Source organism: Akkermansiaceae bacterium, assembly GCA_019634595.1.
In the GTDB taxonomy this organism is placed as follows: Bacteria; Verrucomicrobiota; Verrucomicrobiia; order Verrucomicrobiales; family Akkermansiaceae; genus Luteolibacter.
Genome location: JAHCBC010000002.1, coordinates 1 through 57295 on the forward strand (window position 1 = coordinate 1; position 57295 = coordinate 57295).

Sequence of the window (57295 nt, forward strand, 5' to 3'; positions counted from 1 at the left end):
CCCCCGCAGGTCAATGTCTTTTTGAATAGTTTTTTGGAATTTGTTCATGAGTTTTCAGCAACCTATTAAAAAACAGATACTTATGGATTGAATTTTTTCTTCGGAAATTTGTTCTGAAGGCCGGGAAGTGGCGGAAAATGCCTTGTGAAAATACAAATACAGGGGGGGACGGCATTGGGGAATCACGCGAGAAGACTCATCGAGCAACACCTTTGAAGATACATGTGACTTAACGTCAATTAGTTGACGAAATTCCAACCCTCTCATAGTCGGCTTTCAACATTGGCGAGGTGCCGGAAATGCGAATCCGGAAGACGAGGTACGGCTGAATCCCCGAGGATGAAGTGTCGGCGGAGGGGACGTGGAAGGCGCTGGAATCAGCAGTTGCGTTCAGTATTTGGGAATAAAACGACTGTTCCAGGCTCCGTAATTTCGATAGTTCCACTCCGTTCGAACTTCCAGACGCCTACTCCGGGCCGAGTTCCCAATCCGCCAGCCTCTTCTCCTTCTCATGTGGATCGTCCGCTTCGCACTTCGCTTCCGTTACACCATCGGAGTCTTCGCCATTCTCATCCTCCTTTTCGGTGTCATGTCCGCACGCCGGATGTCCACGGACATCCTGCCTACCGTAGAGAGTCCAGAGATCACACTGGTATGGACCTACAGCGGTCTGAACGCAAAGGAGATGGCGTCAAAGCTCACTTCGTTCTCGGAGATCGCCACACTCAATAATGTCGATGACCTGCTGGAGGTCCGCTCTGAAACGACCAACGGCGTGGGTCTGGTGAAGCTGAAATTCCAGCCCTACGTGAAGATCGAGATGGCGCTGACCCAAGCGACCGCCGTTTCACAGACGATCCTGAGGCGGATGCCCAGCGGCACGACCCCGCCCCTCATCGTCCAGACCAGCCCATCCAGCGTGCCGATCATCCAACTGGTCGTCTCTTCCGATTCGATGACGGATGGCCAGCTCTATGACTACGCACGGCTGGCGCTGCGCGCGCAGCTCCAGAGCATCCCCGGCATGCGGATTTCCCTGCCTTACGGCGGAGCTTCCCGCCAGGTCACCATTGATCTGAATCCCGAGGCGTTGAACGCCTTTGATCTTTCCCCTGCGGATGTGAACCGCGCCGTCGGCACGCAGAACCTCACGCTGCCATCCGGCATCCTCCGCGAGAACGACCGCGAGCTGCCGGTGGCCATCAACGCCAGCCCGGAATCCGTGGATGCTTTCCTGGATCTGCCGATCAAGACGGTCGCCGGCCGCATCGTCCTCCTGCGGGATGTGGCGAACGTCCGTGACGGCGAGGCGCTCTCCACGAACGTCGCCAGGCTCAACGGCCAGAACGCGGTGATGGTTTCCGTGATGAAGCTGGGCAGCTCATCTACGGTGGACATCGTAGATGGCATCCTCGCCAGGATGGATGAGATCCGGAAAGCCGCTCCGGAAGGGGTGCGGGTGGAGCCCATCTTCGACCAATCCGTTTTCGTGAAGGCGGCCACCGCCTCCGTGTTGAAGGAGATCGTCCTCGTGGGTTCCCTCGTCGCACTCGTCGTGATGCTGTTCCTGGGTTCCTACCGCTCGACGCTCATCGTGCTGACCTCCATCCCGCTCGCCCTGCTGTGCTCCATCATGGGCCTCAACCTCGCGGGCGCCACCTTCAACCTCATGACTCTGGGCGGCCTTTCCCTGGTCATCGGCATCCTGGTGGACAACGCGCTGGTGGAGATCGAGAACATCAAGCGCCAGATCTCCCTGGGCAAGACCGTGCGCCAGGCGATCCTCGACGGCGCGGCGCAGGTCGCCTTCCCTGAGTTCGTCTCCACGCTGGGCATCTGCATCGTGTTCATGCCCATCTTCATGCTGACGGGCACCGCCGCCTTCGTGTTCAAGCCCCTCGCGCTGGCGGTCATCTTCGCCATGGCCGCGAGCTACCTGCTCTCCCGCACGCTGGTTCCCACACTGGCGTTCATGATGCTTCCTTCCGAAGTGGAGGCGGAGAAAAAGCCACCGGGCATCCTGCGGAAACTCCACCACGGGATCGAGTCCGCCGTGGACCGCCTCGCCGCATTCCAAGGGAAGATCCTCGGCCTGTTCCTGCGGCGCTGGATTCTCATCGCGCTGATCCTGGCCGGTGTTTTCGCCACCGGATTGTTCTCCGCAAAGCATCTGAAGCGTGAGTTCTTCCCCGTGACGGACGCCGGACTGATGAGCCTTTTCCTGCGCGTGCCGGAGGGTACCCGGATCGAGGACACCGGCCGCGTGTTCGCGGAAGTCCACCGCGAGATCCGCCGGATCATCCCCGCCACGGAGCTGGAGTTCGTCGCGGAAAACATCGGCGCCCCATTTTCGGTGAACCAGGCGTGGGTTCCCTCCACCGCGGTGGGTTCCTATGACGGGGAAATCCTCGTGCAGTTGAAGAAAGGCCACCAGCCGACCGCCGGTTACATGGCGCAGGTGAGGACCATGCTGAAGGAGAAGTTCCCCACCATCCAGTCCTTCTTCCGCCCTGCGGATGCGACCAGCCAGACGCTCGCCTCCGGCTCCCCCACCACCTTCGAGGTGCGCTTCGTGGGGCGTGACGTTCCCGGAAATGTGAAGCTGGCGAAGGAACTGGTGGACCGCTTCAAAAAAGTGCCGGGAGCGGTGGATGTCACCCTCCGCGAGGTGCTGGGTCTTCCGGAATTCTATCTTGAGATCGACCGCATCAAGGCCGCGCAGCTCGGTGTCACCCAGCAGGACGCCGTTTCCTCCTTGCTCACCTTCCTGGGTTCCGGCGGCAGCGTCTCCTCCAGCTTCTGGTCGGACCCGGTCAATGGCTCCTCCTATGAAGTGCAGATCCTCGCCCCCCCGGCGAAGGTCGATTCATCGGAAATGTTGCTCCAGCTCCCCATCCGTCCATCCGGCGGAGGGGAGCCGGTCCTGCTCGGCGCGTTCGCCAAACTCAGCGAACGGAAGAATCCAGCCAGCGTCTCCCGCTCCACCATGCTCCCCACCTACACCGTGGTGGCGAACCTCCAGGACCGCGACCTGGGAGCGGTGACCACGGATCTCGAAAAGATCCTCACGGACCTCCGGAAACATCTCAAGCCCAGCAACCGCATCGAGCTGGCGGGCCAGGCCGCGTTGATGCGCTCCGCCTACGGTGAGCTTCTCACCGGTCTGGTGCTTTCCGCGGTGCTCGTCTTCCTGGTCATGGTGGTGAACTTCCAGTCATGGTCCATGCCTTTCATCGCCATCAGCGGTCTGCCCGTCGCTGTCTCCGGCGCGGCATTCGCCCTCTGGCTCACCGGCACCCCGTTGAGCGTCCCCGCGCTCATGGGCATCATCATGGTGGTGGGGGTCTCCACGGCGAACAGCGTGCTTGTGACCAGCTTCGCCCGCGACCGGTGGGCGGATGGACTTGCCGGCCCCGCCGCCGCACTGGAAGCGGCCACCACCCGCCTCCGGCCGGTGATGATGACCGCCATGGCGATGATCCTGGGCGTCATTCCCATGGCCATCGGCCACGGGGAGGGCGGGGAGCAGAACGCCCCGCTGGGCCGCGCGGTCATCGGCGGCCTCGTCTTCGGCACCATGGCATCCCTTTTCCTCGTGCCCACCGTCTTCGCCTGGATGAAGCGCCGCATCCACTCGGACAAGCCACATCCCGCCGACACCGTCACGGCAGGGCCACCCGCCCATTGAAATCGCCCGTTCCTGAACTACACTCCAGCCCGTCACTCCTTCATTCCATGAAATCCACCGCCGCATCCCTGTTCCTCGCGCTTTCCGCGATCCACAGTGCGACCGCCCAGCAACCGGCCGAAGTCCGCACCGCCCACCCCGCCGCTCCGGAGGGCGAAGTCGTGCTTCAGGCGACCGGACGCACCGCTCCGGCGAAGCAAGCCCGCCTTTTCTCCCGCGCCACCGGCATCATCAGCGAGCGCCGCGTCGATATCGGCGACCGGGTGAAGGAAGGGGACATCCTCGCCGTCATCGCCGCCCCTGAGATTCTCCACGGGATCGACGCCGCGAAAGCGAAGGTGGAACAGATGAAGGCCCGCAAGGAACTGGCCGCAGCCCTGCTTTCCCGCGGTGAATCCCTCGCCGCCAGCAACGCCTTTTCAAAAGAGACTCTGGACGAACGGCGCTCCACCACCAAAACCGCCGAGGCGGACCTGCTCGCCGCCGAAGCGGATCTGCGCTCGCTGGAGGAAATGCAGCGCTTCCTGATCATCCGCGCGCCCTTCGACGGCACCATCACGGCACGCCGCGTGGACACCGGGGATCATGTGATCGGGGACCAGGCATCGGAGAACGCCTGGCTCTTTGACATCGCGCAGTTGAAGGAACTCCGCATGGTCCTTTTCGTTCCGCCTGCGACCGCCCTGCGGATCCACAATGGCGAGGATGCGAGCGTCCATTTCAGCGACATCCCGGGCCGGGAGTTTTCCGGAAAAGTCAGCCGGTCCAGCGGCATGATCGACAGCGTCTCCGGCACCATGCAGGTGGAACTCACCCTTCCGAACGCGGATTTCACCCTGCCAGCGGGACTTTCCGGCATCGCCAAAATCAAATCGCAGGCGGCAAACGCGGTTCTCATGATCCCGTCGAATGCCGTCGCCAACCGCGACGGCATTCCGAACGTCGCCTTGGTGGAGAACGGCAAGGTGAAATTCCAGGCCATCAAGCCGGGCCGCACCATCGGGCCGAAAATTGAGATCCTTTCCGGCATCACCGCGGAAGGCCAGGTCATCATCAGCCCGAACTCCCTGCTGCGCGACGGAGATCCCGTGAACGCCACTCCGATGGCCGTCGCCGTGAAGAAAGGTTCCTGATTTGCTGGCATTCGGAGATTTCACCGGGCGATGATCGCGCGGATGAAATCCCGCCTGCTGTTCGTGGCGATGAGCGGGGTCCGCGTCCGTGACCCCGGGCTACTTGCTTTGGGCCTGACGCTCCCGGGGTTCGTCGAACGCAGCAAGGTCATCGCCTCCCTGCCCAGCCTGGGTCTGCTGACGCTGGCGGCACGGACGCCCGATGACTGGGACATCGCTTACCGGGAATACGACGAGCTGCCGGAAAACGCCGCTGAATCCATCCGGGATGAAGGATTCGGAGTCGTCGCGCTCTCCTCCCTCACCGCCCGGATCACGGAGACCTACCGCCTCGCCGCGGAGCTGCGCGCCGCAGGCATCCTGGTCATCCTCGGAGGTCTCCACGTCAGCGCCATGCCCGAGGAGGCAGCCGCACATGCGGACATCGTTGTCCAGGGTGAGGGCGAGCCGGTATGGGAAACCGTGCTGCGGGACGTGAAGAGGGGAAATTACCTGCCTGTCTACGCTTCGACGGACGTTCCTTCCCCCACCCACTTCACTCCCGGCCAGCCCGTTCCCCGTTACGATCTTCTCGATCCCTCGCGCTACAACCGCCTCACCCTCCAGACCACCCGGGGCTGCCCGCTCCATTGTTCCTTCTGCGCAGCCTCCCGGACCATCAGCCCTTACCGGAAGAAGCCCATCCCGCAGATCCGGCGGGAACTGGAGGCGATCCTGGAAATCTGGCCCGAGCCATTCATCGAGCTGGCGGACGACAACACCTTTGTGGACAAGCGCTGGAGCCGGGAGCTGGTCGCGCTCCTTTCCGACTATCCCATCCGCTGGTTCACCGAGTCCGACATATCCCTCGCCGGGGATCCGGCCCTACTGGAGGCGCTCGCACGCTCAGGCTGTGCACAGGTGCTCATCGGGCTGGAATCCGCGAATCCCGGCTCCGTCCGGGGGATCGACACCCGCAACTGGAAACACCTCCGCCATTCCGGCTACCGGGAGTCCATCCGGACCATCCAAGACCATGGCATCACCGTGAACGGCTGCTTCATCCTGGGATTCGACCACGATGACGCATCCATTTTCCCTTCCACGCTGGAGTGCATCGACAGCCTCGGCCTGGCGGAGGTCCAGATCACCCTGCTGACGCCCTTCCCCGGTACATCCCTCCGGCAACAACTGGTGGAGGAAAACCGCCTGCTTCCCGGAAAGGGCTGGGACCACTATACTCTTTTCGACCTGACCTTCCGCCCCGCCCGGATGTCGGTGGACGAGCTCCACGAAGGATTCCGCTCGCTGATGCGACAGACTTACTCGGAAGAACGTGTCCGGCATCGCAAAAGCATCGTCCGCCAGTGCCTGAAAAACCTCAGAAAATGAACCCATCACCCACACTCGCCGCCTTCTGGTGGAGGCTCCTCACCTTCCGCGCCAGTCATGAGGACTACCGGTCCCTCAGCCACCGTCATCTCCTCGCTGGTCTCCTCGTCACGTGGGTGGTGGGTATGGGGCGCTACTGGGATGACCCGAAAGCCAGCCTGCTGCAGCATCTGGGCGTGGGGTCCGTCGCGTATGTTTTCCTGCTCTCGGGGCTGCTGTGGCTGATCTGCAAGCCCGTCGCTCCACGGCATGTCAGCTACATGAACCTGCTGACCTTCATCACGCTGACCTCGGCACCCGCCGCGCTCTACGCCATTCCCATCGAAAAATGGGTCACTCTGCCGACCGCGAATCAGGTCAACCTGTGGTTTCTCGTCATCGTCGCTACCTGGAGGGTGGTGCTGTATTTCCACTACCTTTTCCGCGCTTGCAGGATGAGCGGCGCACAAGTCTTCACCTGCGGACTGATGCCCCTCTCGCTGATCTTCATTTCGCTGCTTTCGCTGAACCTGCACCATGTTGTGTTCAACATCATGGGCGGCATCCGCGAAGCGGACAAAACCTCCCAGGACGCCGCCTACGGACTGCTCTTCACCATGTCGGTATTTTCCTTCCCGGTTTCCATCGGCTGCACCCTCAGTTGGCTGATCATGGTCATTAACAACCTCCGCAAACACCTGCAGGCGAAAAAACGTGAGGTGGCTGATCCCGGTTCACAGGACCTCGAATGAGCCGGGACACTCTCCTTTATTCCCAGAAACCGCGGATCCTCCCGATCTGACGGCGCTCCTTTTTCGTGGGGCGGCCGCCTGCATCGCGCCTGTCCTGAAGGGCCTGTTTGTTCGCCGCCACCACGGAGGGATCCGTCAATTCTTCGTAGCAGGCCTGGGCCAACGGCGCACCGACGCGTTTCTCGATCAGGCCCAGCACGCGGATCACCCGCTGGCCGGGACCATCGGGAAAGGGCAGCTCGATCACATCGCCCGGGCGCAGACCCGTGGCCGGCTTCACCAAGTGCCCCGCACGGCGGATCTTCTCCAGTTCGCAGATGTTCGCCGCTTGTGACCTGGTCTTGAAAAACCGGGTGGCCCACAGCCATTTGTCCGCTCGCTCACTATCCATGGATTCCGCGGAAACCTACGGTGGATTCCCGCCCGCGGCGAGGAGTCTTTGCCCTTTGGTCCGCAGGCTTGCCCAGCGGACCCGCCCACACTACATCATCCTCCGTGGCCGGAAAAAATATCGTCTATTTCGATCTCGAAACGCAGCGGAGCGGCAATGATGTCGGCGGCTTCGCCAACAAGAACAAGATGGGTGTCTCCGTGGCGGTCACCTACAGCACCGCCCGCGGGACCTACGAAATCTATCCTGAAAGCGAGATGGACAAGCTGGGGGAGGAACTCGTCCGCGCGGACCTGGTCGTCGGATGGAACCACATCTACTTCGACTACCCTGTTCTCCAACCCTACATTTTCCACACCCTGGCGGAGCAAACCATCAACCTGGACATGATGGCGGACCTGGAGACGAAGCTCGGCTTCCGCCTGAAGCTCGACTCCGTGGCCTCCGCATCACTCGGCGCGGGCAAGAGCGCAGATGGCCTCGACGCCCTGAAATGGTGGCAGGAACACAAAAAAACCGGCAACTATGAGCCACTGCGGAAAATCGCGGAATACTGCGCCTTCGATGTGAAAGTGACCCGCCTCGTCCACGAATACGCCCTGCAGCACGGGAAACTCAAGTATGATGACCGCAGCGGCGGGATCAGCGAGATCGCCGTGGACTGGGCCTGAGAGCCTCAGGCCCAACCGACCATCTGGAGCACCTTGTAGACCGTATAGAGGAAGGTGATGATCAGCGCGACGAGGAAAATCTTCGTGGCGGTTTCGATGGAGCTGCGAGTCATGGCGGCGCTCTCTTAAGCTTTCACCCGCCGGGAGCCAAGGGAAAACCCGTCACCTCCGGTTGGCGATCCGGTATTCCTTCGGAGTCACCCCGAAACGCTGCCTGAACAGATTCACCAGCGCGCTGGCCGTCCTGAATCCGGAACGCTCGGCGATTTCCTGGAGCGACAGGTCGGACGACGCCAGCAGCCTCGTCGCCAGATCAAAGTGGGCCTGCCAGATTTCCTCGTGCAAGGTCCGCCCGGTCAGCTTGCTGAAACGGCCCTCCAGGGAACGCCGGGAAATGGTGGTGGCCGCCACCACATCCTTCACATTGATGGTCCGGAAAGCATTCTCCCGGATGAACTGGAGAGCGGAAACCACCGCCTCATCCTCGAAGGCGAAGACATTCGTCGATTGCCGCTCCACCACATGGGCGGGAGGGATCAGGATCGGCTTCTCCGGAACCGGGCCACCGCTGAAGATGTGGTTGAGCAGCTTGGCGGCTTCATAGCCGCGCCGCTCCATGTCCACCTCCAGGCTGGAAAGTGTGGGCGAAGAAAGCTCGCATAGCTGTTCGTAGTTCCCGATCCCCAGCACGGAGATCTCCCCCGGTACCCGGATTCCCATCCGCCAGCAGGCTTCGATCACCATGGATGCCTCGCGATCCCCCGTTGCCGCCAATCCCAATGGTCTGGAAAGACCTCCCAGCCATGCTTCCAGCCTGCCCTCATCCTTGGCGGAGCCGGAGAAGGCCGACGGCTCGATGCCCGCCTCCTTCGCCTTTGTGAAAAATCCTCTGCAGCGGCCTGCGGAAAGGGAGGCGTTCTTGTTTCCCACAAAGGCGAGATTCTTGAAGCCGCGGCCCAGCAGGAACTTCGCCGCCATCTCCCCGGTCGCTTCCGCATCACCGATCACGTCGATCAGACTCGAGTTCTCCACCCGTCCCGTCACATTGATGACGGGAATGTCACGGCTCTTCGCAGCATCACTGAAGCGGGTGTCAATGGCGGTGCAGATGATCGCATCCCCTTCCCAGGTTTTGACCAGATCCGCGAGCTCGTGGTTCTCGCGGTCAAAGAACGCCATCCTCCACTCCGGCTTCTGTTGGGCGTAGCGACTGATGCCGTCCAGGATCTTGTGCCCATATCCATTTAGGGCATCAATCATCAGCCCTATGTGAAACGTCGTCCTCTTCGCCATCTTCCCGGAAAGGAATCTATCCGCTTCAAAGGGAGTTTGTAAATACTTACTCAAATGATTAACAAGCACTTCTGAGTGCGTATCTTTGAAATCGATTGCGGCATGGTTAAATAATTCATCCCCGTCCCCGGCAGGATTATTGATCGTCATCCGCACCCCCACGACCAACTTTGGGGTTCAAATAAAGCACCCGCGGAATCCTCCGGAAAGCGGCGTTTCAAGCGCGCCTTCGCCACCAAAGGAAGGTGTAACTCATTTACCATCGGATTACGGCCCGTGTCCTGTGCACGGTCCTGCCATATCAACCGATGGGTATTCCTCTTCCTGACGCGGAATGTCATAACAATTCGTCCCTCCATTGTTGAAACCCGTCATTCTCCGCCTCCTCGATCAGGTATAACAAAAGGAGCATGTGGACAAATTCCCGATCCCACCCCCGCCCCCACCCAAGTTCAGGGGGGAGGGAGGCCAGCCGCAGAATGACGAGGAGCATCCCCCGAATGGACCGGGGATCTGTGAAAATGTGACGACCGTCGTGCGAAAATTCGGTGAATCCCCTCCGAAAGTTCCGCTTGTATGTTCCGGCCCGCGCTCGTACTCCCGGTGCACGCATGCATCCCTATGAAAACCTGCCCCTGTTCGGCACCGGCCTGGTTCTCGCCTTTTGGCTGATCGCCGTGCATTCCTGGATGCTCCTCAAGCCCGCTGCGGCCCAAAGCTTCCTGAAACAGTTCCCGCGAAACCAGTTCCTCGGCCAGATCCTTCTCGGCATCGGCCTCTGCTGGTTCTGGCTGCTGATCGCCCCTCCGGGCCTTGGCCGGCTCAGTGCCCTCTCGATGGAACTGGGCGAGTTCAACAACGTGAAACCCTTCCTCCGTATCGCGGTGCCGGTGGCGATCTTCCTGGTTTCCTTCAGCGTGCGGGATTTCCTCGCCGTCCGGGCGCTCGGCGTCGTCGGCCTGATGGCCGCCTCCCCCCTGCTGGAAGCCGCCTTCCTCCGTGATCCCTCCTCCCGCCTGCTGATCCCCATTTATGCCTACGCGCTGCTCACCGCGTCACTCTTCTGGGTGGGGATGCCCTACCTTTTCCGCGATGCGGTCACCTGGATCACCGCCGATCAGGGACGCTGGAAGGTGGCATCCGCCGCAGGACTGGCCTACGGCGTCGCCACCTTGGTCTGCGCCTTTGCATTCTGGCGCGGCTACTGATTTCAATACACCGGCGCTCCGCCCGTGTCCTGATACTCGGCCCCACCGCCGCCTCCGCCGCCGCCCTGCTGCTTCTTGTTCGCGGCATGCTCCATGTTCTCACCGAGAATCCGCATGTCCCTGCCCACGCCGATGGTGGTGTTGCAGGAGAAGCTGAGGCCGCAAATCAGCGCCGCGATGGATGCCAGAAAAATGGTTTTCATACTCCGGTTTCCATAGCCCATTCCGGCCGCTCCGCAATACTTAACTTTACTTAAGTTCACGTCGCAGTTCCACGACCGAATCGCGGATCTCAAAAGCGGAGGACCGGAGATGCTCCAGTGCCGCACGGTGGTCGGCGTCCTTCTCCAGGGCGATGAGTTCCTGACAGGCGCCGACGGCATCGTTCAGCCAGTTCAGGCAGCGTTTCAGGACCGCGAGGACGAAGCCCGTCTCAGGCTCATAGCCACTGCCGCGGCCATTCAGCGCCCCCGCCAGCTTGCCACTGACCTGCAAAAGACTGGAAATCAGTTTATAGGAAGGGGTTCCCGGACCGTCGTCACGACGGACCAAGTCCATCGCGCGGAGTGCCAGCTCCTGGGCGCGGGCCTGCAAGGGATGGGTATCGTCCTCGTCATCAGAATCCATCGGATCAAAACCATCCTCGTCCCGTTCCTCCTCCGGAAACAGATGCCGTTCCTCGAATTTCCGGTTCTCCTCTCCATACGGCGGCTCCTGCTCCCCCGCTTCCTCCCGTTCGGCCAACGCATCGAGCAAGCCGTCCCAGCCCATGACGAACGCTTCCTTCCGCTCGCTGTCAGCGTCCTCCATGTATTTTTCGAGGACTTCCTGATACGCATCCGTCAACCGGTCGGACTCCTTGAGACGTTCTTCCCAGGCATACTCGTCCAGCTCGCCGATGTCTTCCGGCTCCTCGTCCTCCGGAGTCCGCCGCTGGATCACCTGGCTCATGAAATCCCTCATGGCATTCAGGTTCGCCAGCTTCTGGGCTTCCTCCGCATCCTCGTCCATCTGCCACTCGTGGGGAAAGATGGTCAGCTTGTAGTTCCAGGACTCCAGCACCACCCGGCCATTGATCTCGCTGAACCACTCCAGATAAAGCACGTTCCTCCACTCGCAGACGGAGTCCTTGTCATCATCGTCATAGACCGCGCCGCCATCCCCTCCGGAGATGCGGATCTTGCTCTTCCGGGAAGCGGTCATGTCCCCGATCACGCCGGACTGGTTGAGGTCCAGGGCGTCTCCATCGCTACCCTGCTTCGGCTCGGGATTCTCGAACAGCAGCCGGGTTCCCGCGAGATCCCTCCAGCAATCGCCGTCCAGCGAAAGCACCAGGGGACTGTCGCGGCCCGCCAGCCAGATCCGGCCCGTGGTGCGTCCTTCGACGGTATTGTCGATCTCACCACGGGTGACCGCTTCATCGATCCTCCACGCCATGAGGCGAGTCTTCCCGACATCGGGCCGGTCCGTCAAGCAAGCGTCTAGGCAGGGGAGATCCTACCTTGAACGGATCCCCGCACGGCAGCGGAGGATTCCCCAAATGATGATGACGCACGCCAGGATGATCCCACCGACATGGGCCGGCTCCCGGTAAAGGCCCCTATGAAAGCTCACGGCGAAAGTTGCACCGCCCACCAAAAAGGCGGCCAATGACCACAGCAGATGATTCAGGCGTATAGTCATGCTCCATCAACGGTTCCTGATGCTATCGCCGTTTCCACCAAACGGCAACGACGCTTTGGGATCAGGAGGCCGTCTCCCGCCAGCCGGTCCCGCCAGACCGTGAAATCAGCCATCGCCCAATTTCCCGTTGCCACCGCCGCCGCTGTCCCGCAGCTTGCCGCCAAGCAATATGGACTGGTCCCACATTCTCGGAACCGACCCCGCCGCCGGGTTGATGGTCATCCTCATCCTGATCCTCATCGAAGGCGTGCTCTCCGTGGACAACGCCGCCGTGCTGGCGACCATGGTCATGCGGCTGCCGGAAAACCAGCGCGGCAAGGCCCTCAAATACGGCATCATCGGCGCCTATGTCTTCCGCGGCATCTGCCTCGTCCTCGTCGGCTGGCTCATGAGCATCTGGTGGCTGGAACCGATCGGCGGCATCTACCTGCTCTACCTCTGCTGGAAACATTTCGCGCATCATGAATCCGTGGAGGAAGAAGGTGCCGCGCACGCCGCCAAGGAGGGAAACTGGCTCTACCGCCACACCATCGCCCGGCTCGGTCCCTTCTGGGCCACCGTCGTCGCCGTCGAGGTGATGGACCTCGCGTTCTCCCTGGACAATGTCTTCGCCGCCGTCGCATTCACCAAGAACAAGGAACTTTATCCGCCGCCCTCGGACATGATCTTGGTCTGCATCGGCGTCTTCATCGGCATCCTCGCCATGCGTTTCGCCGCACAGGGCTTCGTGAAGCTGATGCACAAATATCCGTTCCTCGAAAAGTGCGCCTACATCGTCATCGGCATCCTCGGCGTGAAGCTGGTGCTGAGCGTTCCCCGCCACTTCTTCGAGAAGCACACCTCCGTCCACGGCTATCTGGAGTCCCACCATCCCGGCTTCACCCACTCCTTCGCCGACCCTTTCCACGATTTCCTGGCGAGCAAGTACTTCGATCTCGGGACGTCCGCGCTCACACTGCTCATCTTCATCGTCCCGGTCATCGCCTACCGGCTCAAAGCCCGGCCCGTTGAGTCATGAAGTTCAAATCCGTCAGATTCGCCCTCAGCGCGAAGAACGCCGCCGCCTGCCCGGAGTGGGAAATGCCTGAGATCGCACTCATCGGACGGTCGAACGTGGGCAAATCCACCCTCATCAACCTCCTCACCTCGAAAGACGATCTCGCGAAAGTCTCCGCAACCCCCGGCAAGACACAACTCCTCAACTTCTTCGTCATCGACGAGCAGTGGGCGCTGGTCGATCTGCCGGGCTACGGTTTCGCGAAGGTGGCCAAGGACCAGAAAATCGACTTCAACGAGGCTGTCGGCGACTATCTCTCCGGACGGGAAAACCTGATGACCGTCTTCGTCCTCATCGATTCCCGCCTGCCCCCCCAGCGGATCGACCTGGATTTCCTGCACTGGCTGAGCGGCTGCAGCGTCCCCTTCTCCCTGATCTTCACCAAGACGGACAAACAGTCCGCCGGCAAGACCAAGGCCAACATCGAAACCTTCCTCCAGGCGACGGACGGTTTCATGCCCGACCGGCCCGGTGTCTTCACCAGCTCCACCAAGGACCGGGAAGGCCGGATGGCCATCCTCCGCTACATCCGCGCCAAAGTGGAGGCTTGAGGATTCCTCCGATGGAGCGCGGGCTCCAATCAATCGGATGATCCGGCTCCGAAGGTCACATTCTGGACCCCGGTTCGGATGAGCACATCCAGCACATCGACCACCCGTTCGTACTTCACGCCCTCATCCGCCTGGATGGTGACCATCAGCCTGGACCCCATGGAATCACCGGCCTGTTTCAGCCCGGCCATCCCGGCCGCCAATTCCGCCAGATCCTTCGTTTCCGGGGTGCTGACAGGATCATCATTCAAATACACCTGCCCATCCGCATCCACGGTGATCCGGATCTCATCAGGCAACTGCACGGGAGTCTGCGGGCCGGGATAAGAGGGAAGCGTGATCCGGTGCGCGTTCTCCAGCCGCGCGTTGCCCGCCGCCACCATGAAGAACAGGAGGATCACGAACACCACATCGATCATGGGAGCGATCTGGAAACCGGGCTGGTTCTCTTCCTTCAGGTGATGATGGCGGGTTCTGGATTTCATGGGTTTTCGGGATTTGACCAATCCCGACCCTATCCGGCCCCCTCGAAGGTGTCGATCCACAAATGAAAACGGCGGAGGTCATCAGACCACCGCCGTTTTCGTGAATCAAAATGGATGCCGACCTTATTCGGGAGATCCGGCCTGGAAGGTCACATCAACGATGCTGGCACGGGTGAGGGCGTCCAGCACATCGACCACCCGCTCATACTTGGCGAGTTCATTGGCATAGACGGTCACCAGGATCTTTGATCCGGCATTGTCGCTGGCCTGCTTGAGCTGGACCAGACTTCCGGCGAGTTCCCTCAGATCCTTCGCTTCCGGGCTGTCGAGCGGATCATCGTTCAGATAAACCTGCCCGTCGTCCTCGATCATGATCGTGACCTCATCCGGCATGACCGATCCACCCTCGGGAGGTTCGGTTCCCGGCAGTTTCGTGTTGTGCGCGTTCTCCTTCTGTTGCTGACCGGCAGCAACCATGAAGAACAGAAGGATCACGAACACAACGTCGATCATCGGTGCGATCTGGAATCCCAGAACCACTTCCGTAGGCTTTTTCCTGTTTTTCTTGCTCACGGTTGAATCAGCGGTTGGATGCGGAGAAGGCGATATCGGCGATACCAGCCATACCAATGACGTTCATGATGCGCTGGACCTCACCCGCAGGCAGGCCTTTGTCTGCGCGGACCACGACACGAAGAGAGGTGTTGCGGGTCGTCTTGATGAACTCGGCCCGATTTTCCAGGTAAGGAATGAGTTCCTCCCAGTTGTCATACACCTTGTCATCAACAACAAGGACACCCTTGTTCGTGCCTTGGTCCCAACGGACGTTGATCGCCATCTCGCTCTTCGAGTTTTCGGGATCCCGTTCCTTGGCGCTGGGTGAAACCGGCAGCGTGAGCCCTTTGTCGACCTTCAGCACCTCTGCCGAAGTGATCGCGACGAAGAACACCAGGAGCACCAGAAGCACGTCGATCATCGGCGCGATCTGGAACTCGGGTTCCCCTTCTCCTCCTCCTCCTCCTCCGCCCATTTGGTGCTGATGGTTTGGGTTTTATGGTTGATGATCCGCGGGAATCAGCCCTCCGGGGACTCGATCCAGTTCGGCAGGGCCGCGAAGGTTTCTTCCTGGCCGACGTCGGCGCTCTGGAGATACTCATACGGAGCGTTGCGGAACAGGCGCTCCGACTCGTCCTGAAGGTTGTGGACGGCTCCCTGCAGCTTGTTGCGCAGGAAGTAGAAAGCGATGAACGCCGGGATGGCGACCAGAAGACCGGTCGCGGTCGCCACGAGAACGTGACCGATGTGACCGGAGAGCTGGCTGACGTCCGCACCGGAGGTACCAAGGGCACCGAAGGCGCCTTTCATACCCAGGGTGGTTCCGAGCAGACCGATCATCGGGGCGCAAACACCGATAACGGAAAGGTAGTTGATCCGGGTCTGGAGGGTGGAGTTCACCTTCTCAACCGTGACGTAGATGCTTTCTTCCGTGGCATCCTTGCCGTGGCCGACGGAACCGAGAGCCGACCGGACCACTTCGCAGAACGGGCTGAAACCCGCCTTCATGGCTTGGTAGGCACCAACATAGTCACCTGCGAGGAATGCCTGGCGCGCCGCGGCCACATCCGTCGGCGGGGTCATGCGCTTGCGGTTGGTGCGCATCCAGATATCGACGACAAGCCAGAAGATCGCGATGGAGCAGAAGAGAAGGATGTGCATCACCCATCCGCCCTCCTTATACACATCCATGAGGGTTTGCTTCTGGCCTTCGGCCGGAGCTGCGGCCGAGGCGATGGTCGGAAGGAGGAAGAGTGCGGCACACACCGCCTTGCTGAGGGTCGATTTCATAGTCACGGTTACGAGGGATTTTTATGAGAGGGATTATTGTTTCACTTTACCAGCGGAATCCGCTTTTCGGCTTCGGCTCCGACGGCGGTGCCTTTGCCTTCGCGCTTGGCGTCCTCCAGATAGAGGATCGCTTCATCACGCCGGTTCATCGCGGCGATCAGCTCGCCCGCATTGAGAGCCGCGGCGGCCACGATCACGCGGCCACACGTGGGATACACGGCGGGAATGGTCAGGTAAGCTTCAAGGGCTTCCTTGTTGCGCTTCGCCGTCTTGAGCAGGTTGCCGCGGAAATAGGAAGCATAGGCGCTGACTTCCGGCGGTGAGCTGTCATTGGCGAGATCCGCATACGCCTTGATCCGGTCGTTGATGCTGACACTCAGGGGCGTCAGCATGACGTTGCTGAGGGAGACGGACGGATCATCCCCGGCGATCGGGGTTGCATCGGAGATCTCCTTGCCGATCTCCGCACACTTGCTCGTCGCACGGTTGATGGAGTGGGCGACCAGCGCCGCGCGTGCGGCCTTGAGCCAGTAGTTGCCCGGAATCTTCGCGGTGATCTTGTGCGTCTCCATGATCGGGTCGAGCAACGCGAGGGCATCCGACGGCTTGTTCATCAGAAGCAGTCCGACCGCTTCGGAAATTTGCACAGGCTCCGACCCGGAAACGTGACTCGCCCACTCCAGGTTGAGCGGGATGGTGGGCAGGCCTTCGGCTGGGGTCTTCACCGTGAACTTTTCCCCCTGCAAACCCAGGTTGTCGATGGGGATCGACTTGCTGACCCCATTGAGGGTGAAGACGATGCTGATCGCATCCTTCACTTCACCGTCCTGGGCGGAGGCAAAGGGGGAAAGAGCAAGCGCGAGCACGGCCGGGCCGCACAGAAAACGGAAGAATGGATGGGGTTTCGCGCTCATTGGGCTTTCTTGAAGGCGGGGGTATTTTTGAATTTCTCGTTTTCGAGCAGGATCTTGCGGGTGGTTTCCGCCTCCTCGTTGAGGCCGAGTTCCTTGAGGGTTTCATAGGACCTCCACAGACCTTCCGCGGCGATGTCCGGAAAGGCTTTGAAGCGGGCGAAGGCGTTCTGATAATAACCGTTCGCTTTCTTCAGCTCTTCTTCCTTTTCCGCCCCGCCCTTGGTTCCGGCACGGGTTTTGAAAATGTCCCCTACCAGCAGATAGACCTGGCCGCCCGGCTCTCCTTTGAAGCTCCGGTCACCGAGCAGTTCAATGCCGGCTTTCTCCGCTTCATCCAGTTTTCCGAGTTTGGCCAAAGCCTCGACGCGGCCGATGTTCGCCTCGCGGAACTTCGAGCTGCCCTGGCTTTCCTCAATGGCGAAGGTGAAGTGATCCAGGGCCACCTGGAATTCCTTCTTGCTGAGGGCGATCTGACCAAGCCCCACCGAACCGGAGTCCGCGAACGGCGACTCCTGGTAGCGGTCCATGATCCGTTGGAACATGCCCTCCGCCTTCTCGATCTGGCCGTCCTTGATGAGAATCTCACCACACGCGGAAAGCAGCATGGGACTGAGGGCTTCCGGCGGCGTGTTGAGCGCGATGGCCTTCAGCAACTGGTCGGAACGGTCCGGCAGCCGCAGCATGTCGAAGAGACGGGCTCCCGCATAGTTCTTCCGGGCGAAGGTGGTCGGGTTTTCCTGACCTGCGGTGGCACTGTCCACCACCTTGTTGAGCTGCTCGAAAAGGGCGTCCGGATTGATCTCGACTCCTTTGGCCCGTCTGGTGGGGACCAACGTGCGGACCATCTCATCGATGAGGGACTCCACCTGCTCGTTCGCCGGATCCGCGATGCTGCCCTTGAGGGTGTCAGCGAGCAACTGGGCGGCCTCTGCCCCGCGGTTCTCCCGGACCATCATCTTCACAACCCACGTGGTGGAGATGAGGGCGAGGTTGCCCCCCGGGAAACGCTTCATGATGCCCTGGTGGAGGTTCACCAGACCGGCCCAGTCCTTTTTCGCCTGGAGGATGATGGTCGCCTGCTCCACGGCGTAGCGGATGACATCCTCATTGCTTTCGGAGTTGGCGGCCTTCATGTAGGCTTCCAACGCCTTGTCCTGGGGATCGACCTTTTGTTCCTTCAGCTTTTCCTGGATCTTTTTCTTCTGGCTGTAGGTATCCCCCAGCAGGTTGAGCATCGCACCGGCGGAAGGATCGTCGATATTCTCCGAAACGAAGGCGTTGATTTCCTTCACGAGTTTCTCGGACTGGTCCTCCTCATCGCGGAAATCGATGTAGGCAAGCCGGTAGCGGAGGTCCCCCGAATAGCGTCCGCGCGGGAACTTCTTCAGGTAGTCCTGGATGGAAGTCAGGGTTTCCTTGAACTTGCCCTGGATGAAATTGCAGAGAGCCACCTGGTAGAGGGCGTCTTCGTAACGGTCACTCTCAGGGAAGGTCTGGACGAAGTTGGAATAGGCTTCCCCGGCCTCCGCGAACTTGCCGGAGCGGAACAGGCCATAGGCCTGGAAGAAGAGATACTGGTCCCTGGACTTCGAGTCGGGGAACTTGGCGGCGAGATCCTTGTAGAAAGCGATCATCTCATCCCACTTGCCCGCATCCGCAAGGCCCTGGCCTGCGATCATGGCGATCTGCTCCAGGTTGCTGGAACTCGGGTGCTTGGTGAGGAACTCAGCGGCACGCTTCTGGAGTTCGTCGGTGTCCTTGAGCTGGTTGTAGGTGACGATCTCCGAGTAAGCCGCGATTTCGAGGTTCTTCGCGGTGGGATAGACGGTCCGGATCGTCCGGAAGCAGACGAGGGCTTCCTCATAGCGCTCCAGATAATAGAGGCTGCGGCCCCGGCCGAGAAGAAGGTCGGCATCCAGATCGACCGCCGTCTCGATGGCGGCCAGAGCCTGGGTGTTCAGCTCCAGGGCGGCCTTCAGCACGCCGATGGTTTCACCAGCGGTGGAACGCCGGGAGATCGGGATCTTCTTCGCGATTTCATCCGCGATCTTTTTCTCGATCTCCGCCACGTCCCGCTTCTGCTCCTCCAGAGAGGCGCGCTGGGTTTCGAGAACCTGGCGGCGTGGCGGGATGGACCGGTAGAGGGCGAGCGCCACCTCATGGGAGCCACGCTCGGAAAGGTCATTCGCGCGGACCACGATCTGGTTGGTGTACCACGCGATGGCGTCACGGATACCCGGTTGGTTGATCACCCGGTCAAGATAGGCGGTGAGGTCGTCGAGCTTTTCGCTGTCGGCCAGCAGGCCGATGACCTCCACGGCGGCCCCCGTCTGTTGCGGGGTGCGGACGTCCGAACCCATGAGTGTCCGGAACACCTGGAAAGCTTCCTCCTGGCGGTTGAGTTCGTTATAGACCTGACCGAGGGCCAGACCGGCCTCCGACCTGTACTTGGGATCCGCAGCGGCCTGGCGCAGGGCGTTGATGGCCTTCTCCTTTTTCTCCGGTGTGTTCTGGATCATGCAGGCTTTGCCCACACCCAGATAGCAGCGGCTGGTGTATTCACCCTTCGGATGCTTCGTGAGGCACTCGGTGAACGCGACCTCCGCCTTCGCCGCGCTGGCGGCATCATTCATCAGCAGGTAACCGAGACCGATGTTGAAGCGGATCATCTCAAGGGTGGGGGCGGGAACCCCCTGCTTGTCGGCGATCGCCTTGAGAAGGGTCTCCAGCTTGCCCACGGCGGTGGTGTAGTCCTTCGTGCCGAAAGCCTTCTCCGCATCCGCGAAAAGGGTCTCAAGCTCACCGGCCGGTTGCTCCGCCGGTTCCGCCGGCGCGGCCGGGTCCGCAGGCTGGGCCTGGAGTTCGCAGAGCGGCAGTGTGGCAAGCAGTGCGCACAAGGCGTGCTTTGTGAATCTCAGGTTTTTCGCATCCATACGGGTCGCCACAAGGTTCTTCCCGGGGGAACAAAGCTTGTCAAGGTGAAGACGGTGAAAATTCATTGGGATTTTTGTTGTTCGGAGCAAACTCCGCGCGGAGGACTGGGATTGGCGTGATGGCATGCATCCCGCCGACAAAGGGTGGAGTCTCCGCCCCACCCCATGGATACCTCCCTGAGTGGGAGGAGAAGCATCACCGGCTCCGCGGAAAGCCAGTTTCCTGCGGCAGGCCGGTGACGCAAACGGATTTTTCGTTCAACGGTCGGACTTCGATCCCTTGCGGACCTTTCCGCCCTTTTCCACGATGGTGAACTTGCCGCCGGTCTTGGAGGCGAGATCATCCATGGCATCGATCGCTTCCTTCTGTGGCACCATCATGTTGACGGTGTTGATCTTGACGTTCTTTGCCTTCGCCTTGGCGACCAGGCCGCGGACCAGGCGATCCATGTCACGGTTCTCCATCGCACCGTCGGTCATGAAGAAGATCTGCTCCGGTGGCGGCTCCATGTTGATGGCGATCTCAAGAGGGGCTTCCCAGTCGGTGCCACCGATGAGCTCTTGGTTCTTGATCAGGCTGACCATCTTCTTTTTCTCGGTGTCACCGGCGTCCAGCCAGTCCACCTTCATGTAAGGCTTCTCGGAGGTCCATTCCCAGGAACTCTTGGAACTCCACTTGTATTCCTTGCCCTTGTGCTTGACCACGTTGTTGACCACCTCATCCCCCGGGACCCAAACCGGACCGGAGAAGAAGATGACGGCGAACTTGGTCTTGTCCGGAAGGGCCTTCACGGAACGGGTGAGTTCCTCCTTCATCAGGATATCCCGGCCATCCGCACGCATGGAGATGGAAAGGTCGATGACGTAGGCGACACGCTGGGCGCGCATCTCAAGGCCGAAGAAAACGGGAGGGGCGCCCTTCGCCATGCCATCCCCCATGCCGGAACCGAAACCGGTGCCGATGCCGCTGCCCTGGCCACCGCCGGAACCGCTGCCGCCGAGACCCTGCATGCCGCCGGCACCGAGGGCACCGAGCTTGCTCATGCTGGAGTTCATCTCCGGGTCAGGCAGGGTGAAGTTGCTGACCGCATCCTTCGCAGCCACACGGGAGACGTTGGTCTTCACCATCTGGGACTGCTTCTTCTGCTGGTTCTTGTTGGCGTTCGGATTGCCACCACCACCGCTCGGCTTGAAATCCACCACCTTCTCCGGTGGCGGCGGGATGACGGCGAAAATCCAGTAAAGGGCGATCACAAGCAGGATCGCGTGCACGACTATGGAGATCGTCAACGATCCCCCACCGAGGCGGCGCCAGTAGGAGAGTTTGGGTTTGCTGAGAATCGGCTCGGTTGTCAGAGGCTGTTCCATGGTGTTGAGGGGTTTTTAGGGATTGTCAAAAGTTGGAACGCGGGGCACCAGCTTTTCTTAGAGAAATTTCCAAAAAAGTCACAAAGGTTTTTTCCGCGGCAGCGTTTTACCGGAATTTCCATCAAAAGAGCGTCGCCCGCGGGGGCATTATTCCAACAAATCAGGCATAACCCGGAAAATTCCCCAAGCGGAGACCGGGTGCCTGACAAATCCTGCCGAACCGGCGGAAATGAACGGCAGCCACGGATTGACGCCCGCCACCCGCCCCGTCACGCTGGCGCTCTATGAGCGGAACACCGGTCGTCGGAATCATCATGGGCAGCACCTCGGACTGGCCCACCCTGGAACACGCCGCACGCACGCTGCGGGACTTCGGCGTGCCATGGGAGGCCGAAGTCGTGAGCGCGCACCGTACTCCGGACAAGCTGGTTTCCTACGCGGAAGCCGCCCGCGGCCGCGGCCTGAAATGCATCATCGCCGGTGCCGGCGGAGCCGCCCACCTGCCGGGGATGACCGCCGCCATCACGGACCTGCCGGTGCTGGGCGTTCCGGTGGAGTCGAAGACCCTGCACGGCGTGGACTCCCTGCTCTCCATCGTCCAGATGCCGGCTGGTATCCCGACCGCCACCTTCGCCATCGGCAAGGCGGGTTCCATCAACGCCGCGCTTTTCGCCGTGGCAATCCTGGCGAACGAAGACGCCGCGCTGGCGGAAAAGCTGGCCGCCTTCCGCAAGAACCAGAGCGACACGGTGAAAGCCGCGACGCTCCCCGCTCTCGACTGAGCCTCCCCTTTTTCTCTCCATGTCTTCCCTTCCCATCCATCCTCCCGGTTGCATCGTCGGCGTGATCGGCGGCGGCCAGCTCGGACGCATGCTTGCCCTCGCCGCCCGCCGCATGGGTGTCCGCACCCTGATCTGGACCGGCGGCCTGGAAGCCCCTGCCGTGGAGGTGGCGGATGAGGTCATCGACGCTCCCTTCGATGATGCCGCCGCACTGGAGCGCTTCTGCAGGACCGCCACGGTCGCCACGGTGGAGTTCGAGAACATCCCCCGCGCCACCCTCGAAACCGTCGCGGCGGGCATCCCCCTGTACCCGTCCCCCGCCGCCATCTCCACCTGCCAGAACCGGGAACGCGAAAAGAATTTCCTGCGCCAGCACGGCATCCCCTGCACCTGGTTCGCCGTGGTGGGCGGCGCGGAGGAACTGGCCGCGGCCATGCAGGAACTCGGTGGTCCGGGCGTGCTGAAAACGGCGGATTTCGGTTACGACGGCAAGGGCCAGATCAAGCTGGACGGCACGGAGGATCCGGAAACCGTGTGGGCGAAGTTCGATGCTCCCCGCGCGGTACTGGAAGCCTTTGTCCCCTTCGAGCGGGAGCTTTCCGTGATGGTCGCCCGCGGGGCGGATGGCCAGGTGGTCACCTATGACCCCGCGGAGAACCGCCACCGCCACCATATCCTGGACGTCTCCATCGTCCCCGCGCGGACCACTCCGGCGGTATCGCTGGAGGCATCCGCCATCGCCCGCCGCATCGCGGAGGCGCTGGACTACCGGGGTATCCTGGGAGTCGAATTTTTCCTAAAGGAAGATGGATCGCTGTTGGTGAACGAAATGGCACCACGCCCCCACAACTCCGGCCACCATACGCTGGACGCCTGCGCCACCTCCCAGTTCGAGCAACAATTGCGGGCCGTGCTCGGCCTGCCGCTGGGTTCGCCCCGCCTGCTCAGTCCTGTCGTGATGCTCAACCTGCTGGGCGACTTCTGGCCGGACGAAACGACCCCTCCGGACTGGCTTCCGCTGTTCCAGGACGGCGAAGCCTTCCTCCATCTTTACGGCAAACGCCGGGCCATCGGCCGCAGAAAGATGGGACACGCGAATTTCCTCGGACCTGAGGCGCTTGAACGTGCGGAGAGGATGAAGGAATACTGGCTGGGGTAGCGAGGAACGCAGTGGGAGCGGACCGCTGGAATTCATTCCGCCCCGAGAATCCAGCCAGCGAAGCCAAACGGAATGAAGTCCGCGGTCCCAGTGCGCCGGTAAAACCCATGCGGACTGAAGTCCGCGCTCCGTTCAGAGCAACGCGGCGGACAGCGCCGTGAACTCTTCATCCGCAATGACCGGCCTTGCGCTTTCGCGCCAGCCTGCCGGAGGCTCCGGCAACTTCACCCAGCTACGGCAACCGCCGTATTTCGGCTCGTAGGCGAATTCCCATGGTTTCGCCAGCTCGCGCACGCGCACGAGGGCCACATGGATGCTCCCGGAGGCCATACCCTTCCCCTCCCAGTCGAAACGGTCGCGGACGGTCTTCTCCGAATAGATGTGGAACGGCTCAAGCGCCTTCACCTTCTCCCACTCAGTGAGTGTGACAGCCCACTCCGCTTCCGCGTGGTGGGTGATGCGGATGATGTCGCCGGGCTGCCATTCCGGAGCGACCTCGACATGGCCCTCGCGGACGTGGTCCCCGATGGCGTGGAAGCGCGTGGGGAAAAGGAAGAACGATTCGTGGGCGAAGGAAAATCCCGCGCGTCCTTCATGGATGCCGCCCTTGCGCAGCAGGATGGACTGCCGGCCGCTGGCAAGCGCGTCACAGACGACCTGCCATTCCTTGAAACTGATGATGTCGCTCATGATGGGAAAGAATCGGATGGAGCGCGGACTTCAGTCCGCCCCGGAGAATCCCGCCAGCGAAAGCAAACGGAATGAATTCCGCGGTACCAGTGACCGGCGGCTTCCTGCCCTCACCCCAGATCGTCCGCGGTGACGGAGGTCTGCTCCCGGGCACCCAGGATGCGTGCCTGGCGGATGACCTGTTCCGCCGTGGTGTCAAAGCGGAAGCTATGGCAGTTCGGGCAAAGGGCCGCACCAGCTCCGACGATGGAATCGCAGCCCTCGCACACCTTGTAGGCGGAGGGATTCGCGGCGATCTTCGCGGCGGTTTCCGCCCGCGATGGCGGTGGTGTGGGATTTGCAGCCATTCTATGAAAAAAGCGGCACCGGGGAGCCGGTCCGCTTAATTTTCGAGTTTCCGGAGGACCGAACGATCAGGCGATCGCGGCAATGACCTTGGCGGTCTTGCTCTTGATGTTGGCGGCCTTGTTCGGGTGGATCAGGTTGCGCTTGGCGGCCTTGTCCACGTAGGAGGAGAGAACGGTGCTGGCCTTGGCGGCGCCTTCCTTGTCACCAGCGGCAACGGCAGCAAGCACGGCCTTGCGGGCGGTCTTGAAGCGGCTCTTTTCAGCACGGTTGCGCTCGGTGCGCACGATGGTCTGACGTGCGCGCTTGATGGAAGATTTATGGTTGGCCATGGTCGTTTGTCAAAAAGTAGTGAGCCGGAAACGGCGGGGCGGGGAAATTATAAATTTTTAAGGAGGTGTCAAGCTCGTGTTTTGCGATGGGCGGAGGTTTCATCAAACGCCATCGTCAATGGTGCCGCCACGGGCGACATAGCCCTGCTGTTCCTTGGTAGCTCCCAGCGTGCCCCGGATCACACGGACCTCGGCACCGGCACCCACACGGTTGTAGAGATCGATGACATCCTTCCCGCCCATCCGGATGCAACCGTAGGAGGCAGGCGTCCCCAGGCGGTTCTCCTCCGGAGTGCCGTGGATGTAGATGTAGCGCCGGTAGGCATTGAAATTCCCGATTTCCGTACCATGGAGCCAGAGGATGCGGCTGACGATGGGGTCCCGGCCGGGAGCATTCGGGCGGAGCACCTCGCCGGTGGGGCGGCGGCTCTTGAAAACGGTCCCGGCAACCGCATTGCCGCCGATCTTCTTGGCGATCCGCATGGTACCCAGCGGGGTGCAGTTGCTCCCCGGCTTGTCACCGATCCCGAACTTGGAGGTGGAGATCTTGTAGGACTTCACCGGCTTTCCATCCCTCACCAGCAGCATTTTCTGATCGCGCACACTGACGATCATCTTGTTGCGGTTGTCCTTGTTCACCGAGCCGCAGCTGGTGAAACCGACCGCAGCCGCGAGACAGGCGACGGAGAGGAGGAACTTGCGGGAAAGACTCAAGATCATGGGTGCGTCAGGGATCTTTGCGGGTGACAGTCTCAGGAGCGGAACGCGCCGACGGGGACGGCAGCATCCGGGCGAAGGAGGCGAAGGAAGTGTAGAAGAAGCCGACCGGGAAGGGCAGGAGCAGGACCGCGGACACGTAGCGCTGGCCCATAATGGCATCCACCACCACGAACAGGAAGAACGAACCGAACAGGAACTCCACGAACGGAGTGAGGCTCTTGATGGCCTTGTAACTGCTCTTTTTCCAGTCCGCCCTGCGCTGGGCGGTTTCGCCGATGCCGTACTTCGGCGTGCGGACGAAGGCCGTCTCATGGTTGAACAGGGCCTCGATCACGGCCTTGGCGTTGTTGATGGACATGCCGATGCCCAAGGCGAGCAGCAGCGGAAGATACGGAAGCTCCTTCCACCAGGTGCCGGGGCGGAGCGCCCGCTGCGCGGTGATGTAGAACACGATGACCGAAACGGAGGCGAAGAAGAAGATCGGCACGTTGACGATCCACTTCGTGTAGGCGCCGAAGTCCGGCTGGTGCTGGTTCGGGTAGATGAGGAAGCAGAGGATGATGAGCAGGAGGTAGGCGAAGTTCGAGGTGAGGTGCGCGGTCGCCTCCATTTTGATGAACAGCGGCACCTTGCTCTTCCAGATGGCCGGCAGGACTTTCTTGCAGACCTGGATGGAACCCTTCGTCCAGCGGTGCTGCTGGCTCTTGAAGCCGTCCATGTCGACGGGAAGTTCAGCGGGGGTCTCGACATCGTTGAGGAAAATGAAACGCCAGCCCTTCAACTGGGCACGGTAGCTGAGGTCCATGTCCTCGGTGAGGGTGTCATGCTCCCAGCCGCCGGCGTCCGCGATGCAGGATTTGCGCCAGATGCCGCCGGTGCCGTTGAAAGTGAAGAAACGGCCGCTGCGGTTGCGGGCGGTCTGCTCCAGTTCCAGGTGGCCGTCCAGGAACATCGCCTGGATGCGGGTCAACACGTTGTAGGTGCGGTTCAGGTGCCCCCAGCGGGTCTGGATCATGCCGATGTTGTCATCGGTGAAAAAGTGGATGGTCCGCTTCAGCACGTCCGCGTTCGGCACGAAGTCCGCGTCCAGGATGAAAAGATACTCGCCCTTGGCGAATTTGGTGCCGTTCTCAAGCGCTCCGGCCTTGAAGCCGGTGCGGTCCGTGCGGTGGATGTGCTCCGCGTCGAAGCCCTTGGCTTTCAGCCGCTCGATGCCAGCCCGGCAGATCTCCACGGTGCTGTCCGTGGAGTCATCCAGCAACTGGATCTGCATCTTGTCCTGCGGGTAGTCCAGCGCGGCGACGGAGTCCAGCAGGCGGTCCACCACGTGCATCTCGTTGAAGACCGGGAGCTGGATGGTCACCAGCGGCAGATCCGCGAACATCTCCTTCGGCTGCGGGCGCTTGCGGTTGTGCTTCAGGTAGAGGAACACGATGGCAAGACGGTGGGAGCCGAAGCCGGCGAGGCCGATCAGCACCAGAACGTAGGAGATATACCAGAGCGGAGAGGAAAGATCCATGGATGGAAGAGGGATGGCTGTTGTCTCGGAAACGGGCCGGACCCATACGGGACAGGGTTGCGGATCGTTTCAAAAACATCGAAACGCCTGAAGATCAGACGCCGACAGCCGGAGGCAAGCAGAAAGCCCCCCCACCGTCAAGCCGGAACGGAGGGCGGTCCGGCGCGCCGGGAAACCCTCGCAGCCACGGCGGTCCGTGGCTGCTCCGGCACCTCCCCCGGGCATCAATCCCGGCGGCCTCCGAGGGCCATCATCAGGAAGTAGGCGAGCTGGGCCAGCGAGCCGACCGCTGCCGCCACGTAGGTCATGGCCGCCCAGAACAGCGCGTTCTTCGCTTTCTCATGCTCCATGCTTGCGGCCAGGCCGCTGCTTTCCAGCCAGACCAGGGCCCGGCGGCTGGCGTCGAACTCCACAGGCAGGGTGACCACGGAGAAGAGCGTTGTGACCGCGAAGAGGCCCACCCAGATCCAGATGGTGGTCGGTCCGAGCGCGAACATCCCGAAAAGGCTGAGGATCATCAGCCAGTTGAGGAGCTTCGAGGAAAAGCTGACGGCGGGCACCATCTTCGAGCGGAAGGTGAGCCAGTGGTAGGCCTGCTGGTGCTGGACCGCGTGGCCGCATTCGTGGGCGGCGACGGCGGCGGCCGCCACGCTGTTCATCCCATAGACGGACTCGCTCAGATTCACCGTCTTGCTGACCGGGTCATAGTGGTCAGTGAGCTGTCCGGGGGTGCTGATCACCTTCACGTCGGTGATGCCGTTCTGGCGGAGCATCGCTTCGGCCACCTGTGCCCCCGTGTAGCGGATGGGGATCTGGGAGTATTCGTTGAAGCGGCGCTTCAGCGTGCTGCTCACCAACATGCTGACGAGAAAGGTCGCACCGATGATCACCCAGTAGGTCATCGAAATGCCCATGGGGGCCATCTGCGCGAGGAAAATGACATCGGAATTCATATGCCTCCCATTCTACGGACAAGCAGGCCGCACGCAACCGGATGATCGTTGGAAAATCCCGCCTTGTTTCCACACCATCACGAACCGAAGTTCCCGGAGAGACTCCACCTGACACCCCTCATGCTACCTAAACTCTACATCAAGCCCGGCTGCCCATGGTGCGACGAAGTCGTGGACCACCTCCACCGCAAGGGCATCGAGGTCGAAACCATCGTCGTCTCCGGCAACCGCGGGGCGATGCAGGAAATGGTGGACCTCTCCGGCCAGACCAAAGCCCCGACCATGGACTGGAACGGCGAGGTGCTCGCGGACTTCGGAGTGGACGAGCTGATCCCGTTCCTGAAAAAGCGCGGCCTCTGATCCGACCGCTCACTCCCAGGAGCGGGTGGGCGCAGGCTCCCCGCCATCCACCGGCTGCCAGCGCAGGCCGTGCGTCCTTTTGTCCAGCGACAAGCAGACGGCCAGCACAACCACCGCCTCCACCACCAGGAAGGGCAGGAAGTATCCCAGGGCCCGTGCGCCTGCCGCCAATCCTCCCAGCGCGAAGACGCTCAGGCTGGCGAAAAACACGACCAGCCCCCGTTTCGCGCTCCGGGATTCTTCCGCCGGCTCGGAGAGTGGCGCACCTTTCATCGCGAAACCGCCGATCCTTGAATAGGCCGGCAGGGCGATGATGCCGGGCAGCAGGAAATAAAGCATACGCACATCCCCCAGGATCAGGAATGCGGCCGACGCCTGCACCAGCACCGCCGGGAGGGTGAGGAAAAGATCGACCGCCTTTCTCGCGCCGATGAGCAGCGGCCCCGGACCATGGGTCGGTGTGACCAAGAACACATCCGCGGCCTGCCAGTTCTGGGAGAACCGCAACAGGCCCATGGCCGTCATTGGCAGCAGCGCCACGTATGCGCCGAAGAGCATCAGCATCTGCCCGCTGCCATCTTCCGTCCCGGAACCAGCCCCGATGAACAGGAAAACGACCGGCAGGACTGCCAGCGGCGCCACCCCGGGATAGAGCCGCAGCTTCACCTCACGGTCGCGGAGCATGTAGGCCCCCACCAGCAGGAATCCACCGCGCTCCAGAGGGTCACGCAACCACAGGGAGAACGGCGGCAGCGAGGCCAGCCGCTGCAGCAGGCGGGGCCTGCCACCCGCTCCCGCAGGCTTCACGGAGGCCTCCCCGAGAGTGCGCAGCCCGCTGCCGTAGCTGGCCGCCAGCTTCCCGAACGCCAGCGCCAGCGTGGTCCCGGTCACCACCAGCCCCGCTGCGGCCAGTGCCCATGAGCCAGGCGTGCCGCCCCCCATCAACAACTCATCCAAACCCGCGAACCAGGCGGGAGGCAGCACCGCCAGCCACCAGGTGTCTCCGGTGAGCCGGACTTCCTCCGGGAGATACCGGAGCAGGTGGGGGACGATCTGCCCGCCGAGGATCAGCAGCATGGTCATCATCACCTGGAAAAAGGTCATCAGCCCGTCCAGACGTTCACGCCCGAACCACCGCAGGCAGAGCTGGTAGATGAGCACCACCGATCCCGTGCAGAACAATGCGGAAAGCCACACGGAAGCAACATGCGCCGGGACGAAGATCAAGCCTGTCCATCCTCCGAAACAGGCCGCGACCAACGGCGCGAGGTTGAAGGCGAGGGCAAGCCACAGGGAAACCTGGCACAGCACCCTCACCTTCGCCCACAGCATGGCGCGCGGACTGACGGGCCGGTGCAGCAGGATCTCCGCCTCCTCCTTGTTGAACAGCACCTCCCCCGCCGAGGAAGCGACGAACATGCCGATGAAGAACATGGCCGCCCCATGGAGGTAGAGGGAGACGCTGAAAACCGGCTGCTCCAGCATGAACAGGCTGAAGCAGCCCGCCGCCGCATAGAACAGCAGGGTCAGCCACAGCTTCCCGGCGACCGACCGCGGCCCGCGGTCCTTCAGCCCACGCGAGGACCTGCCCCTCAGGAACAGGGTCAGGTAAAGGTTCCGCAGCACCTTCGACTGCGCGGCACTGGAAGGAAGCTCACTCACTGGCGGAAGGTTTTCGCGAAGTCCTCCGCCCTCCGCTCCAGGTCCTCCCCGCCCGTCAGACGGGTGAACAGACGCTCCAGCGAGGACGCCCCATGCAGGCGGACCAGCGCTTCCGGCTCCCCGTCCACCACCACCTGCCCTTTGTCGATGATGATCACCCGGTCACACACCCGCTCCACCACATCCAGGATATGGGAGCTGTAGACGATGGTCCTGCCCTCCCGCGCCAAGGTCTGGATCAAAGCCTTGAATCCCACCGCCGCGTTCGCGTCCAGACCGTCGAGCGGCTCGTCGAAGAAAACGACCTGCGGGTTGTGCAGCAGGGCCGCGGTGATCACCACCTTCCGGCGCATGCCCTTCGAGTAGGCACCCAGCAGCTTGTCCGTCAGCACGTCGAAACCGAGGTCGAAAAACGCGAGGAACTGCCGGATCCTCTCCCGGGCCGCTTCCATGGGTATGCCGTAGAGCGCCGCGATCATTTCCAAGTATTCCAAGCCTGTCAGCGACTCGAACACCGCGCCGGAGTCCGGCACGAAACCCACCCGCTTCTTGATTTCCATCCCGTCACGGTTCAGGTCGAAGCCGCAGATCGTGGCCGTGCCGGAGGTCGGCTCCAGCATCCCCGTCAGCATCTTCAACGTGGTGGATTTCCCCGCTCCATTCGGCCCCAGCAACCCGACGATCTGGCCCGCGGGTATCTCCAGCGTCAGTCCGTCCACGGCTTTCTGGGGGCCGAAGTGCTTCGTCAGCGCGTGCAGTGAGATCATCCGTTCTTTTTATCTGCACGGGATGCCCCCGCAGGGCGATCCAAAAAGAGCGGCCCTGTGGCTTGAAAGGTCACGCGCCGCGCGACGTTCTATCTTCATTGCAGCCCCGTGCTCCAATGCATTAAGTGTGATCCACCATCCTATGAAATCCATCCTCCTCCTCGCCCTTGCGGCGACCGCCGCCACCGCCGCCGAAAAGCAACTTTTCAACGGCAAGGACCTCACCGGCTGGGCAGGCAATCCCGCCCTCTGGTCCGTGAAAGACGGCGCCATCGTCGGAAAGACCACCGCCGAGAACCCGGCCAAGGGAAACACCTTCCTCATCTGGAAGGACGGCGAGGTGGCGGACTTCACCCTCACCGCGCAATACCGGATGACGCCGGGCGACGACAAGAAATACACCAACAGCGGCATCCAGTACCGCAGCAAGGTGGTGGATGAGGCGAACTTCGTCGCAGCGGGCTATCAGGCGGACTTCGAATACGGCGACAAATACAGCGGCATCCTCTATGAGGAAAAGGGCCGCGGCATCCTGGCCCAGCGCGGGCAAAAGGTCACCCTCACCCAGAGCGCGGACCCGAAGAAGCCGACCATCACCGTGACCGGGGAGACCGGCAACAGCGATGAGATCCAGGCGGCGATCAACAAGGACGGCTGGAACGAATACAAGATCATCGCCAAGGGCGGCCACCTCCAGCACTACATCAACGGAAAACTCACCGTGGATGTGACGGACGAAACCGCCGAAGGCGCGAAGAGCGGCATCATCGCCCTCCAGCTCCACGCCGGCCCGCCGATGCAGGTCGAGTTCAAGGACATCATCCTGGACGCGGAGTGATACCCCTCCCCATCGCTTGAACTTTCCGGCCGCCCTTGGATCAAGGGCGGCCTTTTTCGTAGTAGGCCCGGATGACCTCCTCCGGCAGCGCCTCATTCAGCAGCGCGAATTCATCCACCCGCCCCACCAGGTTCAACCGTCCCTGCATGGGATCGTTGGACTCAACCACGGAGTTCCCGATCTGCGCGGCGCCGATGATGATGGGGATGGGATGGAGCAAGGGATGGCTGGTCACCTTTTCCCCATCCATGAAATGCTCCAGCACGGCGCGGCGGGAATCATAGACGGTCGCCACATGGATCCACTCACCCAGACGACCGTCGAGCAACGGAGGGGACACGGCGACGTCCCACGCGGTTTTCTCCGTCGTGTCCGGCCTCAGAAAGTCGTTGATGGCCGTGTTGAAACCGAACCTCAGGCGTCCCAGCGAGTCGAACTGCCAGTGGGGGGTTCCCACCACCACACGGTCCGCCCGCAGCAGGACGTTGAAGCCGTTCGGCAACCGGTCCACCCTCACCCATGCCATGAGGGTCAGTGATTGGTACTCCCCCGGAGCGACAAAACGCACCCGGTCCGTGGAGCGCGAGAAATTGCAGGCCCCCTTCCCCACCCATCGCCCACCCACCCATTCCGCCCCGACGATGGTCCCTTCCGTCCCGGCGGCGGCATGGGCGGCGGTGTTCGCCACGACCGTGCTCCTGCCGGAGTCCGGTTTCAGAAATGGAAAATGGATGACGACATCCTGACGGGCGGAGAACTCCCGCGCAGCCACCTCCCACTCCCGGAGCCTGCGCGCCTGCTCATGATCGGCTTCACCGGCCAGTTCACGCGTTCCTTGGAAAAGCGCCGGTTCCGCCGGGAAGAAACTCCAGTCACGCCCGCTCAGGCTGACGGCGCTGCCACCGCGGATTTCCTTGAACTCGGAGGGGGCGTCACTCTTCGCCACATCCACCTTCCCATCGAGCACGTGGAGGGTGGGAGCATGGCCGGCGGCACCGGTCATCCCGAATTCGGTCCCCCGGTCCACGGCGATCAACTCTCCGGACTCGACGGTGAATCCTTCCGCCGCAGGGGGGGCGAACACGTGGATGTTGCCGCTGTGCAGCCTCGCGTGCATCTCCGTGACCAGCTCCACCTCGGACGGGGCCCGGATGGTCATCTGCGCTCCGCTGAGGAAATCGATCCGCACATTCCCCTTCACCAGCCTGAGCAGGCCGGGGGACAACGGTGCCCCCGGGGCCGGGGTGCCACCCACCCACCCGGCATCCGCCGACAGGGCCAGCACCGCGACAGGGGCGGATGTGGGTTTGGATGGGGTCGCGGCTCGGGGCGGGGAGGGTTGGCCGGTCCCGGCGGTGACCGCGGGTCCGGGCCTGCTTCCCAGCCAGAGGACGGCGGCGACCGAGGCCGCTGCGGCGGCAATACCCGCACTCCAGTTCCTGATCCGCCTTCTCCTCCCGGAGATGGCGCGGTTGACCGTCGCATCCACCATGCCGGTGGCGACGTTCCCGAGCGCCCACTCGCGCGCGGCGGCGTGAAGGTGGACACGCTCCCAGAAATCCCGCCGGGCCTGTTCCGAAGACATCAGGACCAGTTCCAGTTCCTCCCGCTCGGCAGGTTCCAATGTCTGGTCGATGTAGGCATCGACCAGTTGTTTGAGGCGTGCTTCGTCAAACATGATCAGGCGGATTCGGTGTCAGGGAGATGGCCCTCCGCGGCAAGCTTCAGATGGACGCAATCCCGCAGCAGGTTGCGGGCCCGGGAGAGCGCGACTTTCACCGCCCCCACCGACCAGTTCATTTGTTTGGAAATCGCCGCCGGAAGCAGCGCCTGCTCGTAGCGCAGTCCCATGATTTTCCGCGCCTGGGGGGCGAGCCGGCCGAGACATTCCTCGAAATATCTCACCTTGTGCTCGAAATCATCCGCCACGGGTTCCACGGCGTGGAGCGTCTCCAGCACCGAGTCCGACAGCGTCTCAAAGGGCAGGATGGATTTCCTCCGCATCTCCATCGCCTTGAACCGGGCGATGGAACAGATCCACGCGGTGAAGTTGCTCCCCGGAACGAAGTCCCCCGCCTTGCGCAGCATGGTGAGGAAAGTCTCCTGCACCACGTCATCCACCTTGTCGAAATCCGGCAGGATGGCGAGCGCCGCCACCCGGACCAACGGCTGGTGTTTCACGAACAGGACCTGCACCAGTTCCAACTGGGCTGCCGGATCCGGCGGGGGTGAGGGGTCTTCATTCATCGGGTGGGCCATAGGCAAATGATCCGGCGGCGGCGTTAGTTAGCAGGCCCATCCCGGAAAACCCGGCATGCGTCCGGACTTTCACTGCTAACTCCTGCGGCGGGACCGACATTAATGGTCATGACTCCTTCCGGCAAAACCCATCTGTTGTCTTCCTTCATCGCTCTGGCGCTCATTCCTGCGGCCCTCACCAGTCCGCTCCAGGGGGCGGTGGTCTACGGCGAGTCCTTCACCAATGCGGATTCGACGGATGACCCGATCAGCACCGCAGGCTGGGTCGCCTACAGGGGAGCAAACGCCACCGCCATGACAGGCTCCGGAGTCGGCACCATCTACATCCCCGGAGGAGCCGGGAATGGCAATCCGCAGGTTCCCGGCTTCCTCGCACTCAACGCGCTGTCCAACGGAAGCTACGCCACCTTCGAAGCCGGCCTGAACATCAACCCGGCGAACGGCGCCCTCAACATCAGTTGGCAGCACCATGCCAGCCTCACCGGCAACGCCGAAACCCGCCTTCTCCTCCGGGTGGGCAGCCAATGGGTGGCGACCACCCAGACCTTCACTCCCGTGGCCACCGGAGGACTGACCGACTTCAACAACATCAACAACGCGGGAGCCTTCACCCGCTCCTTCGCCTACACGACGCTCGCCAGCTCATGGTTTGACGTGAACATCGCCCCTGGTGACGAGCTGTCCATCAGCGGCATCGCCCGCACCACGGACCTTGAGGATTCCCCCATCACCGCCATCGGCTTCTACTACGTCGCGACCGGATCGGTCTCGACCCGTATCGACAATCTGGTGGTGGATCAGGTTCCCGAGCCGCACCTGACAGCCCTGTTGCTTGCGGGCGGACTTGGCGCCCTCACACGCCGCAGGCGCGGGGCGCATTCCTGAGGGCGGTGATGCCGTGGCAGGCCTCCTCATTTCTTGTAGGTGACCCGGTAGAGGCGGCCATTGCTTTCCTCGGAAAACAGCAGGCTTCCATCAGGAAGGAAGATCACCCCCACGGGACGACCCCAGGTCTTCGGTCCTTCCGGATCGGTGAGGAAGCCCTTGATGAAATCCTCATAGTGCCCTGCGGGTTTGCCATCCGCAAAGGGCACGAAGACGATCTTGTATCCCGTCCCCTTGTTGCGGTTCCAACTGCCGCGGAAGGCGACGAACGCACCGTTCCGGTATTTCTCCGGAAACATCTCCCCGCGGGGGAATGCCAGGCCCAGCGCGGCGGAGTGGGACTCGAACAACAGGTCCGGCGTCAGGGTTTTGGCAGCAAGCTCAGGTTGCTCGCTCTTTCCGTCCTTCACCCGGCGCGGATCGAGATTCTCCGGGGCGAGATAGGTATAGGGCCAGCCATAGAAGCCGCCTTCCTTCACCCCGGTCAGGTAGTCCGGCACGAGGCCATCGCCCAGCTTGTCCCGCTCGTTCACGGTGGTGAACAGTTCATTGGTCTGCGGATGGAAAGCCAGCCCGACGGGATTTCTCAGTCCATGGGCGAAGACAGTCCGCTGGGAGCCATCCGGTTTCATCCTCAGCACACTGGCCCGTGGCAGCTCCTCCGGGTCCACATTCGACTCGGAACCCACGGAAACGTAGACCCAGCCGCCATCCGGGCTGGCCACCACATTGCGCGTCCAGTGCTGGTTGTAGCCCTTTCCCGGGAGCTTGGTGATTTCCGTTCCCTCACCTTCCAGCTTCAACTGGCCGCTTTTCCAAGGGTATCTGCGGACGGCGTCCGTGTTCCCCACCAGAAAATGGCCGTCCACGAAGGCCATGCCAAGAGGCATGTTCAGTCGGTTGCCTTTGTCAGCGAAGGTCTCGTTCTTGTCCGGCTTGCCATCGCCATCCGTGTCACGGAGCAAGGAGATCCGGTCGCCCTTTCCGTGGGCCAGCAGCAGATCCCCATCCGGGGTCAGGGCGAGCCAGCGCGCGTCGGACACATTCTCCGCATAAAGCTCCACCGTGAAGCCCTCCGGGGCCTGGAGCACCGCCTTTTCCGGGACGCCCAGCACCTCCGGCCTCTTGGTCACGCTTTCCTTTTCATTCGGCGCAGGCAGCTCGGCGACATTGACCTGGATCGGCTCAGGGGTGAATGCCTCCGTCACCAGTTCTCCTTTCAAGGCGGCTACGGAGAACAGGGACAGGGTGATGCAGGCGGTGCCGGTGAATTTCATGCGGAAAGCTCCAGCTTGCACCGTACCACACCTCCTCCGTGCCTCCCCTGCCCCCTCCCGCCTAGGTTCGGGCCCTTCCACGAAAAGGGTCGCCGGGCCGTGCGCCCATGCAGGATGCATCAGGTGGGAGAGATGTGCATCTTTCCCACCCATTCCCGCAACATGACGCCAACGGAGGGTGAAAGATACCGAACTCCGGAAAATTTCTCTTTCCAAGCAAACGGGTTGTGGAGCGCTGCGGTTCCTCCAGCGGTATTGGCACGCCAACCGCTGCGAGTGAACTGCCCGGAGCCTCTCCGGAATTCATTTTTCCCAACCCGGACGGTTATCCCTGAAAACGCCGTCCCTTACATCTCCCGTGGTTAGCGGATGGTCCGCGGCGGGTCGCAGCGCACTGCAATGTGCGCTGGGCCTGCCGCGGCAACCGTGCGGAGAGTCCTTATGGAGAAACCAGGGTCGCCCTCAGGCGGAGGAAGCGCTTGGGATCACCCGGGACGATGGCCAGGGAGGATTTCACCACCCGCGTCAACGTATCTTCCTGGAGCGTTTCGTTCTGGATCCCATCCGTCACCCACGGAACGGAACCATCCAGCGCGGTGGACCACTCCGCCCGCAAGGTCACATCCGCCGGAACCTTCGACTGCCGGTAGATCACCGAAATCACACCCTCTTCCCTGTTCAGGGTGTAGGCGCCGCCCTGTTCCGCCGAAACGGGATCCCGGTCGAGCGCATATTCCACCAAGTTCGGAACTCCATCACCATCGCTGTCGCCGCCCACTCCCGCCGCCATGCCAGGAAAGGAACCCGTCCATTGGCTGTAACTGTTCGCGAACACCCGCAGGGTGAATGCCTGCGCCACGGATTCCTCATCCTTGTTGAACCGCTCGATGATGATGGGGTAGTTCCCCACCGCCGCACTGGAAGAGATGGTTCCCGACAAACGGCCGGTATCCGCATTGAGGGTGAGTCCGGCAGGGAGGATCTGGCTTCCCCCGAGCCGGTACTTCGGAATCTCAATCAGATCCTGGTTTTTCAAACGGTTGATGAAATCCCGGTTATCATCCGAATTCGGCAATCCCGGGGAGGCATTGGTCACTGATGGCAGGCTCCATTTCTCCGCCAGATTCGCATCCGCCTCAAGGCCGCCGAGATAACGGGCGGACCTGGAGATGAGAAGTCGCTCCAATGCCGGTGCTCCCTGGGGAACCGCCGGGGTGTTTGGCAAAGGTTTCCCGGTACCGAAAGTAATGCGATGGATGTCCCCAGCTCCATCTTGCAGCACCACCGTATCATCCTCTCCTATCCCGAACAAAGCTCCGTTTGGGTCTTCGAAATACTGGGAAGTCACGACCTGCCGGTCCGTGTGGGGAAGCACCAGCGCGTCCGCCGACATGTTTGCATTGTCCGGCAGCACCAGCCAAGGATCCTTGTTGGTTCCCTTGTAGATCACGATGAGTTTCCCCGCCGGAACATTCCTCCACAGCGGGATATCTTTGAACGTGAAGGATTTCGACGCATTCCCCAGCCGCAAACCGACCAGAGACCCGGACTTGAGAACCAGCAACTCCACCCATTCCTGGTTTCCATTGTCCCCTTGGCTCACCTCATTGATGATCACCTGGCGGTTGACCGGTTCCTCCACGCCACGGATGACCAGACCGCTGTCATGCTGCACGGCGGAACCCACTTTGGCGAAGAGCGGAGGCCGGTTCACCACATTCACGACCGGAGATTCGAATGGAATGCCCACATTGACCCCATCTGACGGAGTGACGATACAACGCCAGAGTTTTCCCACGTTGGCCGCATCCGCCGCCAATACCGCCGTGGTCTTGCCGCTCTGGTTGGTGTAGGTGCGGTCGTCGGTGCTGGATTGCCACTGGTAGGTGTAGGAAATCGGGGTGCCTTCCGGATCGGTGGCATTGACGGCGGTGACCACCACCTCCGTATCCGGGTAGCCATACCCGACATCGGACAGCGTGACGGAATGGATCACCGGAGGTTGGTTCTGGAGGAAAATCTGGACGGAGGGGGAAGTGCCCGTCTCACCTTCCAGATCCGTTGCCCTTGCGATCAAAGTATGGGGTCCGTCCGCAGGTGAAACGGTGAATTCGTATGGAGGCGCGGTAGCCACACCGACGGGGAGGCCATCCATCAACAGTTCCACCTGGGCCACCGCCCCCGGCGCGCCGGTCACCGTCAGGTCGGTGGCGGTGACGGTCACGGGCACCACGGATCCCGGGGAAAACGGCTGCCCGGCGGTGGGGGAGGTGATCTGGACGACCGGCGCCGGATTCATCGCCCCCGTGGAGACCCCATGGAACTCCAGGGTGACGGCCCCGAGCGTGCCGCCGGAAGCATTCCCACTGCCACCGTCCATTACTTCCAGCGTCCAGTCTCCGCCGGTGAATTCACCCCAGTGCCTGACGGTGCTGAAAGTCCACGAGGTTGACCCGGGTATCTTGTCATCCTTGAGATTCGGATTCGGATCATTATGGACTTCCGACAACCGGCTCTTCATCCCACTTGGAGAGGTCAGGGTTATGGCAAGATCCCCCCGCGCACTGTGGGTGGCTGCCACGGTGACTGTCACCGCTTCGATCCGGTGGGTGTCCCCGCTCACCGGGAACGTCCGGGTCACCGATCCTCCCTCAGGGATGGCACTGCTGTTTGTGCTGTAGATGCTCCGCTTCGACCGGGAGGCCAGGTTCTGCCAGGTGGCCGCCAGTTCCACCGCGGAGCCTGCATTCACCAGTCCTGCTCCGAATTTGTGATTGAAGGAAAGACCCGCTGCATTTGTCTGCCAGTCGGAGTCGGACGGCTGGACCTTGGTCGCGCTGCGGATGAGGATTTCCTGCACATCCCGCCAACCGAGGGCCGGGTTCCTCTGCAACATCAGCGCAACCACGCCCGAAACGACCGGCGTGGCGGAGGAGGTTCCCCCGAAGGAACTGTCTCCGGAAAGCGTGGTGTAGTTGCCATTGATGCCGGAGGCGGTGTTCCAACCCGCCGCCCCGGTCCGGTCCGTGGTGACAATCCCGAGACCACCGATACCGTCCGAGGGGGCGACCACCAGCAGATTCGCGCCGGACTCGCTGTAGTCCGACTGCATGCCATTGCTGTCGATGGCACCGACCGCGATCGTCTCGATCCGGTTCGCGTATCCGTCGTAGTTCGAATTGTCCCCATTTCCCCGGCCGTTGCCTCCCGCCCACACGAAGATCGTTCCTTTCCCATCCCGGCCGCCCGCCACCGCATTCTGCATGGCCGCGACGGTCAGGGGTTGCGGACCTTCCAACAGCTTGCCCGTATCCTGCGGCCCCCAACTGTTGTTCTTCACATGGATGAGGTCGTTCTTCCATGCCATCGCCTCCGCTTCCTGCTGGTCCGTGACGCTGGCGGAAATCAGCCGCATCCCCACAATGACTGATTCAGGCGCGATGCCCGCCACCCCCAGGCCATTATTGGCCAGGGCCGCAGCGACTCCCGCGCACGCCGTCCCGTGGATGTCCGTCGGCAATGACGGACTGGCGTCGAAGTCATTCGCGTTCCAGTCATAATCGTTGATGGTGTCGATGTTGAAGACCAGATCCGGGTGATCCAGTTGGACGCCGTCATCCACGATGCCGATGGCGACACCAGCTCCCCGGTGGCCGATTTCCGCCGCCCCGTATTTCCAGACGCCCTCCACGTTGATGTGGGTGATGCTGGGGCTGGTGGTGCCATTCTTGAGATACCACTGGTCCCCGATCAGGGGGTCATTCGGCAGGGCGCGCCTGAACCGTTGCCTTGCAACCAGCACATCCGCCGATGCCACTTCCGTGGACGACCGGACTCCTTCGATGGCCGCCAGCGCGGCAAGAGGGTCCGCCGCCTCCATGATGGTCCATCCCGGCGCGTAGGCGGGACGCTCGGACACCTCCAGGCGGTTGGCTCCCGCCACCTTCCCTCCGTCCGCATCCGGCAGTTTCACCCGCAGCTTGCTGGTGATGATGGCACGGGTGCCCCCGTTCCTCTCCCCGTTCTCCGGATAGGCCACCGGAAGAACCTCCCCCATGGCCGAGAGTTCCGTCATCCGCGAACGGATGGATGCCGGAGTCGCCGGAGGATCCAGCTTCACGAAAGTCTCCATCCCGGTGCCGTCACGCACGCACACCTCGTCCATCGCCACCTTTAGGGCGGGTCCGTCCACCATGGCCAGCATCAGGGGCCGGTCCTGCCTCACCGGCTCGATCGGGGTCGTGGAAATTTTGCGCCGGGTTTCATCCGGACTCCCGGACCGGGCGGTCTCCGGGGAATGCTGGACAAGCCAGAAGACTCCGAGTCCCAGACATGCGGCCCCTGCCGCGAGGGCATGGCTCTTTCGGAAAGATGATCTCATAGAGGGTTTTCGGAAGGCACTCTACACTCCCACGTTGGATTTACAAAAGCTTTACTTTTGCATTGCAAATCACACTAATCCGTCCTTCCGCGCCTGCTTCCAATACGCATACTCGGAACGGTTGAAGTCGATGTATTCCGGAGACAAGTCGCTGGAATACATGGTGTAGTCGGCATCCCCCTGGTTCAGGGAAATGAGGATCTCGAACTCCTTCTCCGCCACCGCCGCCCGCAGCTCGTCCATGGGTGTGGCTGCCTGGAGACCGCCGGCGCAGGCCAACTTCCCACCGATATTGATGTCGATCAGCTCCTCGCGGATCCTCGCCCGGGAATAACCCACCGCATGCAGGATGCGACCCCAATTCGGGTCGCCGCCGTTCCAGGAGGACTTCACCAGCGCGGATTTGCAGACGGCTTCCGCCACCTTTTTCGCATCCAGATAGGTGCGCGCGCCCTGGACCTTCACAGTCACGAACTTGGTGACCCGCTCCCCGTCCCGCACCACGGCCTTCGCCAGTTCCAGCATCACCCACTTCAGCGCGGCCCGGAACTGCTTGCAGCGGGCATCATTCCGGCGGAAGGACGGCGCTCCGGAGGCACCGTTCGCCAGCACCAGCACCGTGTCATTGGTGCTCATGTCACCATCGATGGTGATCCGGTTGAAACTTTCCTCCACGCACTCCAGCACCGCCTTGCGCAGTTCGTCGCTCTTCACGTGGGCGTCCGTGGTGATGAAGCACAGCATGGTCGCCATGCTGGGGGAAATCATGCCCGCACCCTTCACACAGCCACCGATCCGCACGCGGTGCTCTCCCAGGTCGAAGGAAATGGCCACCTCCTTCGCGTGGGTGTCGCTGGTGATGATGGCAGCAGCCACATCCGCGCCGTTCTTCGCGCCCAGCCCCTTGACCAGCGCGTCGTATTTCGGCTCCACCCGCACCATCGGCATCGGCAGGCCGATCACCCCGGTGGAGGCGACGCCGATTTCCGCCCGCTTCAGCCCCAGCGGCTTCGCCACCGCGTCGCACATCGCGTTGGCATCCGTGATACCCTGCACGCCGGTGCAGGCGTTCGCATTTCCGGAGTTGGCGATGATGGCGCGCAGCTCGCCCTTGCGAAGATGGGCTTGGGAAACCTTCACCGGCGCGGCCTTCACCCGGTTGGTGGTGAAGGTGCCTGCGGAAGCACACGGCTTTTCCGAATAGACCAGCGCCAGATCCAGACGTTCCGCCGCCGGGTTCTTGATGCCACAGCTCACCGCGCTGGTGAGGAAGCCCTGAGGCGCGCCGACGCCACCCTTGATGCGGGAAAATGGGAAGTCCATGACAGAGGGAATGGGAAAGGGGACAGATGGAGACAGATCCTAGAAATTTTGCAATCCGGCAGTCTCCTCCAGGCCAAACATGAGGTTGAAGCTCTGCACCGCCTGGCCGCCCGCACCCTTGCCGAGGTTGTCCTCCGCGCTCAGCAGCAGCACCCGGCCCGTTCGTGGGTCGTGGTTCCAGCCGATGTCCACGTAGTTCGTCCGCGTGACATTCTTCGTGTCCGGGCAGCCGCCCTTTCCTAACAGGCGCACGAACGGCTTTCCGGCGTAGGCTTTTTCCAAAGCCGCGCCGACCGCTTCCGGTGACACGCCTTCCTTCAGCTTCGCCGTCGTGGTCGTGGCGATCCCCGCCGTCACCGGGATGAGGTGCGGGATGAAGGAAATGATCACCTTCTCCCCGGCGGCGATGGAGAGCTCCTGCTCGATCTCCGACAGGTGCCGGTGCTTCGGCACACCGTAGGCGCGCACGCTTTCGTTGCACTCCACGAACAGCAGGGTCAGGTCCGCCTTCTTTCCGGCACCGCTCACTCCGCTCATCGAGTTCGCCACGATGGTCGTGTGATCGACCAGCCCCTCCCGCAGCAGCGGCAGCAGCGGCAGGATGATGCTCGTCGGGTAGCAGCCGGGAGAGGCCACCAGCTTCGCCGCGGAAATCCGGTCCGCCCGCACCTCCGGCAGGCCATACACCGCCTGCTCCAGCAGATCCGGAGCGGGGTGCTCATGGTCGTAGAACTCCTGATAGACCGCCGCATCACTCAGGCGGAAATCCGCGCTCAGGTCGATCACCCGCACGTTCCGCTCCAGCAGGGCGCGGGCGATCTCCGCCGCCACCCCGTGGGGCAGCGCCAGGAAGGCCACCTCCGCACCCGTCGCGGCGATCCCGTCCGCGTCCGGAGCCATGAACGCCAGATCCGCCCCCGGAGCACCCCGGAACCGTGGAAACACGGCACCGATCGGCTTTCCGGCCTCCGCCCTCGACGTGGCGGCCACCAACTCGACAGCCGGATGGCCCAGCAGCAGACGCAGCAGTTCCATGCCGGTGTAGCCGCTTGCCCCCACGATCGCCGTCTTGATGCGTTTCATGCATTCCGCCATCGCATGATTTTCCGGGCTTGCCAACCCGCAATTCGCCTGCTTCTTTGCCGGTCCGTTCACGTGACGGGCTATGGCGCAGTCTGGTAGCGCGCTTGCCTGGGGGGCAAGAGGCCGTGGGTTCGAATCCCGCTAGCCCGACCATCACACCTAAGTGAAGGTCACTCACCGAACATCCTGCCCATGTGTGACACCCCATCCGCCAAAGTCGGGCTAGTGGGATGAGAACCCTGCGAAGCACAGCGGAGCCGGTTCGAAAGCCTTCGGATGCTCGCAGCATCCTCAGAAAAATCCCGGCGCCAGCCGCACCCCGCTTGGCCGGAGCGAAGCGCAGGCAATCCCGCCAGCCCGGCGTTTTCGGTTTCCGTGCAAGCCGGGGATCGTCATATCCTTTCTTACCGTGCAAATCCCACAGGAAACGATCGAGCGGATATTGGCTTCAACGAACATCGTCCAACTGATCAGCCCCCTCATCCCCTTGGAGCGGATCGGCACCGCATTCAAAGCGAAGTGCCCGTTCCACCATGAGGAAATGCCTTCGTTCACCGTCAGTCCGACGCGACAGACCTTCCACTGCTTCGGCTGCGGGAGGTATGGCAACGCCATCGGTTTCATCATGGAATACGAAAATCTGTCGTTCGAGGACGCCATCAAGAAGCTGGCGGCGGGAGCGAACCTATCCATGATGGAGGCATCCGATCTCCCCAGTCATCCGGGAAATATGACCGCCCCCTTCCACATCCGCCCGCTGCGCCCCGACGAATGGGATGAAGTCGCCCGCCTCATCCACCACTCCACCAATTCCTGGTATCGGAAGAACCTGAACCGGGAGATCTTCGGGCCGGATCCCCTCGCCTGCCGCGTCTTTCCGGAGATCTACGAAGCGCTCGATCCCGGCTGCTGCCTGGTGGCGGAAGACGCCACCGGGAAGCTCGTCGGGTCCTGCTTCTACCACCCGCGGGAGACGCACTGGGCGCTGGGGATCATGAACGCCACGCCGGAGTCCCGCGGCGCGGCAAATGCCCTGCTCAAGGAGATCATCCGGCTCGCGGACAACGCGGGCCTGCCGCTGCGCCTGGTTTCCAGCGCGTGCAACCTCGATTCCTTCTCCCTCTACTCGAAGGCGGGCTTCGTCCCGGTCCGGATCTATCAGGACATGATCCTCTCCGTCCCGGAAATCGGACTTGATCCAGCCACCGAACCCACGCGTGTGCGACGCGTCCGCCCCGCGACCATGGATGATCTCCCGGCCATCGTCGCGCTCGAGGAGGAAATCTCCGGCATCCGCCGGGAAAAGGATCATCGCTTTTTCCTCGAAAACCGTCACGGAGTCTGGACCACGCTGGTGATCGAGAGACCGGAGGGGCTGGATGGCTTCCTCACCTCCATCGCCCACCCCGGCTCGCGGATGCTCGGTCCCGGCGTTTCACGGGACACGGAGACGGCGCTCGCCCTGCTCTGGTCACAGCTCGACCGGGCGCACCGTGGATCCACCCCGGTGTGGCTGGCTCCCGCGGATGCCACGGAGCTGGTCCACGCGTGCTATCGATGGGGCGCGAAAAACTGTGAGCTGCACCTCGCCCAGACACGCGGCGGCAGCCAGCGGCACTCCGGCATCATCTTCCCCACCTTCATGCCGGAGACGGCGTGAGATCCCGCCTTTCGGGGCAGACCAGGCCAGAGGAATTCTGATACCACTGATTTCACTGATTTAACTGATTTCAGAGAGGCGGATGTGATCTCCGGGCCGACACGTGCGGAGGATTCCATGCATTCCGAATCAGTAAATCAGTGAAATCAGTGGTCATCCTCCTCCATTTCGGAAATTCCGCCTTGCACAATCCGATATTTTCAGTAATTTCTGAAAACAGATGAACGACGAGCCGGTCAGACTGAAAAAAGCCCGCGACGAATTCGTCGCCCAATGGGGCGCGCTCGGCACCCAATGGGGCATCAACCGGACCATGGCCCAGATCCACGCGCTGCTCATCACCGCCCCGGCCCCCCTCTCGACCGATGAGGTGATGGAGGACCTCCAGATCAGCCGCGGCAACGCCCACACCAACCTGAAGGAGCTGGTAGCCTGGGGACTGATCCGCACCGTCCTGCGCAAGGGCGAACGGCGTGAATTCTTCGAAGCGGAAAAGGATGTCTGGCAGATGTTCATCATCATCGCCCGCGAGCGGAAGCGCCGGGAGATCGAGCCGGCGGTGAACATTCTCCACAAATGCGCCGAGGAAAGCCGCGGCATCAAGACCCCGGAAGGTAAGGCCTTCCATGAGCAGATGCGGCAGTTGGAAGAGTTCGTCGGCTTCGCGTCCAAGATGGCGGACCGCGTGTCCTCCATGAAGCATGGCTTCGCCATCCAGATGGCAACCAAGCTCCTCGGCTAAAAAAATTTGCCCACTACTTTCACTATTTCCTGAAACAACCAAAATTACCGAATACCATGAACCCCACCGTCCTCACCTACGCGCTCTACCTGGCCATCGCCCTGCCGCTCACCGTATGGGTGGCGAGGAACCTTTTCCACAATGGCCGGGTCTTCCTGGTCGATTGCTTCCACGGCAACGAACCACTGGCGGACAGCGTGAACCGCCTGCTGGTGGTCGGCTTCTACCTGATCAACTTCGGCTTTGTGACGCTCTACCTGAAGCTGGCGGAGGAAGTGGTCGCCGCACGCGGCATCTTCGAGGCGCTGAGCGCGAAGCTGGGCGTGGTGCTGCTGGTGCTGGGCGGCATGCACTTCTTCAACCTGCTGGTCTTCACCCGCATGAGGAAACGCGCCGCATGGGACCAAGCACCGCCTCCGTTCCCTGCGGGTGGGAAGTTGTGAACCGCATCAACAGAGAACCACCGCGATGAAAAGACGCCCCGAACAAGCATGGATCGCCACGCTGCCCGTAGCACTGGCCCTACCTGCCGCCTGCTGGGCAGTGGGCGCGGCGTGGATCGGAAAGCCGGTGGCCGATATCCTGTTCCTGACCCTCATGCAGGCAATCGTCCACATCATCGCCTATGGCCTCACCGGATTGCCGATCTTTCTCCTGAGCTACCGGAATCCCGCTTCCCCCATCTGGATGCTCCCTTTCGCCCTTGTGGTGGGGCCTCTCATAGGCGCCCTCACCGTCGCTCTCATCGCTCCGCAGCCCGTCTTCATCATCGCTGGAGCCGCCTACGGACTCTTCACCGCCATCGCCGCATGGCTGCAACGCCCCCGCCACCATGAAAACACTCACCATCTTCCATGACCCGCAATGCGGGCTGTGCGCCGCCTTCAAGGAATGGCTGAACCGCCAGCCGAAGTATGTGGAGGCCCGCTTCATCCCCTACAACGCGCCCGCCGCCGCACGCCTCTTTCCCGGCCTGCAGGACATGGGTGCGGGAAAGGATGTGGTCGTCCTCGCGGATGACGGCAGTTGGTGGCAGGGCGAGACCGCCTGGCTGACCTGCCTGTGGATCACCCGTGAATACCGGCCATGGAGCTACCGCTTCAAAAGCCCGCTGCTCCGGCCACTGGTGAAGCGGGCGATCCACCTGCTGGCGGAGAACCGCCTGACCATTTCGCGCCTGCTGCACCTGCGCCATGACGAACAGCTCGCGCAGGCCATCCGCACGCAGCCGCAGCCGCAGTGCCAGACCGGCACCTGCCAGATCGACAGCCCTTTCAAATTCCACACCCCACCACCCCCACTGCCATGACAACGAACAGCATCGTGATCTTCGGAGCCAACGGCTTCCTCGGCCGCTACCTGTGCCGCCATTTCACCCGCCAGGGCAGGGAGGTGGTGGCCATCGCCCGCAACCGTGACGGCTGGAGCGGGGATGGTATGTTCCTGGAATGGGATGGAAAGCACGACGGCCCGTGGACGCTCGCCCTGGAGGGGGCGGAGGCGGTCATCAACCTGGCGGGTGCCACCGTGAACTGCCGCTACACACCGGAGAACCGGGAAAAGATCCTCCGCTCGCGGGAGGACAGCACGCGGGCCATCGGCCGCGCCATCGCCGGGTGCAAGGTGCCGCCGAAAGTGTGGCTCAATGCCAGCACCGCCACCTGGTACCGCCACGCTGAGGACAGGCCGCAGGACGACTGGCTGGGGGAACACGGCACGGGATTCTCGTGCGATGTCGCCCGCACCTGGGAGGAGGCATTTTTCAGCGCGCTAGTCCCCGCCGCCACACGAAAGCTGGCACTCCGCATCGGCATGGTGCTGGCAAATGAGGAAGGCACCGTCCATCAGGTCCTCAGCCGCTTGGCCGCCCTCGGGCTTGGCGGAACCATGGGCAACGGCCGCCAGCGGATCAGTTGGATCCACATGGATGACTTCCTGCGTGCCGTGGACTTCGCCATCGCCGATCCCTTCCTGGACGGCACGGTCAATGTGACCGCTCCGGAGTTTCCGGAAAACCGGGAATGGATGCGGATCTTCCGCCGGGAAGCCGGAATGCCCGTCGGCCTGCCCGCGGCGCGATGGATGCTGGAGATCGGCGCTTGGTTCATGGGAACCGAGACGGAGCTGGTATTGAAAAGCCGCTGGGCGGAACCCGTCCGGTTGCGCGACGCGGGCTTCCGCTGGCGATGGAGAAGCGCCGCGGCGGCCATCCACGACCTGCGGGGCAGGAAGGGTCTCGAAGGCTTTTTCGCAGCCAGCGGCAGGCGGAGCATCGGTGCCAAAGGATGGCTGCCCTCCCCCAACCGGGGTGCCTGACCTGCCCTCCGGAACCCATTCCAGAGGGAAACCGGCGGAAAATCTTAGGAAAAAAACCCGGAGCTAAGTCGCTGGTTTTAAAAAATTTACCCGCCAATTTACTTAAGCCCCTCTAACAGTTGGACTTAATGGGTTGCCCCGGCACGCAATGGGCTTTAGAAGATGCACGCACAAAAAACCCACCATCAGCCGCAGCCTCTTAACCAATACTGCATGATCCCAAAGCTTCTTTCCCTCCCTCTCATCGCACTCACCGCAGCTCTCTTCACGAGCTGCTCGACTTCCGGCCCGAATGTCCTGTCGAAGTCCGACATCCGCTCCGGTTCCTCCTCTTCCTCCAAAGTCTTCAGCTTCGGCAAGTCCGAGAGCTTCCCGGTTTCCGCCCCATCCGCCGGCGTTGTCTCCGCCGCCGCCGCCAAGCCGAAAGACCGCCACAAGATGCCGGTCTATGCTTTCAGCGAGCGTAACCGCCTGGTCCGAACCACCGCCTACACCTGCAGCGAGGACGACCACCTGATCTACGGCAGCAAGAACGCCACCGGCACCCAGCTCCGCTACACCGACCGCGTCCGCAGCGCCGCCGCCGACTGGTCCTTCTATCCGGTGGGTACTGTCTTCCGCATCACCGGCCTTCCCTATCTCTATGTCGTCGATGACTACGGCTCCGCCCTCACCGGCACCGGCACCATCGACATCTACAAGCCGTCCAAGGACGTCATGAACCAGTGGGGCCGCCGCAATGTGGAGGTGACCATCGTCCAGTGGGGTTCCTTCACCCGTTCCGCGGAGATCCTCGCCCAGCGCACGAAGTTCAGCCACTGCAGCCAGATGCTCGCGAACATCGTCCGCCAGCGTCCCCAGCTCAGCACCGTCGCCAAGCGCTGATCCGCTTCCCCGATCATCCCGCTTTCCGAAAAACCCGGCCCGCAAGCCGGGTTTTTTCGTGCCCCGATCCCTGACAGAGGTCAGCGTTTCTTCCGCAGCCGCTTGCCGCTTAGGCGGCTGGCGATGAGGTTCGGGCAGCGGCCTTTCAGGCGCAGTTGCTCGCAGTTCGCCTCGATCTTGATCGACTGGCGTAGCGGTTTGAATCCGAGCCGTCGGGTCACACAGTCGTTGAGAAGGTCCAGATTCACGTCCTCAAACTCCACCACCCGGCCGCAGTCGATGCAGACGAGGTGGTTGTGCGACGGCTTGTCGAGGAAGTTGGGATCGTAGGTCGTCTGGTTGTCGCCCAGGTCGATCTGCTGCAGGAGGTTCGCCTCCACCAGCAGGCCCAGCGTGCGATAGACGGTGGCGCGGGAGGTGTCGGAGTCCGCCTTGCGCACCCGCTCGAACAGCTCCTCCGCCGTGAAATGCTCGTCCTTCGAGAACACCGCGCGCACGATGGAGTCGCGCTGGTTGGTCCTCCGCAGGCCTTTCCGGCGGATGAAATCATCGAGTCGTGTTTGGACGGAGCTATCCATGGACGCAACAATAAGTGCAGCTTATTGAGACTGGAAAGTGGGAATTTCATCTTTGTTTCCAATCCGGGAATCGACAGGAGCTTGATCCCGGCTAGCTTTTCCCAACGGATGACCCTGCGTGACCTCGGTTGGAATGATGAACTGAAGGCAGCCTTCGCCCCCTACCGGGCGAAAGGCTGGGTACCCGCGCGGCTGATCCGGGAGACGCCCATCAACTACGGAGCCTTCCTCGACGATGGCGATGAGATCGACGTGATCCTCTGCGGCCGCCTGTGGCATGAGGCGCAGTGCGACGCGGACCTGCCCGCCGTGGGTGACTGGGTGGCGGTGGAACCGGGCAACGAGAACCAGGACCACGTCATCCGCGCAATGCTGCCCCGCAGGACCTGCTTTTCCCGGAAGATGCCCGGCAACAGCTCCGAGGCGCAGGTCATCGGCGCGAACGTGGACATCGTCGCGGTAGTGACGGATGCCGGTCCGGACTTCAACCTGCGGCGGATGGAGCGGTACTTCTCGCTCATCGGCAAGAGCGGCGCGAAGGCGCTGGTGCTGGTCAACAAGTCCGATCTTTTCACCAAGGAGGAGAACAAGCGGGCCGCGGAGGAGATCGCCGCGCTGTGGGATGAGGCGGACGTCCACATCACCAGCGCCATCAAGGGAGAGGGCCTGAAGGTTCTCAAAAAATATCTCAAGAAGGGCGTGACGATGTGCGTCGTCGGTTCGTCCGGCGTCGGGAAATCGACGCTGGTCAACCAGCTCTATGGCGAGGAGTGGCAGTGGACCGGCGAGGTCAACGAAACCACCGGCAAGGGCCGCCACACCACCACCTCCCGGGAGCTCGTCCCCTTGGATTCCGGCGGCATGCTCATCGACAACCCGGGCATGCGGGAGATCCAGATGTGGACCGACGAGCAGACGCTCCGCGAAAGCTTCGCGGATGTGGATGCCCTCACGCACGACTGCAAGTTCGCCGACTGCTCCCACCGCAAGGACACCGGCTGCGCCATCCGCGCCGCCGTGGACAAGGGCGAACTGGACGCGGGCCGCTACGAAAGCTTCCTCAACCTCGAAACCGAGATCGCCGCGCTCCGGAAGCGTGCGAAGAAACGCCAGATGGCCGTCGAACGCTGGGCGAAGCGCAACAACCGCGTGAAGGCCCGCAACCTAGCCGACCGCATCCAGTTGGAGAAGGACGAACGCGGCGACATTTGACCGATCCCATGAATTTCCGCCTGCCACTCATCGCCTGCGCCGCCGCGGTTCTTTCCGCCTGCGGAACGACCGGCGCTCTCCGGCCCTCCACCATCTCCACGGCGGAGGCTTCGCAATGGGTCGCCCGGGATGCGGATACCATCATCCTCGATGTCCGCACGCGGGAGGAATTCGCCGGCGGCCACCTCCCCGGTGCCAAACTCATTCCGTGGACGGACCGGGATTTCGAAGACCGTGCCGTGAAGGAACTGGACCGTGGGAAACCCGTGCTGGTCTATTGCGCGCGCGGTTCCCGCAGCGGCGCGGCTTCAAAGAAACTCGCCACGCTCGGCTTCCAGGTCCGCGATCTGGAGGGAGGCATCAACGCCTGGAAGCGCGGTGGCCATCCCATCACCCCATCCCGCTGATTCCATCCCATGAAGTCCGCGCTCCTCCGGCTCGTCATCGCCTGCGCGTCCCTCGCGCTGTCCGCCCCGTTCGCCGCAGCCCAGGCAACGCCGGAACAGACACAGAGCTGGCTCAAGGATGCGAAAACCACCCTCGCGCGGCTGGAGCAACCGGAGGCGGAATCCCAGCTACCTCCCGGCATCTCACCGGACGCGCTCGCGGAACGCCGCCGCGACATCGATCAGGCGGTCCGCACGCTCAACCGGCTGACCGGGCTGCGCGACTCCCTGCCGGATGCCCGCGCCGCGGCCACCGCCGCCAGGAAGGCGGAGTCGGAATGGAGCCACTTCACCGAGAAGCCCCCATATTCCCTGCTCCTCATCGACGACCTTGAGAACCGCCTGGCTGCCGCCGGGGAAAGGATCTCCACCTCCCGCTCATCGGTCTCCCTTTTCCAGCGCGCGCTGGAGAACGTCGCCACGGAATCCTCCGGCGTGGAGGAGCGGACCCGCACCGTCGCCGCCGCTCTGGCGAAGACCCCGGACGATCCGGCGCTCAAATGGCAGGCCGCGGCTGCGGTGGACAAGACCCGGCTCATCGCCGCGCGCCACGCGTCCGTCCTCGCCAACATCGATCTCCTCCAGGCCCAGGTCGATGCCTCACAGGCGGAAAGCGACCTGCTCCGCCGCCAGATCAAGGCAGCATCAAAATCGGCGACCCTCACCGCGGAGGACATCGCCAATCTTCAGAAGACCGCGAACGATCGCATCGCCGCGTTGCGGAAGGAGAACCAGGGCATCCGCGCGAGGCTGCGGGATGCCATCGTCGCCCGGACAAAGGCGAAGGAGGCGCTCGACGCATCCCTCAACACGCCAAGCCCCGACAACAAGGCGGACCCGCTGCTCACCGCCGTCTTCGAAACCTCCGAAACGCGCGCCGAAGCCCTCCAGTTCATCTCGGACAACCTCGATTCCTTCGCCTCCCTCGAAGCTCTCACGCCGGAAGTCTATCAGAAGCGGCGCGACTACCTCACCGCCAGCTCCCGCAAGGACCGTCTGGAAGCCGTCCAGGAACTCCGCAGCTACCTGGACCGGCTGAGCGCGTGGCAGACCGTCTCCTCGAACGAACTCACCGCCGTCATCGCGGACCTCGGCAGGCAAAGCTCCCTCAGCAATCTCATCACGGACGCGGACCCGCGTGTGAAGACCCTCGCGGAGCGCCGTGAGGTGCTGTGGGAAAAGCAGCAGTTCCTCCAGCGCGTGGTGCAGGCCTCCACCTTCCAGCAACGGAACCTCGCCCGGTGGATCGGCGCGTTCGAGGAAGCGGAGCGGCCGAAGAACTGGTCCACCTGGCTGGGCGACGGCTGGACGAAGACCAAGAACCTCATCCGCCGCATCTGGACCTTCGAGCTGACGAAGATCCCAACCGCCACCGGCCAGCAGAGCGTCGAGCTGGGGCTGGTCATCAGCGCCCTCACCTTCTTCCTCATCGCCTACTTCATCACCGCCCGCCTCACCCGCAGGCTGCAGTCCATCGCCGTCAACCGGGGCCGCATCGCGGAAGCCCAGGCGAACACCTTCCGCAACTGGCTGATGATCCTGGCGGGCATCGTCCTCGCCCTCACCACCCTGCACATCCTGAGAATCCCGCTCACGGTCTTCGCGTTCTTCGGTGGTGCCCTGGCCATCGGCCTTGGTTTCGGCACCCAGACCCTGATCAAGAATTTCATCAGCGGCATCATCGTGCTGTTCGAGCGGAAAATCCGGGTGGGTGACATCATCGAGGTCGATGCCTCCACCACCGGCACCATCACGGAGATCAACACCCGCTCCTCCGTGCTGCGGAATGCCGAAGGAAAAGAGACGCTGATCCCCAACTCCCTGTTCCTGGAAAACCGCGTGACCAACCTCACGCTTTCCAACCGCCGCGTGCGCCGCTCCATCCGGCTGGGGGTCGCCCACGGCAGCGACGCATCCCAGGTGATGGCGGTGATGAAGGAATGCGCGGAGCGTCATGGCCTGATCCTGAAGGAACCCGCGCCGTTGGTGACCCTGGATGACATCAATCCGGGTGGCATGACCTTCATGGTCTATTTCTGGACGGAGTTCAACAGCAAGACGGACTCCAACATCGTCTCCAGCGACATCCGCATCATGATCGACAAACGCTTCTCGGAGGCCGGCATCAGCTTCCAGAACTCGGACATGACCCTGCGTGCGGATGCACCGCTGCCGCTGGAAATGGTCCGCCAGGCACCTGCCCCCGCTCCCGAACAAAAGCGCGCCATCCCATGAAGTCGGACGCGGAATGGATGGAACTCGCGCTGGCGAAGGCCCGCAAGGGCATCGGCCGGACGGCTCCCAACCCACCTGTCGGCTCCGTGATCGTGAAGGACGGCGTGTTGCTCGGCAGCGGCTACCACCACGCCGCGGGGAAACCCCACGCGGAGCGGGAGGCGCTGGCGGATTTGTTCAAACGCCATGGCAAAAACGCCGCACGCGGTGCCACCGCCTACGTGACGCTGGAACCCTGCTCGACCCATGGCCGCACCCCGCCCTGCACGGACGGGTTGATCGAAGCCGGGATCTCCCGCGTGGTGTATGCCACCGTGGACCGGAATCCGTCCCATGCCGGACGCGCGGACAGCATCCTGCGGGACGCGGGGATCGAGGTCGCTTCCGGCGTGATGAAGGAAGAGGCGGACAGGATCCTGCTGCCATTTTTCAAGGTGAAGGAAACCGGGCTGCCATGGATCATCTGGAAAACGGCCATTAGCCTGGACGGTCGCATCACCCGTCCTCCGGGGGAGGGCCAGTGGCTGACCGGACCGGAAGCACGCAATGACGTCCAGAAGCTGCGCTCCACCGTGGACGCCATCCTCACCACCGGGGAGACCGTCCGCCGCGACCACCCCGCGCTCACCATCCGCGTCCCGGAACTGCTGGAAGGCCGGACCCAACCATGGCGCGTGATCTTCACCGACCATCCATCCTCCCTTCCCCAGGATGCGCCGCTGCTTTCCGACGGGTGGCGGCACCGCACCCTCATCCGCTCCCGCTCCGGCCTCGGGGAATCCCTGCGCGCCCTGGTGCGTGACCAAGGCGTGCTGAGCGTGATGATCGAGGCTGGCGGCGTGTTTTCCGCCGCGATGATCGAAGCGGGCTTCATCGACGAGGCCGTCATCTACTACGCCCCGATGCTCTGCGGCGGCCCGTCCCCCGGACTGGCGGGAGAGGGACTGCACCCGTCCCTCAAAATGAAAGATGTCTCCTTCGAACAACTCGGAGGAGACATCAGGATATCGGGTCTGGTGGACCGTTGAAGCTCAGCGGAAAATGCCACCGATCACGCGGCGCACCTCATCGCGGCGCGCGTCATGGAAATCACGCGGCGACGGGCCACGGCCGTGGTATCCGCGGTCATAGCCCCGCTCATCGCAGCGGTCGCGGCCATAACCGCTACGGTATCCACCGTAGCCACCGCGGCTGTGGTGGTAGCTGACGGGAAGGATGCGGGTGCCCCAGACGGCGTGGCCGTAACGGTCGACATGGACGACGTAACGCTCGGTGTAGATCGGCGTGCCACAGGAGGCACGGCCGCTGATGTAGACGCTGCTGCCGTGGTAGGACTCCCGGCAATGTTCGCGGGCTTCGGACTTGGAAGCGGAAACCGCGATCATGGCGATGGCGGCGATGGCGGAGGCGATGGTTTTCATGAGTTGGTATCTCGGTTACGGAATCTCTGACGAAGCCGCCGCACGGATATTCACCAACCCATGGAATTATTTTTTCCTCACGGAAAAAGACCGCGCGCGGCCTTCGCATCGGCCACCGTCTTGATGGCGATCGCCTGTGCGGCCATGCGGTGGGAGACGCCGTTCCGCCGTGCGAAGCCGGTGACTTTCTCGAAGCTGGCGTGCAGCAGGGTCTCCAGCTTTGTGATCACCTCGCGCTCCGTCCACTGGAACCGCTGGAGGTTCTGCACCCACTCGAAGTAGGACACGGTCACGCCGCCCGCATTGCACAGGATGTCAGGGATCACGAAGATGTCATTCCGCGCGTCGATGACGCGGTCCGCGTCCGGCGTGGTCGGGCCGTTGGCACCTTCCGCGAGGATGCGGCACTTCAGGCGGGGTGCGTTCTCCCCGGTGATCACGCGGTCGAGCGCGCACGGCGCGAGGATGTCGCACGGCTGCTCCAGCAGCTCCTCCCCGCCGATGGCATCCGCCCCCGGAAACCCGGACAACGTACGATGTTCATCGTAGTGAACGCGGAGCGCCTTGATGTCGATGCCGCCGGGATTCCAGATCCCGCCGTTCACATCGGAAATCCCGAGGATCTTCACCCCGTAAGAGGCGAGGGTGAAAACCGCGTGCGAGCCGACGTTGCCGAACCCTTGGACGATGGCCGTCGCGCCCTCCACCGCCATGCCCAGCTTGTTGAGCGCGCCGGAGGCGAGGAAAGCGACGCCATGGCCCGTGGCCTGCGTGCGGCCCGCCGATCCCTGGAGCGTCAGCGGCTTTCCGGTCACGATCGCCGGGACCAGGTGGCCGACATGCGTGGAGTAGGTGTCCGTCATCCACCCCATGGTCTTCTCATTCGTCCCCATGTCCGGCGCCATCACATCCACCTCCGGCCCGATGAACGGGATCATCTCCATGGTGTAGCGCCGGGTGAGCCGCTCCAGCTCGGCCTCCGACATGGTGCGCGGATCACACGCGATGCCGCCTTTCCCGCCGCCATAGGGCAGGTCCATCAGCGCGCACTTCCAGTTCATCCACATGGCCAGCGCGGCGACCTCGCCGAGGTCCACCGCCGGATGGTAGCGCAGCCCGCCCTTCACCGGACCGCGGGTGAGGTGGTGCTGCACCCGGTGGCCGAAAAACACCTCCGTGGTCCCGTCGTCCCGCTTGATCGGCACGGTCACGGTGATGAGCCGCTTCGGCCACTTGCAGCGTTCCCTGATGTCATCCGCCAACTGCAGGAAATCCGCCACGCGGTCGAACTGTTCCGCCGCCATCGCAAACACCGGATTCTTCAGAAGATCATCCCTCATGGAGTGAATAAAGCGCGGTTCCCCGCAGTTGGCACGCGCGGAAAACCGTTCCCATCCGAATTTCAGTCCAATCTGCGGGGAAACGCTTTTTCTGTTCCGGAATCGCCCCCCAGCCCTCTAACCTCCGGGCGTGCCTATGCCCCACGCCAGTGAACCCCTGCGTACCGACGGAAAATTTTTCCGCGCGGGGAATGAGCGCGTCCCCTTGCTGGCGGTGACCTACGGCCCGTTTCCGGACGATTACCCGACCCCCGAGGATGAGGATTTCGCCCGCATCGCGGAGGCCGGGTTCAATGCCGTGCGGACCTACACGCTGCCGGGCGTGGAGCTGCTGGACGCGGCACACCGCCATGGCCTGCGGGTGTTCGCCGGGCTGGAGTGGGGCTATCCTTCGGACTTCGGGAAGCGTCCTGGCATTGTCACCCAGGCATTGGTGAAGCTGGCCAATTTCCTGCGTGACCACGGGCAACATCCCGCGCTCACCGGAGTCTATGTGGCCAACGAGATCCGCGCCGACTTGGTGCGGTGGATGGGTCCCGACTTTGTCCGCGACGTGCTGGAGCAACTGATCACAGAGGGAAGGAGGGCGGCACCCCATCTCCTTTTCGCCTACGCGAACTACCCCAGCACGGAATACCTGGAACCCGCGAACGCGGACTTCACCGCCTTCAACATCTACCTCGAGAAAGAGCAGGACTACCGCGCCTACCTGAAACGGCTCCACCACATCGCCGGCGACCGCCCGCTGGTGATCTCCGAGTTCGGCCTCGATACCCGCCGGAACAGCCCTGAAAAGCAGGCCGATGCGCTGCGCTGGGGTGCCACCATCTCCCGTGAGGAAGAGGCCGCGGGATTCACGGTCTATTCTTGGAGCGACCGCTGGGCGACCGGTGGCAGGGAGATCCTCGACTGGGACTTCGGCATGACGGACCGCGGCGGTGCGCCGAAAGAAGCGCTGCTCCGCTGGGATGCCTCCCTTTTCACAAGGACGGAGTTCGCCCCTTCACCTTTCATTTCCGTGATCATCTGCACGCGGAACGGCATCAAGCGCATCGAGTCATGCCTGGAAGCCGTCTCGCGCATGACCGGCGGCGGATTCGAAACCATCGTCGTCGATGATGGATCGGAGGACGGCACGGCGGATCTGGTGGCCACGCGCTTCCCCGGCATCCGCCTGCTGCGGCTGGAACCCGGCGGCCTGAGCGCGGCGAGGAATGCCGGTGCCGCAGCCGCCCGCGGTGAGGTGCTGGCCTTCACGGACGATGACTGCGAGCCGGACATCGAGTGGGTGGCCCGGCTGCGGAGGGTCTTCCATGATGGGAAGTTCGCCGCCGCAGGCGGACCGAACCTGCCACCACCACCGAGGGACTGGCGTGAGGCGGTCGTTTGCGCCGCTCCCGGCGCGCCCAGCCATGTGATGCTGACGGATGACGAGGCGGAGCATCTTCCCGGTTGCAACATCGCCGTGACCAAGGAGGCGTTCAACGCGGTGGGTGGCTTCGACCCGCAGTTCCGCACCGCAGGTGATGACGTCGATTTCTGCTGGCGGCTGCGGGAGGCGGGCTACCGGCTCGGCTTTGCGGCGGGTGCCTTCGTCTGGCATTGGCGGCGGCCATCGTTCAGCGCGTTTTTCCGCCAGCAGCAGGGATATGCGAAGGCGGAGCGCCTGCTCATCGCGAAACATCCGGGGCGTTTCTCGAAACGCGGCGGCGCACGCTGGGAGGGCTTCGTCTATGGCGGGGGGCCGGTGCGTGCCACGCGCGACTCCATCATCTACCACGGGCCGATGGGCACCGCGGGCTA

Annotated in this window: 53 protein-coding genes and 1 tRNA gene (1 of these 54 cut by a window edge); 26 read left to right on the top strand and 28 right to left on the bottom strand. The window is 62.5% G+C overall.

Annotated features, from left to right (window positions below):
- Positions 1-511 precede the first annotated feature (511 nt).
- The 4 genes from KF712_05675 to KF712_05690 are packed head-to-tail and all read left to right on the top strand — an operon-like array spanning position 512 to position 6923.
- The gene (locus KF712_05675; protein ID MBX3740459.1) at positions 512-3688 is read left to right on the top strand and encodes an efflux RND transporter permease subunit; all 3177 of its coding nucleotides are present in this window, start codon (positions 512-514) and stop codon (positions 3686-3688) included.
- Between the two features lie 47 nt (positions 3689-3735).
- Positions 3736-4821, top strand: a complete 1086-nt coding sequence (locus KF712_05680) for an efflux RND transporter periplasmic adaptor subunit (GenBank protein MBX3740460.1) — start codon at positions 3736-3738, stop codon at positions 4819-4821.
- Positions 4822-4863: 42 nt separating this feature from the next.
- Complete coding sequence (locus KF712_05685; protein ID MBX3740461.1) at positions 4864-6192, top strand: B12-binding domain-containing radical SAM protein; 1329 nt, start codon at positions 4864-4866, stop codon at positions 6190-6192.
- The gene (locus KF712_05690; protein MBX3740462.1) at positions 6189-6923 is read left to right on the top strand and encodes a hypothetical protein; all 735 of its coding nucleotides are present in this window, start codon (positions 6189-6191) and stop codon (positions 6921-6923) included. The genes KF712_05685 and KF712_05690 overlap by 4 nt, the downstream gene beginning before the upstream one ends.
- Positions 6924-6939: 16 nt before the next feature.
- Here KF712_05690 and KF712_05695 read toward each other — a convergent pair whose 3' ends face one another.
- The gene (locus KF712_05695; GenBank protein ID MBX3740463.1) at positions 6940-7314 is read right to left on the bottom strand and encodes an RNA-binding S4 domain-containing protein; all 375 of its coding nucleotides are present in this window, start codon (positions 7312-7314) and stop codon (positions 6940-6942) included.
- Between the two features lie 104 nt (positions 7315-7418).
- Here KF712_05695 and KF712_05700 point away from each other — a divergent pair, with 104 nt between their 5' ends.
- The gene (locus tag KF712_05700; protein MBX3740464.1) at positions 7419-7985 is read left to right on the top strand and encodes a ribonuclease H-like domain-containing protein; all 567 of its coding nucleotides are present in this window, start codon (positions 7419-7421) and stop codon (positions 7983-7985) included.
- Positions 7986-8147: 162 nt separating this feature from the next.
- On the opposite strand, the gene KF712_05705 is transcribed toward KF712_05700, so the two are convergent.
- On the bottom strand, positions 8148-9245 hold the full coding sequence (locus KF712_05705) for a DNA-binding transcriptional regulator (GenBank protein ID MBX3740465.1): 1098 nt from the start codon (positions 9243-9245) through the stop codon (positions 8148-8150).
- Between the two features lie 644 nt (positions 9246-9889).
- Here KF712_05705 and KF712_05710 point away from each other — a divergent pair.
- On the top strand, positions 9890-10486 hold the full coding sequence (locus tag KF712_05710) for a hypothetical protein (GenBank protein MBX3740466.1): 597 nt from the start codon (positions 9890-9892) through the stop codon (positions 10484-10486).
- Between the two features lie 2 nt (positions 10487-10488).
- Here KF712_05710 and KF712_05715 read toward each other — a convergent pair whose 3' ends face one another.
- Positions 10489-10689: a hypothetical protein gene (locus KF712_05715; GenBank protein ID MBX3740467.1), complete on the bottom strand. Its 201-nt coding sequence runs from the start codon at positions 10687-10689 to the stop codon at positions 10489-10491.
- A gap of 46 nt (positions 10690-10735) precedes the next feature.
- Positions 10736-11923: a hypothetical protein gene (locus KF712_05720; GenBank protein ID MBX3740468.1), complete on the bottom strand. Its 1188-nt coding sequence runs from the start codon at positions 11921-11923 to the stop codon at positions 10736-10738.
- A gap of 415 nt (positions 11924-12338) precedes the next feature.
- Here KF712_05720 and KF712_05725 point away from each other — a divergent pair, with 415 nt between their 5' ends.
- A complete protein-coding gene (locus KF712_05725; protein ID MBX3740469.1) occupies positions 12339-13187 on the top strand; it encodes a DUF475 domain-containing protein in 849 nt (282 codons plus the stop codon).
- Positions 13184-13777, top strand: a complete 594-nt coding sequence (gene yihA, locus KF712_05730; GenBank protein MBX3740470.1) for a ribosome biogenesis GTP-binding protein YihA/YsxC — start codon at positions 13184-13186, stop codon at positions 13775-13777. Before KF712_05725 ends, yihA begins: the two co-directional genes overlap by 4 nt.
- Positions 13778-13806: 29 nt before the next feature.
- Here yihA and KF712_05735 read toward each other — a convergent pair whose 3' ends face one another.
- The 7 genes from KF712_05735 to KF712_05765 form a co-directional block, all read right to left on the bottom strand.
- Entirely contained in the window at positions 13807-14262 is a 456-nt protein-coding gene (locus KF712_05735) for a biopolymer transporter ExbD (GenBank protein MBX3740471.1), read from the bottom strand.
- A 123-nt stretch (positions 14263-14385) separates the two neighbouring features.
- Complete coding sequence (locus tag KF712_05740; protein ID MBX3740472.1) at positions 14386-14775, bottom strand: biopolymer transporter ExbD; 390 nt, start codon at positions 14773-14775, stop codon at positions 14386-14388.
- Positions 14776-14842: 67 nt separating this feature from the next.
- Positions 14843-15238: a biopolymer transporter ExbD gene (locus KF712_05745; GenBank protein MBX3740473.1), complete on the bottom strand. Its 396-nt coding sequence runs from the start codon at positions 15236-15238 to the stop codon at positions 14843-14845.
- 98 nt (positions 15239-15336) lie between these two features.
- Entirely contained in the window at positions 15337-16107 is a 771-nt protein-coding gene (locus KF712_05750) for a MotA/TolQ/ExbB proton channel family protein (protein MBX3740474.1), read from the bottom strand.
- A 41-nt stretch (positions 16108-16148) separates the two neighbouring features.
- Positions 16149-17021, bottom strand: a complete 873-nt coding sequence (locus KF712_05755) for a hypothetical protein (GenBank protein ID MBX3740475.1) — start codon at positions 17019-17021, stop codon at positions 16149-16151.
- Positions 17018-19954: a tetratricopeptide repeat protein gene (locus KF712_05760; protein MBX3740476.1), complete on the bottom strand. Its 2937-nt coding sequence runs from the start codon at positions 19952-19954 to the stop codon at positions 17018-17020. Before KF712_05760 ends, KF712_05755 begins: the two co-directional genes overlap by 4 nt.
- Before the next feature lie 258 nt (positions 19955-20212).
- A complete protein-coding gene (locus KF712_05765; protein MBX3740477.1) occupies positions 20213-21322 on the bottom strand; it encodes a VWA domain-containing protein in 1110 nt (369 codons plus the stop codon).
- Between the two features lie 284 nt (positions 21323-21606).
- Between KF712_05765 and purE the strand changes: the two genes are divergently transcribed.
- Positions 21607-22104: a 5-(carboxyamino)imidazole ribonucleotide mutase gene (gene purE, locus KF712_05770; protein MBX3740478.1), complete on the top strand. Its 498-nt coding sequence runs from the start codon at positions 21607-21609 to the stop codon at positions 22102-22104.
- Between the two features lie 19 nt (positions 22105-22123).
- The gene (locus KF712_05775; protein MBX3740479.1) at positions 22124-23263 is read left to right on the top strand and encodes a 5-(carboxyamino)imidazole ribonucleotide synthase; all 1140 of its coding nucleotides are present in this window, start codon (positions 22124-22126) and stop codon (positions 23261-23263) included.
- 132 nt (positions 23264-23395) lie between these two features.
- Here KF712_05775 and KF712_05780 read toward each other — a convergent pair whose 3' ends face one another.
- The 6 genes from KF712_05780 to KF712_05805 all read right to left on the bottom strand — a co-directional run bounded on the left by KF712_05780 (position 23396) and on the right by KF712_05805 (position 27822).
- Positions 23396-23953 (bottom strand): DUF1802 family protein, encoded by a 558-nt coding sequence (locus KF712_05780; GenBank protein MBX3740480.1) that lies wholly within the window; start codon positions 23951-23953, stop codon positions 23396-23398.
- A 110-nt stretch (positions 23954-24063) separates the two neighbouring features.
- Positions 24064-24300, bottom strand: coding sequence for a hypothetical protein (locus KF712_05785; GenBank protein MBX3740481.1), 237 nt, complete (start codon positions 24298-24300; stop codon positions 24064-24066).
- A 66-nt stretch (positions 24301-24366) separates the two neighbouring features.
- On the bottom strand, positions 24367-24630 hold the full coding sequence (gene rpsT, locus KF712_05790) for a 30S ribosomal protein S20 (protein MBX3740482.1): 264 nt from the start codon (positions 24628-24630) through the stop codon (positions 24367-24369).
- A gap of 102 nt (positions 24631-24732) precedes the next feature.
- The gene (locus tag KF712_05795) at positions 24733-25245 is read right to left on the bottom strand and encodes a L,D-transpeptidase (protein ID MBX3740483.1); all 513 of its coding nucleotides are present in this window, start codon (positions 25243-25245) and stop codon (positions 24733-24735) included.
- A gap of 112 nt (positions 25246-25357) precedes the next feature.
- Entirely contained in the window at positions 25358-26869 is a 1512-nt protein-coding gene (locus tag KF712_05800) for a glycosyltransferase family 2 protein (protein MBX3740484.1), read from the bottom strand.
- A 224-nt stretch (positions 26870-27093) separates the two neighbouring features.
- Entirely contained in the window at positions 27094-27822 is a 729-nt protein-coding gene (locus KF712_05805) for a zinc metallopeptidase (protein ID MBX3740485.1), read from the bottom strand.
- Between the two features lie 120 nt (positions 27823-27942).
- On the opposite strand from KF712_05805, the gene KF712_05810 reads away from it, so the two are divergent.
- Positions 27943-28182: a glutaredoxin family protein gene (locus tag KF712_05810; GenBank protein ID MBX3740486.1), complete on the top strand. Its 240-nt coding sequence runs from the start codon at positions 27943-27945 to the stop codon at positions 28180-28182.
- Between the two features lie 9 nt (positions 28183-28191).
- On the opposite strand, the gene KF712_05815 is transcribed toward KF712_05810, so the two are convergent.
- On the bottom strand, positions 28192-29844 hold the full coding sequence (locus KF712_05815) for a hypothetical protein (GenBank protein MBX3740487.1): 1653 nt from the start codon (positions 29842-29844) through the stop codon (positions 28192-28194).
- Positions 29841-30611 carry an ABC transporter ATP-binding protein gene (locus KF712_05820; protein ID MBX3740488.1) on the bottom strand — a complete coding sequence of 257 codons (771 nt, stop codon included), beginning with the start codon at positions 30609-30611 and terminating at the stop codon, positions 29841-29843. The genes KF712_05815 and KF712_05820 overlap by 4 nt, the downstream gene beginning before the upstream one ends.
- 142 nt (positions 30612-30753) lie before the next feature.
- On the opposite strand from KF712_05820, the gene KF712_05825 reads away from it, so the two are divergent.
- Entirely contained in the window at positions 30754-31449 is a 696-nt protein-coding gene (locus KF712_05825) for a DUF1080 domain-containing protein (protein ID MBX3740489.1), read from the top strand.
- A 40-nt stretch (positions 31450-31489) separates the two neighbouring features.
- Here KF712_05825 and KF712_05830 read toward each other — a convergent pair whose 3' ends face one another.
- Both KF712_05830 and KF712_05835 read right to left on the bottom strand, forming a co-directional pair.
- Positions 31490-33127, bottom strand: a complete 1638-nt coding sequence (locus KF712_05830) for a LamG domain-containing protein (GenBank protein MBX3740490.1) — start codon at positions 33125-33127, stop codon at positions 31490-31492.
- A gap of 2 nt (positions 33128-33129) precedes the next feature.
- On the bottom strand, positions 33130-33696 hold the full coding sequence (locus KF712_05835) for a sigma-70 family RNA polymerase sigma factor (protein ID MBX3740491.1): 567 nt from the start codon (positions 33694-33696) through the stop codon (positions 33130-33132).
- A gap of 147 nt (positions 33697-33843) precedes the next feature.
- Here KF712_05835 and KF712_05840 point away from each other — a divergent pair, with 147 nt between their 5' ends.
- Entirely contained in the window at positions 33844-34593 is a 750-nt protein-coding gene (locus tag KF712_05840; protein ID MBX3740492.1) for a PEP-CTERM sorting domain-containing protein, read from the top strand.
- A gap of 26 nt (positions 34594-34619) precedes the next feature.
- Here the strand turns inward: KF712_05840 and KF712_05845 are convergent, their stop codons facing one another.
- The 4 genes from KF712_05845 to argC all read right to left on the bottom strand — a co-directional run bounded on the left by KF712_05845 (position 34620) and on the right by argC (position 42657).
- Positions 34620-35870: a sorbosone dehydrogenase family protein gene (locus KF712_05845; GenBank protein ID MBX3740493.1), complete on the bottom strand. Its 1251-nt coding sequence runs from the start codon at positions 35868-35870 to the stop codon at positions 34620-34622.
- Between the two features lie 439 nt (positions 35871-36309).
- Positions 36310-40251: a S8 family serine peptidase gene (locus KF712_05850; protein MBX3740494.1), complete on the bottom strand. Its 3942-nt coding sequence runs from the start codon at positions 40249-40251 to the stop codon at positions 36310-36312.
- Positions 40252-40320: 69 nt separating this feature from the next.
- Positions 40321-41574 (bottom strand): bifunctional glutamate N-acetyltransferase/amino-acid acetyltransferase ArgJ, encoded by a 1254-nt coding sequence (gene argJ, locus KF712_05855; GenBank protein MBX3740495.1) that lies wholly within the window; start codon positions 41572-41574, stop codon positions 40321-40323.
- A gap of 39 nt (positions 41575-41613) precedes the next feature.
- A complete protein-coding gene (gene argC, locus KF712_05860; protein MBX3740496.1) occupies positions 41614-42657 on the bottom strand; it encodes an N-acetyl-gamma-glutamyl-phosphate reductase in 1044 nt (347 codons plus the stop codon).
- Between the two features lie 76 nt (positions 42658-42733).
- Between argC and KF712_05865 the strand changes: the two genes are divergently transcribed.
- The 8 genes from KF712_05865 (at position 42734) to KF712_05900 (ending at position 48260) form a co-directional block, all read left to right on the top strand.
- A tRNA-Pro gene (locus KF712_05865) sits at positions 42734-42810 on the top strand.
- A 256-nt stretch (positions 42811-43066) separates the two neighbouring features.
- A complete protein-coding gene (locus KF712_05870; protein ID MBX3740497.1) occupies positions 43067-44317 on the top strand; it encodes a hypothetical protein in 1251 nt (416 codons plus the stop codon).
- A 220-nt stretch (positions 44318-44537) separates the two neighbouring features.
- Positions 44538-45059 carry a transcriptional regulator gene (locus KF712_05875; protein ID MBX3740498.1) on the top strand — a complete coding sequence of 174 codons (522 nt, stop codon included), beginning with the start codon at positions 44538-44540 and terminating at the stop codon, positions 45057-45059.
- A gap of 56 nt (positions 45060-45115) precedes the next feature.
- Complete coding sequence (locus tag KF712_05880; protein MBX3740499.1) at positions 45116-45502, top strand: hypothetical protein; 387 nt, start codon at positions 45116-45118, stop codon at positions 45500-45502.
- Between the two features lie 25 nt (positions 45503-45527).
- A complete protein-coding gene (locus KF712_05885; protein ID MBX3740500.1) occupies positions 45528-45917 on the top strand; it encodes a hypothetical protein in 390 nt (129 codons plus the stop codon).
- Complete coding sequence (locus KF712_05890; protein ID MBX3740501.1) at positions 45892-46368, top strand: DUF393 domain-containing protein; 477 nt, start codon at positions 45892-45894, stop codon at positions 46366-46368. Before KF712_05885 ends, KF712_05890 begins: the two co-directional genes overlap by 26 nt.
- Positions 46365-47375, top strand: coding sequence for a TIGR01777 family oxidoreductase (locus KF712_05895; GenBank protein MBX3740502.1), 1011 nt, complete (start codon positions 46365-46367; stop codon positions 47373-47375). Before KF712_05890 ends, KF712_05895 begins: the two co-directional genes overlap by 4 nt.
- A 438-nt stretch (positions 47376-47813) precedes the next feature.
- Positions 47814-48260 (top strand): 3D domain-containing protein, encoded by a 447-nt coding sequence (locus tag KF712_05900; GenBank protein MBX3740503.1) that lies wholly within the window; start codon positions 47814-47816, stop codon positions 48258-48260.
- Positions 48261-48340: 80 nt separating this feature from the next.
- Here the strand turns inward: KF712_05900 and KF712_05905 are convergent, their stop codons facing one another.
- Complete coding sequence (locus KF712_05905; protein MBX3740504.1) at positions 48341-48838, bottom strand: transcriptional repressor; 498 nt, start codon at positions 48836-48838, stop codon at positions 48341-48343.
- 108 nt (positions 48839-48946) lie between these two features.
- Here KF712_05905 and rsgA point away from each other — a divergent pair, with 108 nt between their 5' ends.
- From rsgA to ribD, 4 genes are read left to right on the top strand one after another with little or no spacing between them, the layout of a single operon-like run.
- Positions 48947-50050, top strand: coding sequence for a ribosome small subunit-dependent GTPase A (gene rsgA / locus KF712_05910; GenBank protein ID MBX3740505.1), 1104 nt, complete (start codon positions 48947-48949; stop codon positions 50048-50050).
- 8 nt (positions 50051-50058) lie between these two features.
- Positions 50059-50457: a rhodanese-like domain-containing protein gene (locus tag KF712_05915; GenBank protein MBX3740506.1), complete on the top strand. Its 399-nt coding sequence runs from the start codon at positions 50059-50061 to the stop codon at positions 50455-50457.
- Positions 50458-50466: 9 nt separating this feature from the next.
- A complete protein-coding gene (locus KF712_05920; protein MBX3740507.1) occupies positions 50467-52731 on the top strand; it encodes a mechanosensitive ion channel in 2265 nt (754 codons plus the stop codon).
- The gene (gene ribD, locus KF712_05925; GenBank protein MBX3740508.1) at positions 52728-53759 is read left to right on the top strand and encodes a bifunctional diaminohydroxyphosphoribosylaminopyrimidine deaminase/5-amino-6-(5-phosphoribosylamino)uracil reductase RibD; all 1032 of its coding nucleotides are present in this window, start codon (positions 52728-52730) and stop codon (positions 53757-53759) included. Before KF712_05920 ends, ribD begins: the two co-directional genes overlap by 4 nt.
- A 3-nt stretch (positions 53760-53762) precedes the next feature.
- Here ribD and KF712_05930 read toward each other — a convergent pair whose 3' ends face one another.
- A complete protein-coding gene (locus KF712_05930; protein ID MBX3740509.1) occupies positions 53763-54152 on the bottom strand; it encodes a hypothetical protein in 390 nt (129 codons plus the stop codon).
- A gap of 77 nt (positions 54153-54229) precedes the next feature.
- Positions 54230-55456 (bottom strand): Glu/Leu/Phe/Val dehydrogenase, encoded by a 1227-nt coding sequence (locus KF712_05935; protein ID MBX3740510.1) that lies wholly within the window; start codon positions 55454-55456, stop codon positions 54230-54232.
- A 172-nt stretch (positions 55457-55628) separates the two neighbouring features.
- Here KF712_05935 and KF712_05940 point away from each other — a divergent pair, with 172 nt between their 5' ends.
- Positions 55629-57295: the 5' portion of a glycosyltransferase gene (locus KF712_05940; protein MBX3740511.1), read on the top strand. 421 nt of this gene lie beyond the right edge of the window; only the first 1667 of its 2088 coding nucleotides appear in the window; its start codon is at positions 55629-55631; the stop codon falls past the right edge of the window.

Coding starts and splice junctions, on each gene's coding strand:
- KF712_05675 (MBX3740459.1), top strand. CDS start 512: ATGTGGATCGTCCGCTTCGCACTTCGCTTCCGTTACACCATCGGAGTC.
- KF712_05680 (MBX3740460.1), top strand. CDS start 3,736: ATGAAATCCACCGCCGCATCCCTGTTCCTCGCGCTTTCCGCGATCCAC.
- KF712_05685 (MBX3740461.1), top strand. CDS start 4,864: ATGAAATCCCGCCTGCTGTTCGTGGCGATGAGCGGGGTCCGCGTCCGT.
- KF712_05690 (MBX3740462.1), top strand. CDS start 6,189: ATGAACCCATCACCCACACTCGCCGCCTTCTGGTGGAGGCTCCTCACC.
- KF712_05695 (MBX3740463.1), bottom strand. CDS start 7,314: ATGGATAGTGAGCGAGCGGACAAATGGCTGTGGGCCACCCGGTTTTTC.
- KF712_05705 (MBX3740465.1), bottom strand. CDS start 9,245: ATGATTGATGCCCTAAATGGATATGGGCACAAGATCCTGGACGGCATC.
- KF712_05710 (MBX3740466.1), top strand. CDS start 9,890: ATGCATCCCTATGAAAACCTGCCCCTGTTCGGCACCGGCCTGGTTCTC.
- KF712_05715 (MBX3740467.1), bottom strand. CDS start 10,689: ATGAAAACCATTTTTCTGGCATCCATCGCGGCGCTGATTTGCGGCCTC.
- KF712_05720 (MBX3740468.1), bottom strand. CDS start 11,923: ATGGCGTGGAGGATCGATGAAGCGGTCACCCGTGGTGAGATCGACAAT.
- KF712_05725 (MBX3740469.1), top strand. CDS start 12,339: ATGGACTGGTCCCACATTCTCGGAACCGACCCCGCCGCCGGGTTGATG.
- yihA (MBX3740470.1), top strand. CDS start 13,184: ATGAAGTTCAAATCCGTCAGATTCGCCCTCAGCGCGAAGAACGCCGCC.
- KF712_05735 (MBX3740471.1), bottom strand. CDS start 14,262: ATGAAATCCAGAACCCGCCATCATCACCTGAAGGAAGAGAACCAGCCC.
- KF712_05740 (MBX3740472.1), bottom strand. CDS start 14,775: ATGATCGACGTTGTGTTCGTGATCCTTCTGTTCTTCATGGTTGCTGCC.
- KF712_05745 (MBX3740473.1), bottom strand. CDS start 15,238: ATGATCGACGTGCTTCTGGTGCTCCTGGTGTTCTTCGTCGCGATCACT.
- KF712_05750 (MBX3740474.1), bottom strand. CDS start 16,107: ATGAAATCGACCCTCAGCAAGGCGGTGTGTGCCGCACTCTTCCTCCTT.
- KF712_05755 (MBX3740475.1), bottom strand. CDS start 17,021: ATGAGCGCGAAACCCCATCCATTCTTCCGTTTTCTGTGCGGCCCGGCC.
- KF712_05760 (MBX3740476.1), bottom strand. CDS start 19,954: ATGGATGCGAAAAACCTGAGATTCACAAAGCACGCCTTGTGCGCACTG.
- KF712_05765 (MBX3740477.1), bottom strand. CDS start 21,322: ATGGAACAGCCTCTGACAACCGAGCCGATTCTCAGCAAACCCAAACTC.
- purE (MBX3740478.1), top strand. CDS start 21,607: ATGAGCGGAACACCGGTCGTCGGAATCATCATGGGCAGCACCTCGGAC.
- KF712_05775 (MBX3740479.1), top strand. CDS start 22,124: ATGTCTTCCCTTCCCATCCATCCTCCCGGTTGCATCGTCGGCGTGATC.
- KF712_05780 (MBX3740480.1), bottom strand. CDS start 23,953: ATGAGCGACATCATCAGTTTCAAGGAATGGCAGGTCGTCTGTGACGCG.
- KF712_05785 (MBX3740481.1), bottom strand. CDS start 24,300: ATGGCTGCAAATCCCACACCACCGCCATCGCGGGCGGAAACCGCCGCG.
- rpsT (MBX3740482.1), bottom strand. CDS start 24,630: ATGGCCAACCATAAATCTTCCATCAAGCGCGCACGTCAGACCATCGTG.
- KF712_05795 (MBX3740483.1), bottom strand. CDS start 25,245: ATGATCGTCAGTGTGCGCGATCAGAAAATGCTGCTGGTGAGGGATGGA.
- KF712_05800 (MBX3740484.1), bottom strand. CDS start 26,869: ATGGATCTTTCCTCTCCGCTCTGGTATATCTCCTACGTTCTGGTGCTG.
- KF712_05805 (MBX3740485.1), bottom strand. CDS start 27,822: ATGAATTCCGATGTCATTTTCCTCGCGCAGATGGCCCCCATGGGCATT.
- KF712_05810 (MBX3740486.1), top strand. CDS start 27,943: ATGCTACCTAAACTCTACATCAAGCCCGGCTGCCCATGGTGCGACGAA.
- KF712_05820 (MBX3740488.1), bottom strand. CDS start 30,611: ATGATCTCACTGCACGCGCTGACGAAGCACTTCGGCCCCCAGAAAGCC.
- KF712_05825 (MBX3740489.1), top strand. CDS start 30,754: ATGAAATCCATCCTCCTCCTCGCCCTTGCGGCGACCGCCGCCACCGCC.
- KF712_05830 (MBX3740490.1), bottom strand. CDS start 33,127: ATGTTTGACGAAGCACGCCTCAAACAACTGGTCGATGCCTACATCGAC.
- KF712_05835 (MBX3740491.1), bottom strand. CDS start 33,696: ATGAATGAAGACCCCTCACCCCCGCCGGATCCGGCAGCCCAGTTGGAA.
- KF712_05845 (MBX3740493.1), bottom strand. CDS start 35,870: ATGAAATTCACCGGCACCGCCTGCATCACCCTGTCCCTGTTCTCCGTA.
- KF712_05850 (MBX3740494.1), bottom strand. CDS start 40,251: ATGAGATCATCTTTCCGAAAGAGCCATGCCCTCGCGGCAGGGGCCGCA.
- argJ (MBX3740495.1), bottom strand. CDS start 41,574: ATGGACTTCCCATTTTCCCGCATCAAGGGTGGCGTCGGCGCGCCTCAG.
- argC (MBX3740496.1), bottom strand. CDS start 42,657: ATGAAACGCATCAAGACGGCGATCGTGGGGGCAAGCGGCTACACCGGC.
- KF712_05875 (MBX3740498.1), top strand. CDS start 44,538: ATGAACGACGAGCCGGTCAGACTGAAAAAAGCCCGCGACGAATTCGTC.
- KF712_05880 (MBX3740499.1), top strand. CDS start 45,116: ATGAACCCCACCGTCCTCACCTACGCGCTCTACCTGGCCATCGCCCTG.
- KF712_05885 (MBX3740500.1), top strand. CDS start 45,528: ATGAAAAGACGCCCCGAACAAGCATGGATCGCCACGCTGCCCGTAGCA.
- KF712_05890 (MBX3740501.1), top strand. CDS start 45,892: ATGAAAACACTCACCATCTTCCATGACCCGCAATGCGGGCTGTGCGCC.
- KF712_05895 (MBX3740502.1), top strand. CDS start 46,365: ATGACAACGAACAGCATCGTGATCTTCGGAGCCAACGGCTTCCTCGGC.
- KF712_05900 (MBX3740503.1), top strand. CDS start 47,814: ATGCCGGTCTATGCTTTCAGCGAGCGTAACCGCCTGGTCCGAACCACC.
- KF712_05905 (MBX3740504.1), bottom strand. CDS start 48,838: ATGGATAGCTCCGTCCAAACACGACTCGATGATTTCATCCGCCGGAAA.
- rsgA (MBX3740505.1), top strand. CDS start 48,947: ATGACCCTGCGTGACCTCGGTTGGAATGATGAACTGAAGGCAGCCTTC.
- KF712_05915 (MBX3740506.1), top strand. CDS start 50,059: ATGAATTTCCGCCTGCCACTCATCGCCTGCGCCGCCGCGGTTCTTTCC.
- KF712_05920 (MBX3740507.1), top strand. CDS start 50,467: ATGAAGTCCGCGCTCCTCCGGCTCGTCATCGCCTGCGCGTCCCTCGCG.
- ribD (MBX3740508.1), top strand. CDS start 52,728: ATGAAGTCGGACGCGGAATGGATGGAACTCGCGCTGGCGAAGGCCCGC.
- KF712_05930 (MBX3740509.1), bottom strand. CDS start 54,152: ATGAAAACCATCGCCTCCGCCATCGCCGCCATCGCCATGATCGCGGTT.
- KF712_05935 (MBX3740510.1), bottom strand. CDS start 55,456: ATGGCGGCGGAACAGTTCGACCGCGTGGCGGATTTCCTGCAGTTGGCG.